Source organism: Methylobacterium iners (genome assembly GCF_022179305.1).
Classification (GTDB): Bacteria; Pseudomonadota; Alphaproteobacteria; order Rhizobiales; family Beijerinckiaceae; genus Methylobacterium; species Methylobacterium iners.
Window position 1 is genome coordinate 1 of record NZ_BPQP01000012.1, and the last position, 55614, is coordinate 55614.

Here is a 55614-nt window from a genome sequence, read left to right on the forward strand (position 1 = left end):
GGCGCGCGCCGGCGAGGCGGGACGGGGGTTTGCGGTGGTCGCCACCGAGGTGAAGGAGCTGGCGGGCCAGACCGCTAAGGCGACGAGCGAGATCGGCGAGCGGATCACCGAGATCCAGGCGGCGACGCAGGAGGCGGTGGGCGACATCGAGGCGATCAGTCGGATCATCGACGAGATGTCGAGCTACGCGGCGGCGATCGCGGCGGCGATGGAGGAGCAGGGTGCGACCACGCTCGAGATCACCCGCAACGTGCAGGAGGCGGCGCGCGGCACCGAGCAAGTGACGACCAACATCTCCGATGTGCGTCAGGGTGCCGGTCAGACGGGTGCGGCCGCGTCCCAGGTGCTGAGCGCGGCCCAGGAGCTCTCGCGCCATTCCGAGAGCCTGACGCAGGAAGTCGCCAGCTTCCTCGCCAACGTCAAAGCTGCGTAACCTCTGGACTGATCAGGAAGGTGCCAGGGCCATGCTTCACGAGGGACAAGTTATGTTCGACCTCTCTCGTGAAGCCAACGCGCTACAAGATGCCATGAGGGTCCGAGCAGAGCTGAGATTTCGCTTCCATCAGCTTACTGAGCTGCAGACAACGCTCGATGCGTTTTTGCAATCGGTTAGACGAGCGGAACTCGGTGCTCGGAGTGTTGGATTGCGCGAGGCTGTCGTAGTGCAAGCAACCAATTATACCGATCTTGATAGATCTGTCGGATTTCAATCAGAAACAAATGAAGCATTTCGGATGCTTAATAAAAACCTAAATCAAGTATCGAATTATATTCTTTCAATGAAGATTACAATTTCGAAATTGGACGAGGCTGTGGAATTGCTGCGGGAAGCATCGGTAAGCTCCAGTCATGGCTGCGCGTGATAGCGTTCATCGCTGAGAAGACTGACGACAAGAGCGCTACTATGTCCTCGCGCTTTGCCACAGGCTCTGAATTGCTAAGATGATCGCCGACTGCCGAGACTTAGGTGCAATTCGCTGTGTAGTCCGTTGTGAGCGTAGCGTTCTGAGCAGAAACGTCGGTGTGGTGCCAAAGAAGATCGGAACTTGCGAAGTCCGGCGCGTCGATCGGACGGCCGGGCTCCATGGCGGCCCACCACGTGTCACCAGGCGTCAGCGCGATTAGAGCCCGGTCTCAAGCCTAGCTCCTGTCAAATTGAGGCAGGATGGTCAGCGGCGGATGAGGAGTAAGACGCCGGCCAAGTGGGAGCCGGGTGGCAGAGGGGTGCTGGAACGTCACCGAGCGTTCGTAGCCGACCCTCCCAACCGGTGTTCAACGCAGCTCGACCTTGTCTCTGATTGCGAGGTAGGCGTGGCGCGAGATGACCTTGCGCTCGATGAGATCCGAAACACTGTTGTAGGGCCGGCCCCGCACAATGGCGTAAGCCCGGCCCCGCGTGATCTGCGGAAGCTTGCGAAGCTCGCTGATCCCTGCCGTACTCAGATCGAGCCGCAGACCTGACGCTGAGGCGACACCGGATGCAGCCGCGATGTCGCTGGACGGTATGGCCGCTAACCCATGGTTGACCGTCGACAGCTGACCGCTCAGCGACAGCGCCGTGGGCGCCCCACTCACCTGGGGCACGGCAGCAGTGGGGCTCGGCACCAGTGCAGGCGAGACGGCGCTGGTGGCAGAACGAACGACCGGCGCAGCGAGCGGAGTGCGCACCGCCTGACCTGCCGCAGGTCCCTGACCGGCCGCGTTGCCGAGCTTAGGCGCGGCCGCAGCAAGCAGCGCGACCGCACCAAGACCCAACAGGCCCGAGATCGGCATGGCCCAGGGGACAGCAAGCTTGCTCATGATGCGAGGGACCTTGAGATGGGACAGCCTGGAGCGGCTACTTTGAATAAATGGCGGAAGGCGGCAGGCCGCCGCTCAGAGAAGGCAGGCTGTTGAGGCGTGCCCGAGCCCTAGCATTGTCGCAGCCCCAGCCCAGAGCAAGCCGAGCCAAGCTCTGGCCTGCTCATGCATAGCCCTGGAACACCGCCCGCAGCAGAGCAGCACCTGCCGGATCGCTGTCGAGTACAGAAGCGCAGAGCACAGGCATCGGAGCAGCCTCAGCGCACCGTGCTGTCGTGCGAGGGGTTGATGACCCGGGCCACACGCACAGGAGCATCCTGCATGGCAGCCTGCTGCAGGACCTGCCTGCCCTCGCGGTCGATGACGCTCGCTGGCGTGGCCCGCACCGAGACCTGGCTGAGGCGCGTGAGAGCGGGCGTGGCCTGGATAGGATCGGCGTGTCCCGCAGCCACCAGCGACAGCGAGACGTAGGCAGTCAGCCCGGCCGCAAGGCCCATGGTGGCCGCGAGTGTGAGTGGTGAAGCGCAGCGCGTCATGACAGCCCCCTGTCAGTCGAATTATCGTTAACCAATCCTTAGAAGCCTAACCGTTAGCGTGCAAGCGGATATTGCGCTATGCCTTGTGGCTCAAACGGTCGCAGCGATGATCTGGGTCTGAAGGGGGCGGTCAGCCGAGGTAGCGAGAGGGGGATGGCGTAGTCGCCGGGACTGCTTCAGCCTCTTCCTGCATTGAGAGGCTTGGCGGCAGCCCGAGTGCGCGCCGGTAGACGCGCAAGCGGCGCAAGCCATGTTGGCTCTGCGACGTGACGGGGGCGAGCATCAGGTGCTGCTCGATCAGACGCAGCACGACGTCGGCGTCGCGAGGCGAGAGCCGGGACAAGGAGCGAAGACGCGGGATGATGACGGGAGCATCCATGCTCCAGCAACCCAGCACGCCCCTCGATCGCCCAATCGCGTGTGCCAGCAGGGTTGAGGATCCCTTCACAGGCTGGGCGAACCAGCGTCGGCCCTCCCGCTGACGCGTACAGCTTGTTCTGGTTACAGGCGTGCGACGACAACCTTTGCCACCCCCGACACGCCGATAGCGCGGGCAGAGGCGTTGGAGAGATCGATCACGCGACCACCGATGAAGGGCCCACGGTCGTTGATGCGCACCACAATGGAGCGCCCATTCGTCTTGTTGGTCACGCGAACCCGCGCACCGAAGGGCAGCGTGCGATGGGCAGCGGTCAGGGCATGCGTGTTGAAGCGCTCACCGTTGGCGGTGCGCTTGCCGTGGAAGCCGGGACCGTACCAGGACGCCATCCCCGCCTGACCTCGTGCAGCCGTGTCGGCCTGAGCCTCGGTCGCAGCACCAGCGGAAGCGGCAGTCAGAGCAATCGTCGCGAGTACAATCTTTGCGTTCATCAGGCTTTCTCGTTGTGTATCCAACGAGGCTGCAAAATGAAGCGGATTGCGGCGACAGTATGGGTGACCACAATGTGGCGACTCGAGCTGGAAGACCGCCACATATTTGGCTGCCGACACGCAGCGGTCAGCAGGAAAGATCAGAGAAGTACTCTGAATGCCAGACAAGCACCTGGAAACTACCAAGCGCTGGGGTCAAGCGATCGCGGTCAGGAGCAGAACCATCAGCACGGTCGAGCCCAAGAAGCCGAAGGCTGCGCGGGACAGCGACTGCGGCTGATCCGCAGCGAGGCTGGGAGCGGAAAGCGTGCTCATGCAGCTCACCGGGACGTGGTGGGGCCGGCATACACAACACGCACTGTGCGCTGGCCGTCACGACCCGTCGCTAGAAGAGGCGCAGTGTTGATCTGAACCAGAACGGACTTGGGCTGCACCGGAGCGGGCTTTGTGGCAGCAGGCGTATGGATCTGGTCGGGGCTGGCGAGCAGCGGGGTCGCCACGGCAGCAAGGCCTGCCGATGTGCCCAGGATAGCAGCCAGCGTCAGAGTAGATGTGGTGATGCGCGTCATGTCAGCCCCCTCGTCGATCTTTGCGATCGTTGCCTAACGCTTAGTGTGCTAATTGTTTGAGTGCAATCCCATAAACAACTATGGCATCGCTTTCGTCGCGTGTATGGTGCGCCTATGAGCAAGACAGATGACATCGTGCCCCTGGAGCAACAGCTCTGCTTCTCCGTCTACTCGGCCGCGCACGCCTTCACGGCGGCCTACAAGCCCCTGCTCGAGCCGTTCGGGCTGACCTACCCGCAATACCTGGTCCTGCTCGCGCTCTGGCAGAAGGAGGGGGTGAGCGTGAAGGAGATCGGCGCCCGCCTGCATCTGGACTCAGGCACCCTGACGCCGCTTCTGAAGCGCTTGCAGGCATCCGGCTACATCCATCGTGGTCGCGATCCTGCCGACGAGCGTCAGTTGCGGGTTGAGCTGACGGAGCAAGGACAGCAGCTGCGCTGGAAGGTGGCGGGGGTGCGCCAGAGCCTGGTGTGCTCGCTTGGCGTGACCGAGGCGCCGATCCAGGCGCTGCGTGAGCAGGTCGATGAGATGACTCAAGCCCTGCGTGCCATGGCGGGTAAAGCTCAGACCGCTGAGGGTGCTGGCCTCTGAGGCCCGCATGAGCGTCGGCGCGGAACTGCTGCGCTTGGCTCCAGTTAAGAGGATCATTCGGCCACTGGCGTGGCTGTTTGCTCTGGAGAGGTCATGACGCGGATCCGTGCTCACCTCGATCTGCGTCGCAGCCTTGCGGTCGTGACCACAGCTGGTCTGATGCTTGGGGCGGGCAGCACGGTTGGCTTGGCCCAGGATGGGGGTGGAGGCTTGTTCCAGCGCCTGTTCTCGCCGGCCCCGCATGAGCAAGCGGTTCAGCCCGCGTCGCCGCTGGCGGCCACCATCCCACAGGCACGAACGCTGACGTGGCGCGAGTACGCGGCGCGTCGCTCCGCAACGCGTGAGAGCCAGCGTCGGCGTCCGAGCATCCGCTACGCGGCCTTGCCCAAGCCGAAGTCGGAGCCGCTCAAGATCCGCATCAGCGATCGTAGCGATCGTCAGGTGCCCCTCGACATGAGTAGGGGTGCAGCGGCTGCCCTCCTGAAAGACCCGACGCTGCGGCCTGGTGACATCGTGGTGCTGAAAGACGGCGCACGGGTGTTCACGGGTCAGCCCAACAAGCTGCACTCGGTCAAGGATTTTGAGAGCATCGGACGCTCGGAATTCGTGGATCGCCGCACTCGCGCGCTGTTGAGCGCGCTGGTGGTGCCCATCGGGGCGATGACGCCTGCTGAAGCGAAGAAGCAGATGGCCGTGCTGAAGGCCGTGCCGTCGCTGATCGCCGCGCCTGCACCGCTGCAAACCGCCGGCATACGCGTCATCTATCCCGGCCCCATAAACCCGTAGGCGGCTGTCAAAGGCCACGATGTCAAAGGTCTTGCTGGGCACGCTGCTGCTCGCGATTGTCGTGAGCGTGTTGCTGCGCGGCGGGCCAACGACTGGAAGCTGAACGGCTGCTTCGGGACATAGAGCCTCAATCCGCTTTCCACCCTTCTACGACGTTCGGCTGGTTGAACGAATGTCTGGTTCGGAACAGCCGTCCAGTCCGGCTTGATGGCCAGATTGGCTCATACCGACATCCTCGCTTCGCGCTCTCTGACCGGAAAAAGCTGCTTTCTTCCGACGGTGCTACAACATTGCTACGTTAGGTGTGCGGAAGCAGCGCAGCCGGCGCGGGTCGCGCAGCTGAACGCTTCATCGGCGTCTTTGCCGCTGCGCTTCGACTGGACTGCAGGTTGATAATTCGTCCGTCGGTAGAGGCTTACCCTCTCAAGAACGATGATCAGGTCTCCACCAATGTTTGTGATCTGCCTGCTGCAAAGTTGGGTCGCCAAGCGCAATACAGGAGGTAAAGCCCCAAGCTTGATAATGCCGTAATAGGGATGCCAACAATCCACCGTCCACGCCGGCGCGCCAAGGCGCGCAGATGGTCTTGGACGAAGCGTTCTCCACGGCCCATCTCGTTGTATGTCTGCTGAAATGAGGAGGCTCGCCGCAGCTCGTCCTCGCGCAGCATCTGTCCCCGCCATCGCGCGTCACGCTCCAACTGCCCTAAACGCTCAACCTCGGCTCGGTGGTGCCGCTCTGTCTGGTACGCCTCGTGAAACACACGTCGTTCAGCCTCAGACAAGAAGAGCTCGGGTCCGAGTCCCATTTTGTCTTCGACAAAAGCAAGCAGAGGCTGGTCGCCTGCGGGGTGGATCATCAGCCACATCCCTTGGGCAAACACGGCGACGAGGATTGTGATCCCGGACGCCACTGCTAGCCGCCATCGGTTCAGACGCTTCGATGTGGGGGCTGCGAAGAAAAGGACTTTCAAAATTGCGGCAACAAGCAATGTCCCAGCAAAGGTGACCACCATTGTTGCTCCTGTTGGCAAATCGAATGTAACAGAAGCGGTAAATCCTAAAAGGCTAGCAACGACTCCGGCGCTCCAGCCAAGCCCAAGTGCTACGGTAATTTTTGTGGAGAACAGGAAGCCGATCACAGCAGGAATGATCAGGAAGGAGAACACGAGCAGCACGCCAGCAAGTGCAACTGAGCTGGTCACCACCAGCCCGAAGGTGGCGTAAAACAGGAAGTCCCATAGCATGGTGGACTTCCTGCCAGGCAACACGGCACTGTTCGCTGCGGTCGTGAGCAGCTGCCGGTAAAACAGCGCATGAGACAACCCAACCAGCCCGTAAATGAGTAAGAGTTTCAGGAGATCGGGAACGCTTACGGTCAGGATGTCGCCAACCAGCATGCGTTTGACGTGTTCGGCACCTTGCGGCGATCGATCGACCACCAAGATTGCGACGGCGGTTGCAACGACATAAACGATACCGATGACTGCCTCTTGGCCGACTTGGGCGGAGACGCGTCGAGTAAGGGTCAGAACTCCCGCACCGAAGAGAGTCAGGGCGAACGCGTAGCCGAACCCACCAAGACTACCAGGCGGATGCCCGACTGCGACTGCAATCGTGCCACCAAGTGCTGACAACTGCGCCAAGGCGAGGTCTGCAAAGACGACCTTGCGGCGCAAGACTTGTAGGCCAAGCCAAGTGTGCATGCCGACAAATAGGCAAGCGGCCAAAAATGGCGTGAGAAGAAGCGCGACGAGGTCTGACATGAGGATCTCAGCTCTTCGCGGCTTATTGAGCCTCGGCCAGAGCTTTAGCGAGGCGGTCGACGTTGACGTCGAACAGAGCTAGGTAATCTGTCGCCTCCGGAACCGAACCCACCGAGGAGGCGAGCACCACGACGCGTGCGCCTGTACGTTCTGCCAAGTAGCGAGAGGGCTCCAAGGGCTCAAAGGGTTCATGCAGGATGGCGCGCGCACGGCTCGCACGCATGCGTCCGGCCAAGCTGGCGAGACGCGCAGGGCTCGGGGCAACACCTTCCTTAGGCTCTATCAGGTCCACGATGTTGAGACGAAAGCGGCGCGCGAAATAGGGCCAACTATTGTGATAGGCGACGATCGCTGCCCCTTGGAAAGGGCTGAGAGTTGCTACCCAGCCCTTCAATCGCCGCGTCAGGTCTGTAGAGAAGCGAACCTGAGCAGCGGTTATGGTATTCTTCATCTCTGGTACTACACGTCCGACCGCTTCGGCGATACGCGCTGACATCGCCTCTGCGTTCTCAGGGTCGAGCCAATAATGCGGGTTTGCTGCGCCGTGGGCATGGCCAGAGCGCGCCTCGATGCTGCGAGACTGCACCTCCAGCAAAGCGATATCGGTCGAGAGATCAAGAATGCGTCCTTCGCGTACCGGTCGTGCATCGCCGGTTTGTCGAAGGAGCTTATCTAGCCACTCGTCATAGCCGAGCCCGATCCGTACCACGAGAGCAGCGTCGCGTATCAGCGCGACATGGCTCGGGCGCAGCACAAATGCTTCTGCGTCCGCGCCAGGTTGAACCAGACTTTCAACCCGTACAGCCCCTCCTGACACAGCTTCTGTGATGCTCTTTAAATCGGGCGTCGTAACGACGACGAGGACTTCAGCCCTGGCCTCCTCAACAAGCGGCAGCCCGGCAAGTGTAAGGACGAGCGCGGCGAGTATGGCCGCGCATCTCTGCGCCCATCCTGCGAGGCAAGCCATACCTACTTTGTCCAGAGGCTTTTTGGCACCATGCAGTGGACAACCTTATCGCCCTCAGAGTGAGGAGCAATTCGGCAGTCCATTGTCATGCTGACAAGGCCATAGGCATCAAGTCGCGACAAGCCCTTCTTCTCAACGAGGGCATTGATCATCGCCATCGAGGCTCCATCCATTGCCTTTCCGAGATGAGCATTTCGATCGACGGTCACGAAGGCTTCTGCAGTCTCCTGAGTTGGGAGGGGCGCTGGTCGTGCCGCATTCGCCGCCTTCGGGATCATGCAGTAGGTGCCTTTGACGATGTTGACGACCTCTGAGATGGGACAGTTCCAACCATCCAGCATTGCTTGCTGCGCCTGCTCGCGAGGCACGTTGCGTTGCTCGATCAAAAATTTGGTGGTTTCAGCCTTAAGCAGGTCGAGTGCCCTGTTGAGGTCCTCATCATAACCAATCGTGATCCAGTCAGTTTGTGTCTCAATGCGCGGCCATTCAAGCTGCTGCCCTTTGAGTACGTCGATCGTAAGGTTCAACTCCTTGTAAGCGGTCTCAAGCGCCGTCAGGTTGACTTCGCCATTGCCTTGAACGGCATGAGAGTCGCCTGACCAGAGAAGCGCACCTTTGACGAATACCGGCACATATAGTGTCGCGCCTTCGCCCATCTCGCGGATGTCGAGGTTACCCGCGAACCTTCCTGGCGGAACTGATGAGTAGCGTCCAGGCTCAGCGCGAGCAACGCCGAGGGTTCCGGGAAAAGGCTTCAGCGGAATGACAATACCTGGTGCAAACTCAGTTTGCATCTTTTCAAGATCAAGATAAAAGAACTTGATCTGACCTTCCGGAAACTCCTTCGGGAATTGGCCAAACATGCCAGGTATATTGAAGTTCATGCCGTAGGCTCGTGGCACGACCTTGTTGATACGAACTCGGAGCACATCACCTGGCTCTGCTTCCTCGACGTAGATCGGTCCGGTCAACGAGTGTGGCCCACGGCCAGGATAGTCGGTGCGGGTCTTCTTCACCTGCTCGATGGTGATGCCTGGTACGAGCTGGTTGTGCGAGTGCATCATGGTTTCCATGACGACCGTGTCACCAGAGCGGATGCGCAGCACGGGCGGTTCGGCATTGTCGAACCAACCCCATTGCGTCGTGGCAGGCGTCGCAGAGAGCAAGTAGGTGGTGGGCTGTCCCCCGCTCCCTTCCGCCTTCATCCCAGGCTGCCCCAAAGGGCCGTAAACAAACGGAAGAAAGGTTTTGGAGTTCTGAAGGTCAGGTTGTGTAGCGACCGTCGGCTGTGTAGGCCGCAGTGTCTGTCCTTGCGTTGCGTCTTTGGCTGCCCCAGGAAGCTGTTCTTGTTTCTTTGTATCGCCAGCATCTTGTTGGGTCTGTGGGGTGGACAAAGCAGGAGGTGAACCCTGCGCTTCCACGCCGCTCACCATAGCGAGACTTATGCCTACGCTAGCAACCACCGCTACCGAGCTGGATTTTCGCATTCCCATAGTCCTTTGGACGAATTATAGGCCAAGACAGCACAAGAACTCAGGTGCTCGCCAACCAGCTTGAGCGTAAACCGATATGGACCTTCGTCAACAAGGTTTCCCTCGGTACCAGCTAATTTCTTGGTCTTCTAACAGCTGCTGTCGAGAGTGACCTACCCGCGGTGGAGTTGTGGCGTGTTGCTTCCAAGGGTTTGGAGGCAGAGGAGGACGACATCTTCATGGGGTTGCAAAGTGCCCCGGTCGGCAAAGATGCGAAGAGCTAGTGCGTTGCGAAAACAAGGACGGGAGAACGTCTACCTTGGGGAACCGCTCGAGCTAGCTTCGACGGTTGAGTTGCGGGCAGAGGCGGAATCTCCGCTTCCGGGCGTATGGCCAAAGTCCGGTTGCCACCCATCTCAGACATTGAGAATGTCCGCTTCCGGGTTGTCTGATCAGACCCGAACATCCAGCGGTCCGGAGGCGGTGTCCAACGATCCGCCTTTGGCGCAGGTGCGGTAAAGTAGACACAACGAAGGTGGGAGGCTTTGCCCAGGATACCGAGGTCGGCTGGGCAGCTCCGCCCTACGAAGTCTTGCAAAGGTCGCTCGCCATCCATCCTTCTGCAGCGCGCTGCCTTGCAACACAGCCGATCAATTTCGCGTGAGCTGTGCAGTCGTGCTGATCACCTTGCGACACAGCCATGGTATCTAGCAAATAGCCTAGCTTACCGCGTCGTGTCGACCGCCTGAAGGAACGGCGCGGATCCATGCCGAGGATCTCGCTATGCCTGTTGCCGTCTACCCGCCCGGTAAGGACAGCGTCAGCGACGGCCGCAACGCGCTGCAGTACATCGCCTCCTACCCTGATCTCACGCAAAGCCTTAGCCCATCCTCTAAGAGTGGTGTCGATCACTACAACGCCTTCGGCCTGGCCGAGGGCCGCGTCGTCAGCTTCAGCGGGCTCGAGTACATCGCCTCCTACCCCGACCTGATTGCCGTCCTCGGCCAGGACGGGGAAGCGGGCGCACGCCACTTCCTCACATTCGGTCGTCTGGAGGGCCGCAGCGTCACCTTCAACGCGCTCGAGTACATCGCCTCCTACACCGACCTGACCACCACCTTCGGCGCCAGCATCAACGACAGCGCCCTCATCAACGGCGCCTCCAGCCACTTTCTCACCTTCGGCCGCTTCGAGGGACGGACGGTCAACTTCGACGGGTTGGAGTACATCGCCTCCTATGCCGACCTGAGTGCCGCCTTCGGGCCGGACGATGATCTTGGCGCCAAGCACTTCATCGAGTTCGGCCGCTTCGAGGGCCGGGCCACCACCTTCGACGGCCTGTAGTACATCGCCTCCTATGCCGACCTGATCACGACGTTTGGCGCGAACGCGGATCTTGGTGCGCAGCACTTCATCCAGTTTGGACGGGCAGAGGGGCGCGCCGACAGCTTCGATCCTGAGGCCTACCTCGCCCGCTATGCTGACCTGCGCGCGGCCTTCGGCAGCGACCTGGAGGCGGCGACGCGGCACTTCATCCAGTTCGGCTTTGCCGAGGGCCGGACCGGCGTGGCCGACGCCGAGGCGCCTGTCTCCACGCTCAGTGTTGACGATGCGGCGCTGAACCTCGGCGACGACGCGCTCCTGACGATCCGCTTCACGGAGGCGCCGCTTGGATTTGGAGCGGAGGACCTTGTGCTCTCGGCGGGCCTGCGCCTGCGCGCGGGCTCCTTTGGTCAGGTGGATGCGCTGACCTACACGGCCGTGCTGGAGCCGGTGGCCGGCTTTGCGGGCAGCGCCACGGTGGCTGTGGCGGCGGGCGGCTATGGGGATGCGGTGGGCAATGTCGGCGCGGGCTCGGCAGCCTTGAGCCTGGCAGTGGATGCCACGCCGCCCGCAGTCCCCACTCTCACCGGCTTCACGGATGACACCGGCACGGCGAGCGATAGGCTGACCAGCGACACCACACCAACGCTGGCAGGTACGGCCGAGGCCAACAGCACCGTCACGATCCTTCGCAACGGCGTGGCGGTGGACAGCGTGCTGGCGGACGGCGCTGGCGACTGGAGCTACGCCTCGCCCACTCTGGTGGATGGCAGCTACAGCTTCATCGTCACCGCCACGGATGCCGTCGGCAATAGGGGGGTGGCCTCGGCAGCGCTGACGGTTGTGGTGGATGCCACGCCGCCAGCGGTGCCGACCGTCACCGGCTTTGCAGACGAAAGCGGCTTGGCGGGCGATGGTCTGACCAGCGACACAACGCCGACGCTAACCGGTACGGCGGAGGCGAACGCGGCGGTGACCATTTTGCGCAATGGCATTGCTATCGGCGCGGTCACAGCGAACGGTACCGGTAATTGGAGCTATGCCTCGCCCGCGCTGGCGGACGGCAGCTACAGCTTTACGGCACAGGCCACGGATGCGGCCGGCAACACGAGCGTGGTCTCAGTGCCCTTGGTCGTGACGGTGGACACTACACCACCCGCGGCCCCAACGATCACGGGCGTTGCCGACGACACCGGCACGGCGAGCGATAGGCTGACCAGCGACGCGACGCCCACACTGACCGGCACGGCCGAAGCAGGTGCCGCGGTCACTGTTCTGCGGGACGGTATGGTCGTCGGCACCACGACAGCCGATACTGCCGGCAGCTGGAGCTACACCTCACCCGCACTGGCTGACGGCAGCTACGGTTTCACCGCGACCGCAACCGACGCTGCCGGCAACAACGGTCCTGCCTCGTCTCCCCTCGCGGCCACGATCGATGCCACAGCACCAGCCCTGAGCATCATCTTCGACGAGGCAGGTCCCCTCGACGATGGCGATCCGGCTGCGACGGTGACCTTCACCTTCTCTGAGTCGCCGATTGGCTTCGAGAGCAGCGACGTCACCGTCGGCGGCGGCACACTCTCGGGCCTCGTCCTCGACTCTGCGGATCCGAGCGGGCGCACCTACATGGCTCAGTTCACCGCCACAGACGGGGCGACCGCACCGGGAACGGTGTTGGTGGCAGCGGACACCTACGCGGACCTGGCCGGCAACGCAGGCCTTGCCTCGAACGCGGCCAGCGTCGCGATCGACCGGCTCAACCCAGGTTTGTCGATCACCACGGACGATGCGGCGCTCACGCCAGGCGACCAGGCGCTGCTGACGTTCACATTCACGGAGGCGCCTGTCGGGTTCGGCGAGGCCGATGTTACGCTCTCGGCGGGCTTGGTTCTGGTTGCGGGCTCGCTGACGCAGACGAGCCCGACGACCTACACTGCTGTCGTCCGGCCGGCTGTCGGCTTCAGCGGCACGGGCAGCATTGCGGTGGCCGCGAGCGCCTACGCGGACGCGGTCGGCAACGCCGGTGATGCTGCGGCAAGCCTCAGCTTTGCTATGTCCGCGAGTGTAAACCTGGGCAACCTCGACGATGCCGGCATCCGCATCGATGGTGCGGCAGCCCGCGACTACGCCGGCGAGAGCGTATCAGACGCAGGCGATGTGAACGGCGACGGCTTTGCCGACTTCATCGTCGATGCCGCTGGTAGCGATCCAAATGGTCGATACGGCGCCGGTTCGAGCTACGTGGTGTTCGGCAGCGCCACACCCAGCAACGTCGACCTCGCCAACCTCGGTTCAGCCGGCTTCCGCATCAGCGGTGCGGTGTTGGGTGACGCAAGCGGCAGCAGCGTTTCGTCTGCCGGTGACGTCAACGGCGATGGTTTCACTGACCTGATCGTCGGCGCACCTGTGGCTGATCCGAACAACGCGACAAGCGCTGGCTCGAGCTACGTGGTGTTTGGCAGTGCTACACCTGTCGACGTCGACCTTGCCAATCTCGGCTCTGCCGGCTTTCGCATCGATGGTGCGGCGACACAGGATCGCGCTGGTGTCAGCGTGTCGGATGCCGGCGATGTGAACGGCGACGGTTTTGCCGACCTTATCGTCGGTGCCTTCGGTGCTGACCCCAGCGGGCGGAACGTCGCCGGCTCAAGCTACGTGGTGTTCGGCAGCGCAACGCCGGTGAACGTCGATCTTGCCAACCTCGGTTCAGCCGGCTTCCGCATCGACGGTGCAGCCGCAGTCGATCAGAGCGGCTTCAGCGTATCGTCGGCGGGAGACATCAACGGCGACGGCCTTGCCGACCTCGTCGTCGGCTCACCCTATGCCGATCCTGGCGGCGGAAGCGCCGCCGGTTCGACCTACGTGGTCTTCGGGAGTGTCGCCCCCGTCAATATCGATCTCGCCAACCTCGGCTCCGCAGGCTTTCGCATCGACGGCAGCAACACGAATGACTTCACTGGTTCCAGCCTCTCGTCTGCAGGAGATGTCAACGGCGACGGTTTTGCAGACCTGATCATCGGCGCAAGGTCTGCTAGTCCAAACGGACTGACCCGTTCCGGTTCAAGCTTCGTGGTGTTCGGAAGCGCCGCGCCGGTCAACATCGACCTCGACAACCTCGGCGCCGCCGGCTTTCGCATTGATGGTGGTGCGACCCTCGACCAGAGCGGCACCGGCATTTCGGCAGCGGGCGATGTGAACGGCGACGGCTTTGCCGACCTTCTCGTCGGGGCAAACGGCGCCGATCCGAATGGGCTTGGCAATGCTGGTACGAGCTATGTCGTGTTCGGCGGTGCTGCGCTCAGCGACATCAATCTCGCCAATCTCGGCCCTGCCGGCTTCCAGATCGACGGCGCGACGGCGGGCGATCAGAGCGGCCGCAGCGTGTGTGCAGCCGGTGACGTCAACGGCGACGGCTTTGCCGATCTTGTCGTTGGAGCGTTCTTCGCCGATCCGAGCGGACGGTCGGACGCCGGTGCCGGCTATGTGGTGTTCGGCGGTGCCTTCGGTGGCGATGCGGGGCCGGTGAGTCCCGTCGGCACGGCAGCAGCCGAGGTCCTGATCGGCGGGGCGGGCAACGACGTGCTCACCGGCGGCGGTGGCGCGGACGTGTTGCGAGGCGGAGCCGGCGACGATCGCCTCAGCGTCGGCGACCTCGGCTTCCGCTCCGTCGATGGTGGCCTTGGCACCGACACGCTTGCTTTTGCTGGGACAAGCAGCACCGATCTGTTCGACCTCGGCAGCGATGTCGGCGAGCGCCTCCAGGGCATCGAGGCCTTCGACTTCTCCGGCTCCGACAACGACACCCTGGTGCTCTACGCCGAGGAGGTCTTCCGCTTCTCCGACACGCCCAATGCCACCTTTACAGGTGCTGCGAGCCACAACAGCCTCGTGGTCACAGCGGATGTCGGCGACACCCTGGATCTGCGCGACTTCGATCCGGATGGTGCAGGGCCGACCGTGGCCGCGCTCTGGAGCCAGACGGGCAGCGATGTCGGTCTCGACGGCACGCCAGGCGGTACCTTCGACATTTGGAGTCTTCAGCGGGGGACAACGCTCCTCGGGCAGATTGCCGTCGAGAACGGGATCACCGTCCTCTAGCCTCAGCGCAGACGGCCAGGTGAGCGGGAACGGGCTGAGCATGACGGAGAGCCTCAACGGCGCGGCGAGTGGTCAGCCCGCCACGCCTGAGCCGCCGCTTGCCATCACGACCTCGCGCCAGTTCGTGAGCTGGCTTGCGGAGGCCGGCGCCAGCCTGGCGTTCACCACCTACCAGAGCGGCAAGGTCTTCCTCGTCGGCACGCAAGCCGGTGGGAGCAAGCTGTCGGTGTTCGAGCGCTCGATCGAGCGGCCGATGGGCCTGGCCTTCGACGGCCGCCGGCTCGTGCTCGCCTCGATGATCCAGATCACCACCTTCGTCGATGCCGCCAACGGCGTGCTCACGAGCGACGGCACCGACGCTGTGTTCGTGCCGCAGGTCGCTCACTACACGGGGGACGTGGACGCGCACGATGTCGCCATCGACGCGACAGGCCGCATCGTGTTTGCCAACACGCTGTTCTCCTGCCTGGCGACGGTGAGTGAGACGCACTCCTTCCGGCCCGTGTGGCGCCCGCCCTTCGTCTCGCGGCTGGCGCCGGAGGACCGCTGCCACCTCAACGGCTTTGCCATGGATGGGCAGGGCCGGCCGGCCTACGCCACGGCGGTGGCCGAGACGGATCTGGCGGATGCCTGGCGCGAGCACCGCACGGGCGGCGGCGTGGTCGTCGATGTCGCGGAGAACCGCATCGTCTGCCGTGGGTTGTCGATGCCGCACTCGCCCCGCCTGCACGAGGGCGTGCTCTACGTGCTGAACTCCGGCACGGGCGAGTTCGGTCGGGTGGATCTCGCCACTGCTCGCTTCGCACCGATCGCCTTCTGCCCGGGCTACCTGCGGGGACTGAGCTTCCTTGGCCGATTCGCGATCGTGGGTCTGTCGGAGCCACGCGGCAACCGCACCTTTGCCGGGCTGCCGCTGCAGGCGCGGCTGGAGGCAGAGCGGGCCGTGCCGCGCTGTGCGCTCTACCTGATCGACACGCAAACGGGCGACGTGGTGCATTGGCTGCGGCTGGAGGGGGTGGTGTCCGAGCTCTACGACGTCGTGGCGTTGCCGGGCATCCGCCGCCCAGCGATGATCGGCTTCAAGTCCGACGAGATCCGCAGGACGATCTCCGTTGAGGTGACCTGAGGAAAGCTGGGTCGCCTCAGCAATCGAGCGCGCCTGACGGTGCCATCGCATGAAGGTGCGCATCAACTGCGATGGCGGGTTTGGAGAAGATGTCTGAGCGGCGGGACGCTTGTCATAGACAATCAAGCCCAACATCAGCCTGAGTCGACGAAGATGCCGACGCAGGCGAGATCGAGATAGGCCCTGATGGCATCTGCCGCCGGGATCTCGCCCCCGAACAGCAGTGGCGCGTAGAGCGGACCATAAAGCAGGGACAAGGCTGCGGTCGGCTCTACACCCGGGCGCAGCTCACCTGTAGCCGCAGCGTGGCTCATGCGCTCGAATCCCCAGCGCCGGCGCGGTTCCAGCCACCGCTGCCCTAAAGCCTTCGCCAGCGCTGGATCGGTCCGGGCCCCGCCCAGCATCGCGGCAAGTGCCTGCCCGCGCTCGCCTCGCAGAAGCACGCCGAGTTCCAGGATCTGGCTGCGGAAGTCCTCGCGCGCAGAACCCGTGTCGGGCAGCCGCAGCTCTTCTCGGGTGGCGTGGAAGAACGCGTCTACGGCCAGCTCAGCCTTTGACCGCCACCAACGATAGACGGTGGTCTTCCCACATCTCGCTGCGGACGCGACCACCTCGATCGCGAAGCCACCATAACCTCGCTCGACCAAGAGCTTGAACGCTGCCTCCAGAATGGCTTCGCGCGAACTTTCGCTACGAGGGCGTCCCATATGTCTCGACTCGGACATACGATACGGTACCGTTTCACTCGCGTGCTGACAAGGAACCGTTCGTCCATGGCCGTCGTTCCCCACCCCATCGACATCGTCGTTGCCGATATGGGCGTTCTATCGAACGCTCGGACTTCCCGTGCCGGACGGCCCAGACAACGAGCCTCAGATCCAGATAGCGACGCCGGGCGGTTCGACGCTCGGCTTCTTGACCGAGGGGATGGTCGGGCCGGTCAACCCGCACTGGCCGACACTGGTCGGCCAGCGTGTCACCTTCGCCTATCGCTGCGACAGCCCGAACGAGGTTGACGCGACTTACGGGCGTGTCACCGCTGCAGGCTACGAGGGCCGGCGGGCGCCCTGGGTTGCGTTCTGGGGCCAGCGCTACGCGATGCTGAGCGACCCGGACGGCAGTCGAGGCGACCTGTTCGCCGCTCTGACCTCGGAGGGGCAGGCGTGAGCGGGTCCAAGTACACGGCCTCGGTTGTCCTCATCACGGGCGGGGGCTCAGGCATCGGCGCAGGTCTGGCCTCAACCTTCCACCAGAGAGGTGCCAGGGTTGTAATCGCAGGCCGCACCCGCGAACGCCTCGAAGCCGTCGCTTCGAAGCATCCTGGCATGGAGATCGAGGTCGTTGATGTGGCCGACCCCATTCAGGTGGCCGCCCTGGCCGGTCGAATCGGCGCGCGCCACCCAAGCCTCGACACCCTGATCAACAATGCCGGCGTTCAGACCCTCGTCGATTTTGCCGCGTTAGAACCGCACGATCCGCTCGCCCTGGGTGCCGAGGTCGACGTCAACCTCAAGGGTCTGCTCTACGTCACGAATGCCTTCCTGCCGCTGCTCCGGCAGCAAGGGGCGGCACGGCTAATCAACGTGGGCTCCGGCCTCGGCTTCGTGCCGTTGGCGGCCGCGCCGATCTACTCGGCCACGAAGGCGGCCGTGCACAGCTTCACCGTCTCGTTGCGTCGGCAACTCGCGCGGACGTCTGTCGAGGTGGTCGAGATCATCCCGCCGGTGGTCGAGACCGACCTGCACCGGGGTCTGGCGAGACGGCCACCTCGGGCGATGCCGCTCGATGCCTTCGTGACGGCCGCCATGGCAGGGCTGGACGCGGGCCGGCCGGAGATCGCGGTGGGTCTGGCCAACGTGCTCAGGATCGGCAGCCGTGTATCGCCGGCCTTGTTCCTGAACATCGTCAACAAGGGCGATCAATAATCGGAGAACGACAACTCGGGCCCGAGATCCGGCCTAACCTCACCCGACAATGCGGTCGCGAACCGATGATCTGCCGCTGGGCGATGCAGTCGATAGGAGCTTGTCCTCGAAGGCGCGGTGGCGTTTGTGCCTGGGCAGTGAAGGCGGCACGAGACCTTGGGAGCGCTCGTGCCGCAAGTCACAAGGTCCATGGGTGTCCAGACCGGACGCGCCAATAGGTTCGGGAGGGAACAGGGCGTGTGATGCAGGATCCGCGTGACGGCTCTGTGACGACGCGAGCTCCCGTCGCCTTAAGCTTCTCAGGGTATCACGTGCGATGCCTCTTTGCGCCTGCGCTTCTTGCTCAGCTTGAGCGGCATCGGTGGGTCCTCCTCGTCGGCCGAGCGCTAACCGAGAGCAAAGGCGTGAAGTTGACGGTCACGGTCCGTACTCGCGTCGGGACGCTCCAGCAGTGCGTAGAAGGCAGCCATCACGATCTCCTTCTGGAGGCCTGCGGGTGCTGCTCGGGCACGGCGGCGATAGGGTCCTTGTGCGTCATACCCGGTGCGGCCACGCTTCGCAGGGTGGCGGCAATTCTCTGGATCTCAGACGTCCGAATTCTCGTCCACTAGGAGGTCATGTAAGCTTCATAGTTTAGATTGTGACGGAAGGCTGAATGCGCGCAGAGTCCTGCAGGGCGGACAGCGACAGTTGTAGCTCAGAGTGTCGTCCAAATTCTCACGTCCGTTGGCGTTCGCGGCTCTCCTCGGTGCGACTGGGGTCACGTCCAAGGTCGAGCAGGCGACTTGCGGCAGCCGTCATTACCGGAGTGGCAGCCATGCTGAGGCCGATGCCGACGACCATGAAGCTTGCGGCCTCCGCCGAGACAAGGCGATAGTCTTACCCCAGTTTGACGACGATGAAGGCGAACTCGCCGGCCTGGGAGAGGGCTGCCCCCACCCACAGGGCTGTGGTGAGACTCTGGCGGAACAGGAGGCAGAGGAGCGTCAGAAAGACCGCCTTCAGGGTCATAACCGTCAGGAGGAAGAGGATCAGGTTCAGGGCCTCCCGACGGATCAGGTCGACATCGATCATCGACCCGACCGTGACGAAAAACAGGGCCAGCATCACCGAACGGATGGGCTCGACGGTGGCCTCGACCCGATGGCGCAGGTCCGTGCCGGAGAGCAGCAGTCCCGCCAGTAGTGCCCCCAGCGCGAAGGATAACCCGCCCGCCTGCGTGAGTGAGCCGACGCCGAGCACGAGCAGAAGGACGGCGAAGGTGAAGAGCTCGCGCGCGCGCGATGCCGCGACCACCCGCATTGCAGGCTCGACGGCGAACCGACCGACCGCAACGACAGCCAGGAGCATCAGCACGGCCTTTCCCATCGCGAGGAGCAGAGCTTCGGCGAGGCCCGTTCCGCTCCCGGCCAGGACGGGAAGCAGGACGAGCAGGGGAACGACCGCCAAGTCCTGGAGAAGGAGCACCGAGAAAGCGACGCGACTGCGGCGGCTCGTCCCGTCGCCCTCGTCGCGCAGGAGCTTCATCACAACCGCCGTCGAGGACAGCGACAAGGCACCGGCGAGCACGAGCGCCTCCCTGAGGGGTACCCCTGCCAGGTCATGGAAGACCGCGAAGAGCGCGGCGGCCGTCAGGACGACCTGGAGGGTGCCGAGCCCGAAGACCTCGCGTCGCAGGACGGCGAGGCGCCGCAGCGAGAGCTCTAGGCCGATGGAGAACATCAGGAACACGACACCGTACTCGGTGAACGTCATCGCCTCCTTGGGATCGGCGATGACGTTCATGACTGAGGGGCCAAGGATAGTCCCAGCGGCAAGGTAGCCGGCCACCGGCGTCACCCGGAGGCGCTCGAACACCGGCACGACGATGAGGGCGACCGCCATCACCACGAGCAGGATCGAGAGGCCGTCTTCCTGATGAGGCATGGGTCGGCGTTCTTCGCGGAGATGGCTGCCGGCCGCCGGCGCCGGAGATGTGGTGGCGCGGCGGCCGGCCCCGTCGGAGGTCACCGAGCCTTGCCTGGCACCCGGGCACGCTGGGGGGCGGTACGTGACGGGCGGGGCAGGATCGGTCGCACGGGTGCGTGCGTCCGACGAGCAGTTAGGATGATCGAACGGTTCGACGGTCCAACTCGTGAACCGGCCTTCACGTAAGACCATCCGACGGGGGCCGGCGCGTCACTCGGATGTGGAGCCTGCGCGGGCAACCGTGGAGAACCTGCGCCCTTCGAGCGCGTCCAAGCGGCGATGGGCCGGTCAAATCCCGCGTGGGCCTTAGAAGCGGTAGTTCAGGCCAGCGCGGACGATGGCGATGTCGCCATCCTCGCCGCGACGCCGGAGATTCACCGGCGCAGCAGTGCCGGGCACGAACACCGTCGTCGCGCGCCGCTTGCCCTCGTCGAGGTTGACGTAGAGGCCCTCGACCCTGACCGATACGTTATCGGTGACGGCATACTCGACGCCGGCGCCCGCCACGAAGCCCGTCTTGATGCGGTCGCGGCGCCCGTCGAAAGTAGCCGGCCCGTTCGGCACGAGCGCGAAGCCGGCCGCGCCCGGATCGCGGCGAAGGTCGCCAATGGCGAGACCGCTCGTCCCGTAGACGAGGAAGCGGTCGACGGCGTAACCGAGGCGGGCGCGGAAGGTCGCCACGAGCCCGCCGTCGTCGTCTCTGCGCCCGAACGTGACGCCACCGAGACGGCCTCGCCTGCGCTCGCGGCCGACATACTGCCCATCACCCTCGACACCCACGACGAAGCCGGAACCCGGTGTGAACTGCTGCAGGTAGCCGATCTGGCCACCCCCAACGAAGCCGCCCTCGCGGCGACGGTTGCTCGGGAACACCACGCCGGCGCCCGGGACGAACACGGGATCGGTGCTGCGCCGGCCAGCGTCGAAGCCGTAGCCGCCGTTCACGCCGGCGTAGAACCCCGTCCAGGTGAAGACCGGAGGCAGAGGCGGCAGCACCGGCGCTGCCCGGACCGGCAGGTCGGCCGAAAAGGCCGGAGAGGCCAGGAGCATGCCGGCAACAAGCAGGCTTACGCGTTCCGGGACATAGATCGACATCGTAGCGGATCCTTCTGCGAGACAAGTTCTGCTGGGAACAGGGTGTCACCGCGCCAGGACACGCCGCTTTGGAGCAGCGGCTATCGGGCGATGATTCGGCCGACCTCGGCAGCGAATTCCGGCAGGAGATCGCGGGCATGTCCGGTCTCGGAGTAGAAGCCGAGCTGACCGGAGAAGCGCTTCTCGTCGGCCCAGGTCAGGGCCGCGACCCGGCGTCCGGTCTGCCCGTCGACGACCTCGGCCTCGGCCGCCGCACCACCGTTTGAGAGCGGCGTGGCCACGGCCGTCATCGCGACGTTCAAGGCAACATTGGCCTTGGTCACGCCCGTGACCGCCGTGCGCACCCGCAACACGCCGGGGCCCGGACTTCCGACCAGCGGCCAGGTCTTGCCGACCTCCTCGGCCAAGGACCGGTTCATGACTTCCGCCAGCGCGGTGGTCTGCTCGGCGTCGAGTCCGGAGACCGTGATCACGACGGGATCGAGATAGGCGCCACGATAGCGGGCGAGCACCGCCGCTTCCGGCGCCTGGAGCGCGATACGGGCCTTCATCTTGTCCGAACCGTCGGAGCTGGGACGCAGGCTCGAATAATCCCGAAGGAAGCCCGACTGCGTCGAGGCCTGGGTCGCGCATCCCGCCGCCGCGACGGCGACGCTCAGCCAGAGAGCTGCGGAACCCAGCCTGTATCTCACTTCGGACACCATCGGTTCGCCTCGCATCGCTTGACCGGCTTGCATATACCGTCTGGTCGGTCTACTATACAGTCCAGATGGTTTGGTCAAGCTGCGTTCTGAACGAGGCGCACGGCCTCGCAGAGGGCAGGAGGAAGCGATGACAACAGAGCTGAAGCAGGGTTCCGCCGGCGCTCGTGGCGCCCGGGGCAACGTCCGGGCGAACGCTCGCGACGACATTTTGGCCGCGGCCGAGGAGGTCGTGGCCGCGCTCGGCGCACAGGCCCTGACGCTCGATGCGGTCTACCGGCAGGCCGGCGTGAGCAAGGGCGGGCTTCTCTACCACTTCCCCAACAAGGAGGCGCTGCTTCACGCCATGGTCGACCGCTACGTCACCCGCTGCTTCGCGCAGGAAACCGAGTTCCTTCGGGAAATCGGAGAGGATGCGCGCGGCGCAGGCTCGCGCGCTGCTATCGCCCAGCTCGCCGCGGATGATCCCGGTGCCGACCGGCTGAGCGCCGCCCTGCTCGCGGCCGTAGCCACCGACTTGGAGTACCTGGCACCGCTGCGTGATCTCGTCCGACAGCGCTTCGAGGCCATGAAGCAGTCCGACGTCCCCTTCGAGACCGCCGCCATCATCGAGCTTGCCGTCAACGGTCTCGCCTTATTCGAGCTGTTGCGGCTGCCCCCGCTCACGCCGGAAGACCGCCACCAAGTACTCGCTACCCTCGACCGGATGGCGGGCGGCAGCGGCGACCTGCCCGAAGCGGGGTCCCGCCCGAGCTCGCCCCTGAACCCGGGCCCGGCGAAGCGATGAGCCCCTACGTCCTGCTGGCGGTGGCCATCGTGTTCGAGCTGGCCGGAACAACCTCGCTCAAGGCGTCGGACGGGTTCACCAGACCCGTCCCGACCGTGATCATGATCACCTCCTACGTGCTCACGTTCTGGCTGATGGCGCTCATCGTGCGCGATCTGCCCATCGCCACCATGAACGCAATCTGGGCAGGAGCCGGCATCGCCGGCACCGCCGTCATTGGCGCCCTCTTCTTCCGCGAGGCGCTCTCAACGTCCGACTACCTCGGGATCGGCCTCATCCTGGCTGGGACCCTGGTCCTGACGCTGCTTTCCAACAAAGGCACGCACGCATGAACCGCTCCTTCGGCTCCCGCCCAATCGCCGGCGGCGTCCTGGCCACGATCCTGGCACTGTCGGCCGCTGCTGTGTTCTCCCCCGACGGGACCGCGAACGTGGCCGAGGCGCAGGAGGTCACGGGCTCGCTCGACCCGGCCGCCGGCCCGCGTCCCGGCGGGAGGGTGGCGGACGCGCCGCTGACCGTGACGAGCGCCTTCGCGCAGCGCGACGTGGTTCCGACCGTAGTGACGGCCTCGGGCTCGCTCGTCGCTCGGCGCGAGGTGCCGGTCGGCTTCGAGATCGGCGGATTCAAGGTCGCGGCGGTTCTCGCCGACGTCGACGACCGGGTGACGGCCGGCCAGGTACTCCTGCGCTTCGACACCGACCTGCTGAGCCTGCAGCTCGCGCAGAACGAGGCCGGCGCGGCCAAGGCCGGGGCCGCCGTCGCGCAGGCCGAGGCCGCGGTGCCCGAAGCCGAGGCGAACCTGCGCGTCGCGCTGGGCGACTACGAGCGGGCGGAGTCGCTGCGGGGCTCGAATGCGATCTCGACCCAGGTGTTCGATCAGCGTCGCGGTGCTGTGGATCAGGCCCGCGCCCGCCTCGCCTCGGCCAAGGCTGCCGTCACGGTCGCCAAGGCCGAGCTCGCCTATGCGGAAGCCGTGAAGGCCGAGACCCGGGCGCGGATCGAGAAGGCCGTCGTGCGGGCGCCGGTGGCGGGCGTGATCTCCAGGCGCAATGCGGAGCCCGGCGCCGTCATCCAGCAATGGGCCACCGAGCCGCTGTTCCGGATCATCGCGGACGGCGAGGTCGAGATGGCCGCCGAGGTCCCCGACCTCGACCTTGCCGAGGTAAGGCCAGGACAGGCCGCGCACGTGGTCCTGGCGGACGGCAGGCTCGTGGAGGGCCGCGTACGTCTCGTTTCGCCTCTCGTCGAGGGTCGGACGCGCATGGGCACGGTCTACGTGTCGCTGAAAGCGGATTTTGGCTTGCGCCCCGGGGCCTACGCGCGTGCCGATATCACCACCGACCAAGTTGATGCGGTGACCATGCCGATGAGCGCCATCGAGGTCCGCGACGGCCTTGCGACGACCCTGGTCGTCGGTCGCGACGGGCGCGCCGAACGCCGTAAGCTGAAGCTTGGGCGCAGTGCCGAGGGGCGGGTCGCCGTCCTCGACGGCTTGGCCTCGGGCGAGCAGGTGGTGTCGAGTGCAGCCGGGTTCGTGCGTGAAGGCGCTCGGGTCCGCACCGCCGTCGCTGACCCCCGGGACTGATCCTGCAGGGCGATCCTTATCGGCCTGAAGCGCACTCGATCTTGGTCCGAGCACACATGTCCGGCATCTCCTCCTGGTCGATCAGGCATCCGATCCCGCCCATCGTGCTGTTCGTGCTGATGACGGTCGCGGGCCTTGTCGCGTTCGGGCGCCTGCCCATCAACGCCAACCCGAACGTCGACATCCCGACCGTCACGGTCACCGTCACGCAGGCCGGAGCGGCGGCCTCCGAGATCGAGACACAGGTCACCCGCAAGATCGAGGGCCAGATCGCGGCCGTCGCCAACGTCAAGCACGTCACCTCGACGATTCAGACCGGCGTCTCGACCACGACCGTCGAGTTCCAGCTCGGCACGCCCATCGACCGTGCCGTCACCGACGTGAAGGACGCCGTCGACCGCACCCGGTCGGACCTTCCGCGAACCATCGACGAGCCCGTCGTTGCGCGGCTCGACGCCGAGGGCGCAGCCATCCTGACCTATGCCGTCGCCGCTCCCGCGATGGCGTCGCAGGACCTGTCCTGGTTCATCGACGACACGCTCTCGCGCGAGTTGCGTGCGATCCGCGGGGTCGGCCAGATCCTGCGCAAGGGCGGCGTCGACCGCGAGATCCGGATCGACCTCGACGCGGACCGGCTCGACGCGCTCGGCTTAACCGCATCCGAGGTCAGCCTGCAGTTGCGCGCCACCAACCTCGACGTCGCCGCCGGGCGGACCGAGGCCGGTAGCCGCGAGCAGGCCATTCGCGCGCTCGGCGGAGTCCTCACGGCGGACGCGCTGGCCCGCACCGAGATCGCAACGCCGCGGGCCGGCTCGGTGCGGCTCGGGCGGATCGGCACCGTCTCGGATGGTGCGGGCGAGGCACGCCAGATTGCGCGGCTCGACGGCGAGCCCGTCATCGCCTTCGAGGTCCTGCGTGCCAAGGGGTCGAGCGAGGTCGCGGTGGCCGAAGCCGTCGAGGCCCGCCTCGCGGAGGTCGTCGCCCGCAATCCCGGCCTCAAGCTGACGAAGATCGCGACCACTGTCGCCGACACCCTCGACAGCTATCATGCCTCCATAGAGGAGCTGCTGATCGGCGCGGGGCTCGCCTCGGTCGTTGTGCTGATCTTTCTTCGAAGCTGGCGGGCAACCCTGATCGCGGCCATTGCGATGCCGCTCTCGCTGGTGCCGACCTTCGCGGCCATGCTCGCCTTCGGCTTCTCGCTCAACGTGATCAGCTTGCTGGGGCTGACGCTCGTCGTGGGCATCCTCGTCGACGACGCCATCGTCGAGATCGAAAACATCATCCGCCACGGCGGCATGGGCAAGCGGCCCTACCGTGCGGCGCTGGACGCCTCCGACGAGATCGGACTTGCGGTCGTGGCCACCACGATGGCCATCGTGGTCGTCTTCCTGCCGGTCTCAGCCATGGGCGGCGTGGCGGGTCAGTACTTCCGGCAGTTCGGCGTCACCGTGGCGGTGGCCGTGTTCTGCTCGCTCCTGGTCGCGCGCCTGCTTACGCCGCTGATCGCGGCCTACTTCCTCGAGCCGCAGGCCGAGCACGGGGGCGAGGGTGCGATCCTGCGCCTCTACCGCCGCCTTCTCGGCCTGTGCCTCGACCATCGCTGGGTCAGCCTGACCGTGGCAGGCGCGATCTTTGCCGGTTCCGTCGTCCTGGCAGGCTACATCCCGGCGGGCTTCCTACCGCGCAGCGACAAGGCGCAGACGACGCTATCGCTGGAACTTCCGCCGGGCGCCACGCTCGGCAGGGCGGAGCGGACCGCGGACGCCTTGACGAGGGCACTCAAGGGCCATCCTGCGGTCAGGAGCGTGTTCGTCGAGTTTGGCGCACCGCCGGTTGGCTCGACCGTCAACGCGGCCGGCAGCCTGACACAGGGCTCGGCCACCGTGGTGCTGAAACCGCAGAGCGAGCGAGGGCGCAACGCCGTGGGCGGCTCGCTCTCGCTGCAGGACTTCCAGACCTCGATCCGTCCGATGCTCGTCGGCATCCCCGACCTGCGGGTTGCCTTCCCCAACGACCAGAGAGCGCGCGACGTCTCGGTGCTCTTCGTCGGAGGGGACCCGGCGGAGCTGACGCGTGCGGCCGAGACCTTGGCCGCGCAGATGGGCGCGTTGCCGATGCTGGCCTCGGTGCGCTCGACCGCACCGCTTCCGCGCGCCGAGGTCCAGATCCGTCCCAAGGACGACGAGATGGCCCGCCTCGGGATCAGCGTCGACGCCCTGGCGGCGGCCTTGCGTGTTGCGACGCAGGGCGATCTCGATCAGAGCTTGGCGCGGTTCTCCGCGGGAACCCGACAGGTCCCGATCCGGGTTCGTCTCAAGGACGCCGCACGCGACGACATCGCCGTGCTGCGAAACCTCAAGGTGGCGGGATCGTCCGGTGCGCCCGTGCCGTTGCGCCTCATCGCCGACGTCGAGCTCGGTTCGGGCGAGGGCAGCATCGAGCGATTCGACCGCGAGCGTCGCGTAGCCGTTGAGGCTGATCTCGTCGGTGGCACTACGCTCGGCCAGGCGCTCGCTGCCGTACAGGCACTGCCGGGCTATACGAACCTTCCGACGGGCGTCCGCATCCCGCTCTACGGCGATGCGGAAAGCATGGCCGAGACCTTCAGCGAGTTCGCCTTGGCCATGGGAGCGGGCCTGCTCCTGATCTACGTCGTTCTGGTCCTGCTGTTCAGGGACGTGCTTCAGCCAATCACCATCATGACGGCCCTGCCGCTGTCGCTGTCTGGCGCGTTCGGCGCCCTGCTGCTCACCGGCATGGCCCTCGACGTGCTGTCCCTGATCGGGCTGCTGATGCTGATGGGCATCGTGACTAAGAACTCGATCCTGCTCGTTGAGTACGCGGTCGAGGAGATCCGGGCGGGGGTGGGCCGCCGCGACGCCCTGCTCGACGCGGGCGTCAAGCGAGCCCGGCCCATCGTCATGACGACGGTGGCGATGGTCGCCGGCATGATGGTGCCTGCGCTGGGGTTCGGGGCGGGCTCCGAACTGCGGGCCCCCATGGCAGTGGTGGTCATCGGCGGACTGCTGACCTCGACGGTGCTGAGCCTGCTCTTCGTGCCCGTCGCCTTCACCTTCATGGACGACCTGCGCGGTGTCCTGGGCCGGCCCTTGTCGCGCCTGACGACGCTGCAGGACGGCGATCGTGAGGAGCTTGGTGGAGAACCGAACCGATGAACCACTTCATAGCACGGTTGATCGAATTGGCCGACCGCCGGTCGTACGCGCGAGGCACTGCGCCTTCGTTCGGATACTACGCGGGAACTCAAACCCGGTACGAGTCAGGTAACGCGTCCTCGATGGGGACGCGTGCGATCACGACTACGGCTCTTGTCGAATGGGCCCGTGAGGATCGTATCCTCTCAGCGAAGGCGGTCGGATCGGTTCGCCATATGATTGCGGCCACACGTGTCGAAGTTCCCGATCGCTGTGATCACCCGCGCCGACCAAGCCGCCGGTTCGCTTCGCCGAGCTGATTACCCGACACCTGGCGAGCGTCTGAAGCTGGCACCTGGCAAATGGCGGATGTTCCGAGTCCCAGCTTTCCTGTCACCACGATGCTGAGAGGGTGTCTGTCGGCTCGGCGGCATTCCTGCCCGCCGCGCCGGTTCATCAGGACAGCGCTTGGGCCCTCGCTTTCTTAAAGCGGAACCCAGGAACCGCCTCACCTTTCGTGCCATCTCGCCACGGCAATCGAGGACGCGGCGCGCATCCGAAGGTGATCGAGATGCGCCGATCGGCGGCGCGACTCCTCGGCACGGCGCGTTTGAAATCAAGTGCGCCATTGAGTTGGGATGAAATGGACGCGCCTCTCCTCGTATCGCTGATTGGCTTGGCGCTTCTCGACAGCCTCAATCCGTTCACTGTCGCGGCCCAGGCCTATCTGCTCGGCACCCGCGATCCGATGCCCCGCTCAATTGCGTTCCTGCTGGGCACATTCGCAGCCTACTTCCTCGGGGGCGTTCTCCTCCTCGAAGGATTATCGCTGTTCCTCGAATGCCTTTGGCCTGTCATGCCGCGTTGGGCGGTGGGAGCCGGCGAGATGACCCTCGGCTTGGCGGCGGCCGTATTGGCGATCACGATGAGCCGCCAGGCCAGCAGGGGCGAGGCATTCACACTTCCGTCGAACCTCGGCGTTCTGGCGACGCTGTTGTTCGCGGTCGCCTCGACCCTGAGCGACATGGCGACCGCTTTGCCGTACTTCGGCGCGGCAACGCAGATCGCCGCGGCGGAGTTAGGGTTTGTCGGCCGATGGTTGCTGCTTGCGCTTTACAATCTGATCTACTGCGCGCCGTTGATCGGCCTCATCGTTGCTCGTGCGGTGATGTCGTCCGAACGCAGCGACGTACTGTTCGGCCGATTGCGGAGGTTTATCGACTGGGCGTTCGCGAAGCTACTTCCGTCCGCCCTGGCTTTGATCGCCATTACTTTTCTCATTGACGGCGGTCGCCGGATATACCGACTGTCCTCTTAGGCTTTGTTGATCAACCCTGTTCAACCGGGCCTCGAAGGGCTCGGTACGCCAACGGTGTGAGCCTGAAGGCTCGCGCGGGCCGGTCAAGGCACCTGAAGGTCGTCTCGGGTAGTTCTTGAAGGGCAGCAAGGCCTCGAAGTGCGGAGGCATGAACAACACTTTGTAGGTGAGTACGCTCAATTTCCCGACGCCATGCAACGCGATCCAGCCGGTCAAATCGTGCGTGAAATAGCTCATGCCGCAAGCTTGTTGTGCTCGTAAGGATTAACGCCCCGAGGCGGCCGGCCGACAACCCGCCCGTTGTTGTCCCGGTGCGGCGGCTCGGAGAATGCCCTCAAGCCAGCAAGGTCCTTGCGATGCATCTCCCGTGTCCACTTCGACAGGCCTGCGAACTTCCAGATCGCGTTGAACGGACGCGGCAGCTCGTTGACGAAGTGCGCCAAGACCTGCGTGCGATGCTCAGTGAGGGCACGCAGTTCGAATGTCAGCTCGGGCCGATGCGGGGGACCGGGACCGTGAAGGACCAGCGCAACCTCCTGATCCTCCTTCAAGCTGACGACCTCCTGGTAGCCGACGCGCTTGCCTTTCGTGAAGAAGGCCGTCTTCGCCCCGATCTGTCCATCTGCACCTTCGACCGTACAGGTGGACTTCGTCTCCTTTGGCCATGCCGACCAGCGCATCAGATGCTCCTGGATCCGGATGTCGTCATATACGTCGCGGATAGGGGCCTCGACGATGATTTCTTCCGTGTAGGCGACGCGAACAGGAGCAAGAGCCGACAGCACGGCAATCAGGGTGACAAGGATCATAAATCCGTAGATTGCGGTCTCCAGCATGATCTTTCCTCAGTCCTTGCACAGAAGGGCAAGCTGAAGGATGACTGTCATCAAATAACTTGATTGTCAAGTTACATGGAGGTAGAATGTCTCCCCATGCGCGACCGGCGCACCCTCAGGACCTCGTGGCCGCTTGCCGACGGCTCTACAAATCAATTGATCGGATTGACGCAAAGGCGGCGGCTATCGCTGGCGTCAGTCGCAATGACCTGCGCTGCCTGAACATGCTGGCTGAAGGCGCGACCCGCCCCAGTGTGATCGCCGCTGAACTGGGTCTGACGACAGGCTCAGTCACAGCGCTCCTGGACCGGCTCGAAAAAGCCAATCTGGCTAAGCGGGCGCGCGACCCTGCGGACCGAAGAGGTGTGACCGTCCACCCCACAGAACAGCTGTTCCAGACGCTCGGGCCCCTCTACCTCAGTGTGGCTGCCGAAATCGAACGGATCGCCGAGACTTACGGGGCGGTAGAGCGTTCAGCTGCGGTGAAGCACCTGAACGATGCTTCTTCTGCGTACGAGTTTGCCTTGGCTCCGGGATAAGCTCTGCTCTTGGTGCATAGTCCTTGAGTTCTGGGGCGAAATCTTAAGATCAGAAGCTCATCGAACCTCCCGCAAATCGAGGGTAGAAATCCACTCTCTCCGATCATTCGAAGGCGTTCGGTCAGGCTGCCGAAAAGCAGATCCTTTGAAGGCGCGACAGGGCTCGACACTGAAAGATCACCTACCTGCAAGTGAATGTCCGCTTCAGGGTGGTGGGTCAATGTCTGCTCACAACCCTTGTCGGACCTTCAGAGCGTCTGCTTCTGGGCAGTCTGATAGAACGAACGCGTATGATCGCGATGGGTGGAAAGCTGCCCATCTGCTTCCGGGCAGGTGAGGGATTCGAAGGCACTGACGGCCTTCAAGTTACAATCAACTCCATCTAGAACATTCTAAGGTCTCACGGACTTCAGATATCGCGAAACGAGGTGTCTATCCGGTCAATAGCTGCTTCGGGATGCTTCTACAGCGCATCCTTCGCAGCATAGTGATCGAGCCTGCCGCCACGCCACGGGATCAAACACCTAGTTCGGCATCTCTCCGAGGATCTCGCCGGTCTTCGGATCAACTTCGAACTTCATCTTCTGTCCCTCCTTGATGCCCTCGCCGTCCCAGTGACCGTCATCCGCCTCGATCTTCGTGATCGACGTATAACCTGAGGCCACCAGCTTCATCTTGACCTGCTCCGCGGTCATCCAATCAGCTCCCGGCTGGTCGGCAAACGAGCTTACAGGCAAGCTTCCCAACAGAGCGGCAGCCACAGCGAGCATGTAAATCTTCTTCACGAGGTTGGTCTCCGAAGTGTGGGCACCCGCTCACCTAGAGCGCGCCACGGCCCTCCACCACCTCTCTGTTCAGGTGCATAATCCGTTGCAGGAAGACGTCATCCCGTCCCGATCACGGTCGTAAACGGCAGCGCTAGTTTAGAGGGCCTCTAAGGTCATCAAACTGTCGTTTAACCCTTTGTACACCGGGGCGCGCACCGGGAGCCGGTGCCTTGCGCTGAGCGCCCGGAGTTCCCCATGATCGGCCCCTCCACCACCCAGTCGCCCTACCTCGTCGGGACCGCTAACAACGTCACCTTCACCTCGATCCTGAGCGCCGGTGATGTGGTGGCCGGCTCGACCACGGTGAACGGGACGCCCTACCGCATGGTCGGCATCCCCGACGGGCTCGGCGCCTTCGACAATGGCGACGGCACCTTCACTGTCCTGATGAACCACGAGATTGGCGCGACTGCCGGCACCGTGCGCGCGCACGGCTCGACGGGGGCCTTCGTCTCCCGCCTCGTGATTGACTCATCGACGTATCAGGTCCGCTCGGCGAGCGATCTCGCGCAGACGGTCTTCACCTTCAACGACGCCGCCGGCACCTACGTGCAAGGCACCACGGCCTTCGGTCGGCTGTGCTCGGCCGACCTCGCCGACGTCTCGGCCTACTTCGATGCGGCGACCGGCCTCGGCACGCAGAACCGGCTCTTCCTGACGGGTGAGGAAGTCGGTCCCGAAGGCCGTGCCTTCGCCTTCGTCGCCAGCGGCCCCAGCGCCGGCCAGGTCTATGAGCTCCCGCGTCTCGGCCTGTTCTCCTGGGAGAACGCAGTCGCCAGTCCGACCTCCGGCCCACGCACCGTCGTGATAGGCACCGACGACGCCACGCCGGGACAGGTCTACCTCTACGTCGGCAACCGTCAGGCGACGGGCAACGACGTCGAGCGCGCCGGCCTGACCAACGGCGCGCTCTACGGCATCCGAGTGCCCGCCTTCGCAAACGAGACAAACGCCACGACCGTGGGCGCTGCCGGCACGCCCTTCGTGCTGCAGGAGATGGGACCGAACGGCGACGTCACGCGCCTGACCGGCGCGCAGCTCCAGGCCGAGAGCACCGCCGAGGGCGTGACCGAGTTCCTGCGCCCTGAGGACGGCGCCTGGGACACGGTCAACCCGAACCGCTTCTACTTCGTGACGACCAACAACCCGACGAGCCCCTCCCGGCTCTGGGCCCTCGACTTCACCGACGTGCAGCGGCCTGAGCTCGGCGGCACGGTGCGGTTGCTGCTCGACGGCACTGAGGGCCAGGTCATGCTCGACAACATGACCGTGACCGATGAGGGCCGGGTGATCCTGCAGGAAGATCCGGGCAACAACGCCCGCCTGGCGCGGGTCTACGAGTACAATCCCGTCACCGACACGCTGACCCAGCTCGCCGAGCACGACCCGGCCCGCTTCAGCGCACCGGTCGCGCCCTTCACCCGCGACGAGGAGTCTTCGGGCGTCATCGACGTCACCGACATCCTCGCCCGGCCCGGCGAGCAGGTGCTGCTGCTCGACGTCCAGGCGCACTATCCCTTCGGCCAACCCGAGATCGTCGAGGGCGGCCAACTCCTTGCGATGACGATCGATCGTCGGCTCTCCGGTACGTCGGGCAACGACACCCTGGCCGGCACGGCGATCAACGACCTGATCGAGGGTGGGGCGGGCAACGACACCATCACCGGTGGGGCCGGCAACGACACGGCGAACTTCAACGTCTCGCTGGACGGCACCGACACCACCGACCTCGGCGCCGGCTCCGACCTCGTCAACGTCTCGGCGGCGACGGCTACCAGCCAGATCCGCCTCAGCTTCGTCTCGGCCCAGGTCGGCAACGGCAGCGCCAACGATGCGGCCGGACCGGCGCCGCAGGACGGCGGCCTTGCCGTCCGGCTGCAGGCGGAGGGGGCGAACGACGCCCTCACGGGTGCGGTCAGCCGCTTCGACGACGAAGGCATGACCTTTGTCGCCGACCGGCCCGGCCTCACCTTCGACGTGCGTGATCTGCTTGCCGGCACCCAGCGCGGCGACGCTTTCGAGGTCGTGACGCTCGGCACCTCAGGTGCCGACACGCTCACGGCCGTGCAGGGCGGGCGCTCGTACTACTTCAATGCCGGCATGGGCAACGACAGCGTCACGGGTGGTCTGGCCAACGACTTCCTCGTCGGCGGCGGCGGCAACGACACGCTCTCGGGCGGGGCGGGCAACGATAGCTTCATCGGGGGTGCCGGCAACGACAGCTTCATCGGGGGTGCGGGGACCGACCGCGCGATCTTCAGCTTCGGGCTATCGGCCGCGACCGTCGGTGCCGCGGCCAAAGGTGCCACGACAATCACCGGACCCGAGGGTACGGACACCTTCCGCGGCATCGAGGAGTTTCAGTTCAGCGACCGCACGATCAACAATGCCGACGGTGCGCCGCTCGTCGACGATCTGTTCTACCTCGCCAACAACCGCGACGTGGCGGCCTCCGGTCGGGACGCGGACGCGCATTACGCCGAATTCGGCTTCCGCGAGGGTCGCGACCCCAACGCCTTCTTCTCGACGGACGGCTACCTCGCGGCCAACCCGGACGTGCGTGCAGCCGGCCTCAATCCGCTCACCCACTACGACACGAACGGCTTCCGCGAGGGCCGCGATCCGGGGGCGAACTTCGACAACGAGTTCTACTACGCGCGCAACGCCGATGTCCGCGCGGCCGGCGTCGACCCGTTGCGCCACTACCTTGAGTTCGGTCAGGCCGAGGGGCGGACGATCAACGAAGCGGTGGGTCGGTCCGCCGACATCGGCGCGGCGCGTGGCTTCGATGCCGAGTTCTACCTGCTGAGCAACCCGGACGTGGCGGACGCGGCCATAGCTGCCGGCGGCGACAGCTACGCCTTTGCCCGCCAGCACTTCACCAACTTCGGGGCCCGCGAGGGCCGGGACGCCAACGCGATCTTCGACACGGATGCCTATCTTGCCGCCTATGCGGATGTGCGAGCGTCCGGCATCAACCCACTGACGCACTACACCCAGTTCGGCTTTCGCGAGGGGCGTGATCCGTCGGTGGAGTTCGACACCACGGCGTACCTGGCGGCCAACGCCGATGTGCGGGCGGCGGGCATCGATCCCATGACCCACTATCTGCAGTTCGGCCTCTACGAGGGACGCTCGGCGCAGGGCGACACGACCTTTGGTGCAGGCAACATCGGGTAATCTTTAGCGGAAAAAGACTCAACCGGAGCATGGCTCCGGTTGAGTGAGCTCTGGGAAACCTAAACGCCACGGAGGAGGCTGCGCAGCTAAGCTGTGTGCTGTGCCGGCATTTCCTAAGGCTCGCTTCTGAGAACTAAGCAGTCAAGGGAGAAGTCGTTGATCCGTGCTGTGCTCCCGATCTCCACGATTAGTCTGCCAGCTCGCCCCCTTTGACGTCAAACCTTCGATCTTCCGGTTGCCATAAATGTGGATGACTCTGCTATTGCTGGCTTATTGGACAGCCGGTCACTCCAATCTATGGCTGAGGAAGATGTGCAAGAGGACCATCTAAATTAGCCAGCGCGGATTGTTCGGACGCTCGCGGCCGACATGAATGACGTGGTGTCGCCTGACGCTTTCCATGCAGCCGAACCAACTTCTCGCTTCGACCGTTGTAAGCTGCTCCTTGGCGGGACCTTCGAGCGGGTCGGAGGCGGAAACTTATGCCTGGCAGTGCCACGACCAACTTGCCAGGCTCATCCGTTTCCAGTCTGGCCGGCTCTGAGCATGGTTCGAAGTCGAGCCTCTGGACGCTGACGCTGGGCTCCATCGGTGTCGTGTACGGCGACATCGGCACCAGCCCGCTCTACGCCCTCAAGGAGTCGCTGCATGCGGCCACCGCCGGGGCCGGCCATCACAGCCTCACCCGCGCGATGGTGCTGGGCGTCGTCTCCCTGATCCTGTGGACGCTCATCCTCATCGTCACGATCAAATACGTGCTTATCGTGCTGCGGGCCGACAACCAAGGTGAAGGCGGCACCCTGTCCCTGGTCGCCCTTGCCCAGCGGGCGCTGGGACGTCGCGGCGGCGCGGTCATCCTGATCGGCATGGCAGGCGCGGCCCTGTTCTACGGCGACGCCATCATCACGCCGGCCATCTCCGTCCTCTCCGCCGTCGAGGGCCTGAAGCTCGTCACCCCGGCCTTCGAGCCCTACGTGCTGCCCATCAGCCTCACGATCCTGATCGGCCTCTTTGCCGTGCAGAGCTACGGCACGGCGCGCGTGGCCACCTTCTTCGGTCCGATCACCGCCCTCTGGTTCCTGGTCATGGCCCTTGGCGGCCTGAGCCACATCGCCGACGACTGGAGCATCCTCGCCGCCTTCAACCCGGCGCATGGCCTCAGCTTCATCCTGAACCACGGCACGGCCGGCCTGCTGGCGCTTGGGGCCGTGTTCCTGGCCGTCACCGGAGCCGAGGCGCTCTACGCCGACATGGGCCACTTCGGCCGCACACCGATCCGGACGGCCTGGTTCGTCCTGGTTCTGCCTGCCCTGGCGCTGAACTACCTAGGCCAGGGTGCCATGCTGCTGGCGCACCCTGAGCACATCGAGAACCCGTTCTTCTTGCTCTACCCGTCCTGGGCGCTGCTGCCGATGGTGCTGCTGGCGACGGTGGCCACCATCATCGCCAGCCAGGCCGTCATCACCGGGACCTTCTCGATCACGCAGCAGGCCATGCACCTGGGGCTACTGCCGCGGTTGCGCGTCCTGCGCACCTCCGAGACCGAGAAGGGGCAGATCTACATACCTCTGGTGAACTGGTGGCTGCTCATCGCGGTCGTGTTCCTGGTCGTGCTCTTCAAGTCGTCGAGCGCGCTGGCGGCGGCCTACGGCATCGCGGTCACGGGCGACATGGTCATCACCTCCTGCCTGCTCTTCATCGTGGCCTGGAGGTTCTGGCGCTGGTCGCCCCTTCTGGCCGCCCTCGTCATCGCGCCCTTCCTGCTGATCGAGCTCGTGTTCCTGTCCGCCAACGCTCTCAAGCTGCTCCAGGGCGGCTGGTTGCCGCTCATGGTCGGCGCAGGGCTCGTCTTCGTCATGTGGACGTGGCGCAAGGGCTCGGACCTGATCGTCGAGGAGATCCACCGCGCACGCCAGCCGCTGTCCGCATTCATGCAGAAGACCGAGGTGTCGTCGCTGCAGCGGGTCCCCGGGACGGCGGTGTTCCTGACGGGCACGCCGGGCGACACGCCCGGGGCGTTGTTGCACAACCTCAAGCACAATCGCGTTCTGCACGCGCACAATCTGATCCTGACGGTGCACACCGAGGATGTGCCGCGTGTGGCGGAAGGCGAGCGTGTCACGATCGAGCGGCTGGGGGATGCCTTCTCCTGCGTGGGCGTGCGCTTCGGCTTCATGGAGCTGCCCGACCTGCCGCGGGCCCTGGCAGGTGCTGGGCTCGATGCGAACAACCTCTCCTACTTCCTGACGCGGCGGGTCCTGATCGCCTCACCGGAGACCGGTATGCCGGTGTGGCAGGACCGCCTCTACATCGCGCTGGCACGCAGCTCGACGGATGCCTCCCGCTACTTTCGCATCCCCGTCGACCGTGCCGTTGAGATTGGGTCACAGATCAGCATCTGAAGCTCTCCGCCTCGTGATGTCCCTGATGCCTTGCGGCCCTGGTCACGCGGGGTTGAGGGATCAGTACCGGATGATCGCCCGCAGGCCGAACACCGCGGCGTTCTTGATCCGCCCGCCCTCGGGGTCGCGCGGGTTGGGGATGCCGCCGCTCGGACGAAAGACGTACTGGAAGTTCGGCTGCACCGTGATGCCGGGGCCGATCACGGCCTGGTAGGTCGCCTCGATTACCGCCTCGCTGCTGCGGCGCGGGCCGGCGACGCCGGTGAGGAAGATCGAATCCGTGTCGAAGCCCCGCGCGGCGCGGGAGATCCGCGACAGCGCGTAGGCGATGCCCACCGTGTCGTCGGAGCGGCCGGGCAGCAGGCCTTTGTAGGCGATGCCGGCATCGAGGTAGAAATCGAGAAGGTTGCGGTCGGTCGGCGAGCCGGACAGGCGCAGGAAGACGCTGGCGCCGTCGTTCGAGTCGCCGGGCTCGCGGTGGTGCCCCTGTCGGCGCACTGTTGACAGGACAAAGACGGCGCGAGCTCCCGCTTTCCGAACAGCGCGAGCCGGATCTTCCGACAAGGTTGGGTCGAGAACGCACCAACGCCTCAGCTCGTGCGTGAAAGCGGCTCGCCGAACTCCAGGACGTTGCCTTCCATGTCCTTGACGAACCCGACGCGCCGCCGAAACGGCGTCCCATCGAGGTCGTAGGTCTCGGCGCGTACGAAGGTGGGCACATCCTTGCCTGCAAGTCCTGAGATCACCGCATCAGCATCGTCCACCCTGAAGCAGAGGTGCCCGTAGCCGGTGCGCCCGAAATGCTCGGCAAAGCTCATCGGCTCAGGCAGGCCGATACCTCCTGTGTCGGCCTCGACGAGTTCGAGCACGGTGTCGTTCAGGCGCAGATAGGCCAGTCGCTTGCCGTTCAGCGCGCCCACCCGCCAGGCCACCTCGACCTGGAAGCCCAGCTTCGTCTGATACCAGGCGAGTGCGCACTCGAAGTCGCGCACGTTCAGCGAGATATGGTCGAAGCGCATGTCCGCGGTGACCGCCGGCGCGGTTTCGACGCTTCCGGGAACGCTGAAGGCGGCGAAGGTGGTGGCGGTAGGGGGCATGGGGCTGTCGTTCATGACTGAGGTCCTCAAGAAGTCCGGGGGAGGATTCACGCGTTGGCAAGGGCGCGCACATTCTCTTCGAGATGCGCGATGCTCGTCGTGCCGGGGATGACGATGATGTTGGGCGAGCGGGCCAGCAGCCAACGCAACGCTTCCGCAGGATCAAGCCGCGCACCTCTTTGCATCGGATGGGCGCCAAGTGGGCCATAGGGGATGAAGGCGATGCCCTTGGCCGCCGTGTAATCCACCAGCGCCTCGCTCCCGCGCTCCTCGCTGTTGAGGCGGTTCTGGATGGACGCGATGGGGGCCACCGCAAGTGCGCGGTCGAGCTCCTCCCGGGCGACGTTCGAGAGACCGATGTGGCGTACCTTGCCAGCCCGCCGGGCCGCGTCGAGAGCGGCGACGCTCTCCTCGATGGGCACGGCGGGATCGACCCAGTGAAGCTGAAATAGATCGATCTGCTCGACCCCTAGTCGGACGAGGGCCTCATCAACCTGGCGGGTCAACGTAGCGGGCGACGCGTCGCGGACGAGCTGCGTGGGCGAGAGCTTATCGATGCCCCCCTTGGTAGCCACGACGATCCCGTCGGCATACGGGTGAAGAGCCTCAGCGATCAGCGCCTCGTTGTGACGGGGTCCATAGGCAAGCCCGGTATCGAAGAAGCAAACGCCGAGCTCGACGGCGCGGCACAGCAGCGCCTTGCCCCCATCCCAGTCCGCATAGGGACCGAAGTTTCCCGGCTGACCGGTCAGCCGCATCGCGCCGAACCCGATGCGGGGCACGACAAGGTCACCGCCGATGGCGAAGGTGGAGGTCATGGATCTCATCCTTGGGTTGGAGCTTCAGGCGGTTAGGCGATCGACGAGGGTACGCACGCGCGGCGCCAGGAGCGTCACGGCGGGGAAGGCGAAGGACCAGGCGAGGGCGTAGGCGTGCAGCCAGCGCCCGAGGAAGCCTGCGTCGATCCCGGTGTTCACGGCCGTGATGGCCGCCGACAGTGCGGCGGACAGGCTCAGGGACATGATGAGGGCGAACAGCACCGAGGCGTAACGGCGGGGGATCTTTGGAAGAGTTGCGGTTTGGTTCGTGTGCATGGGGTCGTGCTCCAGCGGCTGCGTTGGTCAGCAATCTGGGCTTGTTGACGCTTCGAGAGAATGCCGCTCCTATCGACAGCAGATGTTGATGTGGTCAAACAATGCTGGCATGACAGCCGACATCCGCCTCGTGGCCACCTTCGTCGAAGTGGCCCGACGTCTCTCCTTCTCGGGTGCCGCCCGCTCGCTCGGACTGACACCGGGCTCGGTGAGCCTCAACGTTCGGCACCTTGAGGAGGTGCTCGGGGTAAGGCTGCTGACGCGGACGACGCGCCAGGTGCAGCTCACGCCCGAGGGCCAGCTCTATCTCGATCGCTGCGCGCCGGCCCTGGAGGCGCTTGCCGAGGCCGAGGGGGCGGTGCGCGACGAGCGCAACGCCCTCTCGGGACGGCTGCGGGTCACGAGCACCACCGCCTTCGGTCGGGCGCACCTGCTGCCCGTGATCTCCGACTTCATGACGGCGCATCCCGCCGTGGAGGTGGAACTCTCGCTCTCGGATCGGTTCGTCGACTTGGTGGCGGAGGGCTTCGATCTCGCTATTCGCGGCGGAGTGCTGCCGGTGAGCGACTACGTCTCCCGGCTGATCTTGCCGGTCGCGATGCTCACCTGCGCCTCCCCGGCCTACGCGGCGCGGCACGGCATGCCGGGGACGCCCGAGGACGTCGACAGGCACCGTTTGATCGGCATGCGCAGCAACCCGTCGCAGGAGGTTTTCGCCTGGGAGTTCGCCAAGGGCGGCAAGGAAGTCTTGCATAAACGGATCGAACCCACCTTCGTCGTGAACGATCCGGAGGGTGCGGCGCTGGCGGCGGCGGCCAGCATGGGCCTTGCTCAAGTCGGCTCCAACATCGTGCTGCCGAAGGTGGCGACCGGCTCGCTCGTGCTCGCGCTTGAGGAACATACGGTGCGAGCGCGCGGCCTCTATGCCGTGTACCCTTCGCGTCGTTTCGTGCCGCGGCGGCTCACCGCCTTTGTGAATGCGGCAGCGGAGGCATTCGCACAGCGCGCAGACCTCGTCTGGTCGCGATGAGATTGCAGGTCCAACGTCCTGTCAGAGCTCCGGCCAGAGTCGGCTCTACGGTGCCGTTAAGCCCAGAGCCGAAGGTCGGCTTTCAGGCTGCGCGCCAAAGACTGCTTTCCACCGATTGTGTTGAAAAACTCAGGAGGTGGTCGAAGCGGCCCCTGCGACGTAGCTCAGAGCAGAAAAACTTTCCGCCAAGCTCCTGAAGATCTGCTCGCTGGGGCAAGCGAAATTCTTTGGTGAGAAGATTGTTCCTCTCCGCGGTAGGGCGCATGCACTGAAAAGTGCCGCCATGGAGTTTTTCAACACAATCCACCCCTTGCGGACTGACCTCGACGGGGTCCGCGACGGCCTCGGTCGGACCCAGTCTCGGACAAGGTGATATGACCACGGCGGACTTGAGTGGACACATCGTGCTGATGACCGGCGCCGGGCGCGCCGCGGGGATGGGACGCATGATCACCCCACGACTCGCCGCGGCGGGCGCCGACGTCACCGTGACTAACATCGGCAAGGCTTCCGACAAGTTCAGCGTCGCGGGAGTCTGCCTCGGCAACAGACTTGGCCCTCCAACCCGACTTTGGCTGACTAAAGGGGAGCGTCTGAGGCCGTGCTCACGCTACTTCGACTCCGTCTCGACGTGGCGGGATGCCTCCTGGCGGAGAACTTCTCGGCTTGGCGGATGATGCGTAGGCGTTTTGCGCCGAACCGGTGGGCCCGCTGGTCGGTTGAGTGAATGGAAAAGCTCGCGACGCAGCCGAGGTTATGTTTGGATAACGGGCTTCGGGGTTAATCAATGGCATCGCTGTTGAGCAAGGTTAGTGGGGTAGCTGAACGTCCGCTTTTCGGCGCGACGCCTATTTCCGCTCACCACCCTGAGCTGAAGTTCGTGATGTCTGCTTCTGGTGTTGTTGTTTCCCTCGAGCTGCTGCAGCAGGAACACCCTGCGTTCAGCCTGCTCGGCTCGCGCCGCGGTGGGCTTTTTGTTGGCGATTACAACGCTCGCACATACGGGCAATTGGGCGGCGTGGTGTCAGTTGAAGCGTTCTGCGCACTTGACTTTTGCTCTTGCCGTGGCAGCTCTCGGGACTAAGGCTGACCCCATCGCGGTCCCAACCCTCGGCACGCTGCGCATGTGGGACCTATGTGCTCCCGCCTGTTCAAGCGCGGACAGCCATATGGCCCGCTACTTCTTCGACGTTCATGACGCGGCGCTTGTGCGTGACGAAGTCGGGAGCGAGTGCCTCGGCCAGGATGACATCCGCAAGGAAGCGATGCTCATGCTGCTCGCCCTGGCAAAGGACGAGATCCCAAAGGAGGGCGACCGGCAGGCGTTCATGGTGCTGGTGCGCCTTGAGGCGAATTCCACGGTCTAGACGGCAACCCTGACCTTCGCAGGCTTGTGGCTCGGCGAGGACATCCCTCCTGCAGAGGAACCAACCGACTATGGCCTCGGCTTCATCCCTCGAGGGGCGAGAGTTGGTTAATCGAGGGGCGCGTTGAGCCGCTGAAGTGAAAAAGGCTGCGCATCGAATATGCGTGACAAGTTGTGGGTTTGGTATGACACTCGGCCCGACCAGAGAGGGGCGCGAAACAGCCTCATCATGACGGGGGTGCTGCAGCGGAGTCTGTCATGTCCCGGTACTTCTTCGATGTGCTGTCTCAGAAGGGTCTGGTATGCCTCGACCATGAGGGGCTCGATTGCGCCTCGGATGAGGCCGCGCTGATCGAGGCGCGTCACGGGGCCGGCTTCGCCTCGCACAGCGCCTGCGAACGCAATCCGCAGCTGAGTCGCTACCGTTTTGCCGTGGCCGATGCAGAGCACCGGCCCCTGTTCACGGTGCCCTTTACCGAGCTGCTGCCCGACGACGATCGCCCGCCGCCCTCCGCTAGGAGACGGCCTCGCTCATCCGGACAGCAGCCGAATTCGACACGCCACGCGCAATAGGTCCGAAGAGCCGGCTGCTCGCTTGGCTGCGTTATGGTTCTCACATCAAGGTAGCACCGATGAGCGCGCAATCGAGCCGATCAGCGGACGAGTTGGGAGCCATCATCGCGGAGGCCTACGCGGAAAAGACGCGCCCTCCGCTGACCCCTGGTCTGATCGGTGAGATGCGAGAGATCATCACCGAAGCTGTCAGGGAAGCACAGGCGGCCGGCGCGTCGCAGGCGGAGTGGTGTGAGCGGATCAACCTGACGCTGGACCGCACCGAGATGTCCCTCCACTCCGCCGTAGGCCCCCGGTTGGCAGCGCTCGATGCGGATGTGGGGGTCGCGCAGATGGTTCATCGTTCCGAGGCCGGACGCCCCCTGCGCGCGTTTGGTGGTCAGTAGCTGAGTAAAGCGCGCAAGGCGGCTCGGTGCTTGAGGCTGATGAGATGGCGAGTGAGAAGACGATGCAGTCAGCGAGCAGCCCCGCCGTGCTCCCACCTGATGCCGATTGGGCAGCCGTGCGTGAGTGGCGCAAACAGACACGAGCGGCGCTGATCCAGCAGCGGACCGGGATCTCTGCCTCGGACCGTGCAGCCTGGAGCGACAACATCAGTCGTGCACTCCTGGAGGCGCTGGACTCCAGCAACGCAACGATCATCGGCGTCTATTGGCCCTTCAGGGGCGAGTACGATCCACGTGAGGTCATGGCGAACCTGCGGGATCGGGGAACGCGCCTGGCCTTGCCGGTGATCGTCGAGCGCGGGCAGCCTTTGGTCTTTCGGGAGTGGCAGCCCGGCAGCCTCATGACCCAGGGCGTATGGAATGTGCCCATGCCTGAGAGCGGTCAGGCGGTGATGCCTGACCTGCTCGTTGTTCCGTTCGTTGGCTTTGATGCGAAGGGCTACCGGCTCGGCTACGGGGGTGGCTTTTACGACCGCACCATTGCGGCCATGCCGGCAAAGCCGCGTACCATCGGGGTTGGTTTCAAGTTGGGGCGCCTGGAGACGATCTACCCCCAGCCCCATGACATCGCCCTGGAGCGCATCATCACGGAATGACGGCGAGCCCAAGTGGGTCACCGATTAGCGCCGCCTGTCCAGGCACGTAAGGCTCGCCTGCCCCTTAGTTTCGTGCGGGCCGCCAGCCTGCCGCCTCGGCTTCGTCTTCCAAGCAGATGACGCGCTCAGCCACCCGGTCGTTGACCCGGGTGCGAGCATCGTCTGGCGAGCCTGCTATCGGAGTTCCTGAAGCGCTCACGAACGCCAGCCCGGCACCGAACGGGATGTCAGGACAATCAGGCACATGACGATGACGGCAGGCTCAACCATCAGCGACGGGCCCTTGTTGGTGAAGCGGCGTTTCATGCTCTCAAGGGCCGCGCGAGCTGGATTGCCGTCTCACCGTCAGGAGGGCTGCTCCTGCGTGGTCTTCTCACCGGTTTCCACCCGCGCAATGGCGATGCCCCAGGGCGTCGACCTCGGTCCCTGATCCCGGGCATCGCGAAGGTTGTCGTGAGACGAGCTTGAACGGTCACTCCATGGCTTCAGCCATGATGACGACCGGGCAACTGCTTACCACCGCAACGAGACCTTGATGGATCGAACGCGGAACGACGGACGGGCTCTGGCTTTCGCCCTCACGATGGGTGGGGCCAAGCCCCTCATGCCGCGCAACAAACCCGGCCCGCGGGCGATCTCCGCATCGTCTTCTCCATCCCGCATGGTCCCGACGCCGGGCTGCCATCGGCTGGGCTTGTGAGCCTCGCGGTCATGTCTGCCGCGTGATGCCGGTAGGCCTATCCGAGACTGGCTGGTTGGTCGTACATGAAGTTAAGCACTGATCATCAACCTCATCACCGATTGTGTCTTGAAGCCCACGCGGTTTCGCGAGCTCTCTTATCATAAATTAAATTTTGCTCCGGGCTTATGGCCGGATGCTTCCAACGAAGCAGCTGACGGCGGTGGGGCATGACTGAGGGACCGATCAGAAAAGGAAAGTCTTTCAGCCAGCTTCTGTCCCGACAGGTCTGGCCGATGGCGGCTCTGTGCCTGCTGACCTTCGGTTGGGTCGGCGCGACCCTTATGTGGACCAGCGACAGCACGAACCGCACGGCCGCCGAACGGGAAGTCGAACAATTGGCGGCCGCGATGGAGCAGGGGCTGATCGGCATGCGCCTGCGCCTGGCTGGCGCGACAGCTCCTGGGCCGGCACTCGACTTGCTCTTGAACGATCCCGTGATCGCGAATGCCGAGCGGCCGCTGGGATTCCTGGAGTTCACGGGTCTCTTCATCTTCGCTCTTCCCCTCGGGCCGGACAATGACGAGATCCCCCTCGCGATCCGGGAGCGTGAGCCCCTGCTCGGCGCGGTCGTGGCCAAGCTACGCACCTCTCTCGCCGTGAATGACGGTGCTGGCCAAGTCAGCGTTGAGGAGCGGGCCACCCAGGGCGTATCACGCCTCATCTACGATGGTGGCGTCTATGCCATTACCGCCGTGCCGTTGCCTCCCCAAGCCGACGGGCGACGGTTGGTGGCAATTGCCTGCAAGCATTTCACCGAAGGCGACCTACGCAAAGTTGCGGAGCTGCACGGCATCAAAAATCTTAGGCTCGGCGAGTTGCCGGCCGAAGCCGGCCACATGTCGCTTCCGCTTTTCGACGGTCAGGGTCGGACTGTGGCGTACATAACTTGGCAGCCGAGCCGACCCGGCGACCTAATCCGAGCGCGGCTGCTTCCCAGCACGCTTGTTGGCAGCCTACTCGCCCTCGGCCTCGTCGTCCTGATCCTTGTCTGCATGCGCTGGGTTGCCCGCGACCTCGCACGCCACGAGGCGCAGATGCACGCCATCCTGAATCAGGATCCACTTTCAGGGCTGCCGAACCGACGGCTGTTCGGTGAACGGCTTGATAACGAGCTCGGTCGGATCGCGCAGGGCAGCGGGAGCGTCGCTGTTCTCCTGCTCGATCTAGACCGCTTCAAGGAGATCAACGACACCTTCGGGCATGGAGCCGGCGACGCCGTAATCAAGCAAGTGGCGGAGCGTATCAGTGTCTTGCTGCAGGAAGGGGATACGCTTGCTCGCCTCGGCGGCGACGAGTTCGCTATTCTTCTCTCCGCGCACCCCTCGCACAGCGATGCGGAGAACCTTGCGCGACGCATCCTGGCTGCGGTGAAGCAGCCGTTCGTTGTCAATGAAACGAACATGTCCGTCGGCATCTCGGTCGGCATCGTACTCGCGCCGATTCATGGCAGTGGGCGAGAGACGCTGATGCGGCGGGCTGACGCGTCGCTCTATAAGGCGAAGGCGAACGGCCGGAACGACTACTGCTTCTTCGAGTCAGAGATCGATCAGACCATTCAGATGCGAAAGCTCGTCGAGGATGAGCTGCGCGGGGCCATCGAAGGCGACGGCCTTGAACTGGCCTACCAGCCAATTGTCTCGGCGGACGGAAGCAAGGTCCTCGCAGTCGAAGCGCTCGTTCGCTGGCGCCATCCGGTACGCGGCCTCATCGGCCCTGGCGAGTTTATCCCGATAGCCGAGGAACGAGGCTTGATCATACCCCTTGGAGAGTCGGTGCTCAGGCGAGCCTGTACGACCGGCGCTCGCTGGAAAGACCTCACGATCGCCGTCAATCTCTCTGCGCTGCACGTTTTGCAGGCCGATTTTGTCGAGGTTGTTGCGCGCATTCTGGAAGAAGCCGGCCTCGATCCGAAGCGCCTGGAGATAGAGCTGACGGAAAGTGTTCTGGTAGAGGATCCCGTGACGGCTGAGCGAGCGATCAACCGCTTGCGCGATCTTGGCGTCCGGTTCGCCCTGGATGATTTTGGCACGGGCTATTCGAGCCTGCTGTACCTTCGTCGGTTCGCCTTCGACACGATCAAGATCGACCGCACCTTCGTCCAAGACATCGACGCATCGGAACATGCTTCGATCCTGCTCACCTCAATTGTCTCGCTGGGCCGAACGCTCGGCCGGACGGTGACAGCGGAGGGAGTTGAGACCTCCGAGCAACAGAAGCTGCTTCAACTCATGGGGTGCACACAGCTCCAAGGCTATCTTTTCTCAAAGCCAGTGTCGCCCAACGAGATCGATGGCATGCTGAGAACCGACGTTCTCAACGCGGCAGCTTAGGATCTGGGCTTAGCTGGGTGATCTGCGTAGTTCCGCCTTCAAGTCTAATCTAACCTTTATGGCAATAGCGATTTTGCCGAGTCAGGATTAGGGTGCGGAAGCGGCGGTGGGCGCGACGGCCGAGGTGTCGTTGCGACAGCGCTTGGCATCCGCTGCCGAACGCTCTCTGCGCCCATCGGTGGGTTGTAAGTGCGGAACGGCCTCCACCATAAAGTTTCAGGTCGGACGTAGGCGCTGGGCGATCGGCCAATCATCAACCGTCCTCTTTCTGACCAGAGTTTCAAGGGGGAGGGCTCAAGCCGCAACGACCGCTTCAGCACAAAAGGTCACGGGCCGCTTTCGACCGATTGTGTTGAAAAACTCGGTGGCGGCACTTTTCAGTCCATGCGCCCTACTGCAGTGAGGAACAATCTTCCCTTAAAAGGATTTCTTTTACCCCGGCGAGCAAATCGTCAGGAGCTTGGTGGAAAGTTCTTCTGCGCTGAGCTGCGTCGCAGGAGCCGCTTCGACCGCCTCCCGCGTTTTTCAACACAATCCACCCTAGTCGGACCTTCAGAGCGTCCGCTTCGAGGCAGCCTGATGAACCAGAAACCCACGACTGGGATGGATGGGTTTTTGTCCGCCCGTAAGCGGGCGGAAAACTGGTGAAGCGGACGTCGTCATTTGCCCGATGGTGCATTGACCCGAAGCTCGCCGCTTCTCGGGATCTTTAATCGGCTCGCGGCGGAACCTGCCGAAGCTGTTGGCCTGTCATCCGTCTAGGAGGGCGGCATACCTGCAGGACGCCGCGAACCCACATCAGCCAACCCGCTATGATGCGGTCATGAGCAACGTGATTCGACCAACCTTCGGCAACTGAGTGCGGGGTCGCGTTGGCTGGGGCTGCGCAAAGCACGAGAAGGCGAGGGGCTACGTGAAGTGAGCGACCCGACCGGCTGTTTGCATGGCTAAGCGTATCGTTGTTCACGTCCCTCATCGTCTCGGCATTGAGGAAGCGCGACAGCGTCTCAACGGCCGCGCTGATTGGGCTCAGCAGAAGCTGCGGAGGGAAGGCGTCCGGCTCGTAATTGCAGACTGGAAGGGCAACGATCGGCCCTTTACCGCACATGCGCTCGGACAGCACGTTGATGGGCTTGTGGCGGTCACCGAGCGCAGCCTCCGGTTCGAGATTGGGGTGCCCTGGATGCTGAGTGTGTTCTCACCCAAGATCGAGGCTGCAGCGAAGCACTATGCCGCCCGGCTGATGGCCTAAGGACGAAGGGCCTGGCGTGTGGCTGCGGAAGGCTCAGGAATGATCACTGGATCTCAAATCCGGGAGGCCCGCTGCTTGCTGGGCTGGACTGAGAAGGAGCTCGCTCGGAGGTCGAAGCTGAGCCTCGGCGCGCTAGCTCGTGCCGAGAAGAGCGAGGGCGAGCCAATGATCACGATCGTACAGCTGGACGCCTTGCTGAAAACCTTTCGAGAGGCGGGCGTCGAGTTCATGCCTGAGAACGGTGGCGGGCCGGGCGTGCAGCTCAGGAAACTCTGAACCCTGGCACGCTCCCTGCTCCCATGCCACGCCCTTCCTCACGTTGGGCGATTGACTCGACTTCAGCCCCGCCGGCAGCCGCCGCGTGGGGCTTTTTCGCGTTGTTCTGGCCGGGCCCCTGCTTCATCCACGGCGATGGAAGTTCACTGACACTTCCACATCCTTGAACCCGCCCGGCACACGCCGCGTCGGGCTTTTTGTGGCTACTCAGCCGCAGATCCGACGCTGAAGTCGCGAGTTGCCTTGGCCCTCCTCAGTCTCAGGCCCCAGCTTGCCTCAGGGTCAGCACTGGATGGATAGCTAAGCGTCAAGGACAGAAATGTCCTTTGCGGTGATCGTCGACTCACTCACTTGGCCGAGATGACTATCGCTGCGGCCCTAGATCGTACCCTGAACAAATGGGTCGGTGACAACGTCAGATGCCAATGCAGAGCGGTCAGTCCCGCCGCCTTTGCTGCCCATCGGGTATGGTAGGTGTAGGCGTTCAGGCTGATCCGGTGATCGCCACCGTGGATCTCCCACGTAAACAGCTTCGGATTCAGCGGACATGGCGTGACGACCACTGAGTGGTGTTGCTTGGGCTGACGCATGGGCGGCTACTGTCCTCGACGTCCGGCATTTGCTTGCAGCCTATCTTCGAACCAAGCTTGACCACAAGAGCAAGGCACTCTGATCCTCGGCCGCCGACGCGGTGCAAAACCGCAGATCGAGGCACCGAAGCCCTGATCGAGCATCCGTCAGGCCAGGACCTTTCGGACCTTGCGGGCGAGTTGGTCCAGCGTGAACGGCTTGGTCAGAAGCTCGATGCCGGGATCCACCACGCCGTTATGGACGATCGCGTTCGGCGTGTAGCCGGTGGCATACAGCACCCTCAGATCGGGATACTTGGCACGCGCCGCCTCGGCCAGCATCCGCCCCGTCATGCTCGGCATCACGACGTCGGTCAGAAGCAGGCCAATGCCGGGCTGCGCGTCGAGGAGCACCAGGGCCTCAGGTCCGGAGCATGCGTGCCGAACAGTGTAGCCAAGCTCCCGCAAGCTGGCGACGGTGGCGAGCCGGACGCTGTCCTCGTCCTCTACCACGAGGATGATTTCGCCGGCCGAGCCAAGCGGAATCGGTGATGCCTCAGAACGGGGGCTCGGGCTGACCGCAACATCGGCCATCATCTCCCGACGCAGATAGAGCTTGACCGACGTGCCGCGTCCGGCCTCGCTGTAGATCTTCACGTGCCCGCCAGATTGCTTCACGAAGCCGTAGACTTGGCTGAGGCCGAGGCCCGTACCCTTGCCGGTCGGCTTCGTCGTGAAGAAGGGGTCGAAGGCACGCGCCACCACCTCGGGCGGCATGCCCTCACCCGTATCGCTCACGGCGACGACGACGTACTGCCCCGGGCCGACCTCCGCGTGAGCGCGGGCGTAAGCGTCGTCGAGGTGTGCGTTCATGGTCTCGATCGTCAGCCGCCCGCCCGAAGGCATGGCATCGCGCGCGTTGACGACGAGATTGAGGATGGCGTTCTCAAGCTGACCTTGATCGACGCGAGTTCGCCAGAGACCACCACTGAGCACGCATTCGAGTGCAACCATCTCGCCGAGGGAGCGACGCAGGAGGTCTTCCATGCCGCGGATCAGTCCGTTCACATCCGTGATCTCAGACGTCAGCGGCGTCTGGCGCGAGAAGGCCAGGAGGCGTTGCGTGAGCGCTGCGCCCCGCTGCGCCCCTTCCATCGCGAGATCCAGATAGGTCCCGATACTCCCCCTGCCATCGGCGAGACGACGCCGAGCGACGTCGAGGCTGCCGATGATGATGGCGAGCATGTTGTTGAAGTCGTGCGCGATCCCTCCGGTGAGCTGGCCAACTGCCTCCATTTTCTGGGCCTGCCGCGCCTGCGTCTCAGCCGCGAGGCGCGCTTCGCTCTCGGCCTCGAGCTTCAGGTTCGCCTCGGCAAGCTCGCGCGTGCGGCACTCCACCCGCTGTTCCAGCTCGGCGTTCAGCTGAGCAAGAGCGCGGCTCGTCGCGCCGAGTTGGTCGAGTGCCTGGTTCAGCCAGCCGACCAGCAGGATGATCGTGCCGCAGACGGTCAGGAAGAAGCCGAACCCGATCCAGTCGGACGGCGTCGTCGGGAGGGCGTAGCCGAGCGGTTCGACGAGGAAGTAGCCCGCGAGAAGGGCCGAGAGCAGCGCCGCCGTTGCGCCTGCACCACGGTTCCCGATCAGAGCGGTCAGCAGAACGGCAGGAAAGAAGGTCAGGAAGGGATAGCCGACGAGCCCCTCACCGAGGCCGAGGCGGATGGCCAGCGCGAGGCAGGGGGCGAGGAGGGCGACGAGGTAGCCCAGCCAGCGACGGGCACGGACCGCTCGCGTCGCTGCCAGCATGTCCATCATCCGGTCGCCTCCCTCGCGTGACGGAGTGGTCACTTGTCTGCAAGCTGAGCCATAGCCAGACTGTCTAAATCCTTACACTTGGCAACGGCCCTCATCATCGCAGAGGCCTCAGCGGAAGAGCCGCGAGCGAAGTCCATCAGTCCTGAGGCCCACTGACCCTGCGGCCGCTCTGTCAAGCCAGGTTGACTGACCTACATGACAGCTGGCGCTAGTGGATCGAGGAGCGTCGTGAGCACAGCTGAGTTTTCTGAGCCTCTACCCGACGCGATCCGTCAGCACCTCGGCCAAGCTCTTGCTTTGGCCTATGCCGGCCTCCCTGATCTGCAGAGCACCGATCGCTTCCGCAGCTTGCTCGCGCAGCTCGAGCGCTCGCTCATCGCACACGGCGATCGTAACGAGCGCGAGTTCCGCGAGGCCTTGCTCGCGTATCTGCCGAACCTCGTACGCTACGCCATGTCGCTGACAAAGGATCGCACGCGCGCCGATGATCTCGTGCAGGAGACGCTGTTCAAGAGCTGGCGCCACCGCGGCCGTTTCGAGCCAGGCACCAACCTCGGTGCCTGGCTGACCACGATCATGCGCAACACCTTCTTCTCGAGTTTCGGCAGGGCGAAGCTGGAGGTTCAAGATCCGTATGATTTGGCTGCCGACCGCATGGCGACCCTGCCACAGCAGGGTGCGGGCCTGGATCTGCGTGACCTGCAGGCGGCCATGGACAAGCTCCCGCCCGCCATGCGCGAGGCGCTCGTGCTCGTCGCGATCAACGAGGTCAGCTACGAGAAAGCGGCGGAGATCATGGGCTGCCAGATCGGCACCGCGAAAAGCCGGGTGCACCGCGCGCGTGCGCAGTTGGCAAGTCTGCTGGAGCAGGACGCTGCTGGCTTTGAGGGTGATCGCATCATGCTCGCGGCCTGCAGCAACAGCATGGTTTGATGAGCGCTGCCGAGGCACCCGGGGAAGATCCCTCAACGGAAGAGCTGCGTTCTGGGCCTCAAGGTCAAGTCCCGGCACAGCAGAATGTCTCGGATCGTACAGTGAGGAAGCTGCGCTGAGGGCTAATCCGTTAGTGTATTGACCACCCTCATCACCGGCAGCGTCGCAATGCGCATCTTCAATCCCAAGACTGGCACGCACACCACCATCTCGGATCGAGCACCGCGCCGAGTGGAGGCGGACCGACGGGCAGAAGCTCAGGCCAGGGAAGCGCCGACCGATGTTGCCGATGGATTGCCTGATCCGGAGATAGCGAAGGGACGGACATCCGGCGTCTCGACCAACGATCGTCGTGGCTGATCGTTCGCTTCACCGACAGCCCGTCACGTGATCGCCGTCAGCGCTGGGCCGCTACTTGGACGGATCGGGCGTCGGGAAATGGTCGATGAAGCGCAGGCCTGCCCACAGATCGACGGCGTGGCCGTCCACGAGGGCCTTGGCCTTCTCACGTGCTTCGACATCATCACCAGCCAGGATCCGAACGGCTGAAACCACGGCACCCTGCTCGTCGATCAGGTTGGCGCGATACATCGGCTCATCATTATCAGGGGATCTGCTCACACCAGCCGACCCCCATGCGGCAGCCTTCCAGAACCTCATGGCCGAGCTAAATAGCGACGGTGTGGTTTTACACAAAGGCGCCGTTCGTCGCGGCGAGCGATGGTGGAGTGGGATGCGGGCGTCCTGCGCCAAGGTCACGCCTTCACCGGTCGCTCCAGCAGGATCGCCGTGCGGATTGCATTGCGCTTGGAGGCCGGCCTGGCATGGGGGTTCATGACCACGCCGAGTGCAAACGGGCTCGCAGCCACGGCATCACGCAGATCCAGCGCATAGTCTTTGCCCAGCGGGAAGGTCGTGGTGCTCGGATTGGCCATGAAGGCATCCACTGCGGCGGCCACGTCGTCCTTCGAGACCAGCTTCGCCTCGGAGAGTTCGCTGGTGGTCGGACGTGTTGTCATGGGCACTGGGCAAGCGATCCGTGAGGGCTGAGCTGCGCCTCGTCCGGAACTAGACGCCTACCGCTGCGCGCGCATGCGGCCTCGCCGCCAAGGACATCACGTCCTCGCGAACCGCTGCCAACTCAGCCGATGATGCCGGCACTAAAGTACCCGCGCGACCTGTGTGGCTGACCATTGGCCGCCGCGCGGCGCCGGGATCCCGCGCCTGTTCAGCTCATCGGCGATCCCCACAAGCAAGGTGTTCCCACGCCGCCTCATCGCGTTGATCATCACCATTAGCTGCGCTCGACGTTCGTTCACCGAGGCACTCCGCTTGGCGCGTCCGATCAGCAGGCCCGAGTCAGCGGCGTGAGCTGTGTCGTTCTCGATCCCGCTTCCAACGTCCACGTGAGAAGGCATTGCGTCTCCGCCACAAGATCGAACGGCGTGATGCTAGCGGGTCAGGCGACTGATCCAAGCAGAAAACGTCGCCGGCGACCGTTCACAGACGCGATGCCGCGCTCCGGTCTTTGCCTGCGTTAGCGGGATTGCGGTGCGGGCCCTACCCGAGCCAAGTTCCCGCGCTTGCTGGCTTCCTCAGCGGCCACAGCCTCAACGGCGGCGATGGCGTTCTCAAGCTCCGCAATCCGCTTGAGCGTGCTGTCGGCGGGCATCGTATCGTGCTCGGCAGCCTGCAGGATGAGGTCGCGTTGGCGCGCCTTCAGGCGGTTCAGGAGTGCGTCGAGCTTGTCCATGATTGCCCTGTAGCGATCGACGCCCTTTGCAAACAACGTACTCGACGCTGGCGCTCCTCGCGGCAGACCATCTCGTATTCCGTGCCTATCGTGCCCAATCTGCTCCCGAAGCTCTTCAAGCTCAACGTTCGCCGAACCCAGACAGCAGCTTCTCAATCTGGGCTAGGCCATTTTCGCGAGCTTTATCCTCGCTCCCGGCGTTTCGATCTGATCGTTGAACCAGCTTCCCGTTCTCGCGAATGGCCCATTGGTACGAGCCGCCCTCCGCTTTGGGTGGAATGATCTCCAGGGTGTAAGGATAGGTATTTGCCAAGCTCATTGGCCAGAGATGGGGCGGCCGGAGCATAAGTAAACTTCGGCTCGGGTGCGGCTCCGAAGCGGCGGCCAAGCGGCCTCGCCGCCCGATCTGGTCATGGGTTGGCGGGGTGTTTGATCAGGGGAGCACGACTGATCCGACCCGACTAACCTCGGCTTGATGCAGGCCTCACGGCCGTGCGCTTGTTTCAAGGAGCTTCAAACTCATCGCTGATAAAGCGAGCAGCGGCGCGGGTAGGCCTACACCGGCTCGGCGCATCTGCTGGGCCGCGCTGCGGCACGTGCCCAAGTCATTCTCACGGGCGGCTGCCTCGACCTGTTCGACCGCCTCCTGTGTCGGCTTGGGCGCCACAGGAGCAGGAGGAGGCACAGACGGAGCGACTGCCGCTTGAGCCTGTCCCGCCTGAGGTGCTGGCGCGGCAGGAGCAACGTTCGCTGTGGCCCCGGAGGGAGCCGCTGCGTTCTGTGTGCTGCCCTGTGGACCTGACGCACCGGGACCGGACGAAGTAATCTGCCCCGACTGGCCGGAAGTCTGCTGCGCGGTCCCTTGTGCCTGTGGCTGGAACTCGGGACTATTCGCCTTGGGCGCCTGCACCGCCGTGGCAAGCTGCGCGGGCTGAGGGTCGGCCTTCTTGGCAGTCTCAGGCTGCCGGACGAACGCGACGAGTTCCTGACACAGATTGGCTGGTTTGCCGGACCCTGACCCTGGCAGAGGTGCAGGAGGGCCGTTCTGCGCCGTGACGCTGAGCGGCATACCGACCGCAGTCACGAGCAGTATCGAACTGACGAAGCCTCTCACGATCCACCTCTCGCAGGGAACGCTGAACGGAAAAGACGCGCGCCTCTGTCGATGCCCTAACCTAACGAGGGAGAAGATAGGTCCCGCGCAAAGCTGGTGAATTAGCCGGTGGTCTTCCGATGCCGGAAGCACCTGGTGGGGCGTCTTCTATCGAAGAGTTCGCAATCAGTCAGGAATTATAGGTAACAAGGGCTGCTGCCCACGTCCCATGCTCATCAACGAGGGCCTGTGCGTCAGACTCGCTCACGGTGGCGCGAGAGGAGCCAGATGGCTCGATCTCGTAGACGTCGTAGCTCGCAGACGGACTCGTGCGTCCCACGTGACCGAAGCCTCGTGGCGCGCGGCCATGTTGGCGATCGAACAGGAAAACCGCGTCGACTGGCGAGCCCACATTCCCCGCTTGTCCAAAGCGAGCCGTATCGCCATAGACCCGACCTGTGCCTTTTTCTATTGCGATGAAGCGTGCCATGCTGAACTCCTTACCATCTGCCTATTCCATGCAGGGCATGCCCGCCGAGCCCGAGTACAATCAGACCCGCTTAGGCTTCAACGGCCAGTGCACCGTGATAAAGTAGTCGCACATCACCGACATCGTCACGATGCAAGCCTGAAGAACTTCGTGAACTTATGTAGGAAGAACAGCCCGCTCAGGATCACACCGTATAAGATGCTTTTCAAAAATCCTCGGGTCGCTAACGAGAAGCAGTCGATAGGCAAGCACTGATCGATACGTTCATAATTTATCTGCTACAACAACCTATGTTGGTGGTAAAAACCAACCTGCACCCCATGTGAGAAGCATCATCAGCGGGACCGATACAGGTGCTGATGCCTGGGAGAGCCGTGCGCTTCCGCCTGCAATGCAAGGCGACGCCACATGGCCTCGACCCCCACTCACGCCCTATCCCCGCTCCTGCGCAAGCTGGAGAGCATCGCCACCCTCACGGATGAGGAGCGGCACGCCGTCGAGAGCCTGCCGGTCAAGACGCGGATGCTCGCCCCTCGCCAGGACATCGTGCGGGACGGCGACCATACCTCGCAATGCTGCCTGATCCTCGATGGTTGGGCCTGCCGCTACAAGCTGACGGGGAAGGGGCAACGCCAGATCTTCTCCTTCCACATCGGCGGCGACATTCCGGACCTGCAGAGCCTGCTCATCCCGGTGATGGATCACAGCCTCGCCACGCTGACGTCCACGACCGTGGCCCTGATCCCGCACGCGGACATGCGCGAGCTGACCCTCCGCTTCCCCAACATCGCCGCCGCGCTCTGGCGCGACACCCTGGTCGACGGAGCGATCTTTCGCGCGTGGATCATGTGCATGGGCCAGCGCTCGGCCTTCGACCACATCGCGCACCTGTTCTGCGAGCTCTACCTGAAGCAGGAGGCGGTGGGGCTGGCCAGCGAGCATCGTTGCCCGCTGCCGTTCACCCAGCTCGACCTTGCCGACGCGACGGGGCTGTCGAACGTGCACGTCAACCGCGTGCTGCAGGAGATGCGACGCAACGGGCTGATCACGTTGCGCAGTCAGACCCTGGTCGTCGAGGCTTGGGAGAGGCTGGTCCAGACATCCGAGTTCGATGCCGCCTACCTGCACCTTCAGAAGCGCGCTGCGCCATGACCCTGCGCCTGCAGCCCGTACGCTTGGCCTCGGGCAACGACGATAGTGAAGCCCAGCTCGTGTTCGCGGGCAATGCTCTCGTTGCGGTGCTGACGCACTTGGCCGAGCATCACGACGGCGAGGCGGGCAGGTGGTTCATGGAGGCCTGGTTTGGACCTGGATACGTGTTGAACCGGCCAACCTTCGCCAGTCTCGATAAGGCGCAGGACTGGATCCTGGAGCGGCTCGCCGAAGTCTGAGGCTTTGATGTCTGCCAAAGCCACTCTGAAAAGGCTGACCAAAGTTGTTCGAGGAGTAGGCACGTGGGTGCAGCACAGGGTCAGGCAGAGGTCGTAGAGATTGACGGCGAAACGGGCGCTCCCGAATGGGGTGCCGACCATCTTCGCTCGGCAGTGACGGCCGCGGGCATCGCCCTGTGGTCGTGGAATGTAGACGACAACACCTTCGCCATGGACGAGCGCGGCTTCGATCTATGGGGCCTGACCAGAAGCCGGCAGGTCACCTTCGAGGAGATGTCGGCCCACATCCATCCCGCCGATCGGGATCGGGTCCGAGCAGCCTTTGCTGCGACCCGTGCGATCGTTGGGGACTACGAGATCGACTTCCGCATCATCACCAACGAGCAGATCCGATGGATCTCCGCCCGCGGCCAGGGTAACGACGCCGGTATCATCAGCCGGGTCGTGTTCGGCGTCTTCCTCGACGTAACCGGACGCAAGCAGGCGGAGGAAGCCAACGAGCTGCTGGCGGGCGAGATGAGCCACCGGGTCAAGAACCTTCTGG

Annotated in this window: 55 protein-coding genes (1 of these 55 only partly in view); 31 read left to right on the forward strand and 24 right to left on the reverse strand. The window is 64.2% G+C overall.

Going from position 1 to position 55614, the window contains the following annotated elements; all coding sequences use genetic code 11:
* Both MFF55_RS03965 and MFF55_RS03970 read left to right on the forward strand, forming a co-directional pair.
* On the forward strand, positions 1-433 hold a 433-nt coding region (locus MFF55_RS03965; protein ID WP_238242786.1), incomplete at its 5' end, for a methyl-accepting chemotaxis protein.
* A 52-nt stretch (positions 434-485) separates the two neighbouring features.
* The gene (locus tag MFF55_RS03970; RefSeq protein WP_238242787.1) at positions 486-863 is read left to right on the forward strand and encodes a hypothetical protein; all 378 of its coding nucleotides are present in this window, start codon (positions 486-488) and stop codon (positions 861-863) included.
* Between the two features lie 409 nt (positions 864-1272).
* Here MFF55_RS03970 and MFF55_RS03975 read toward each other — a convergent pair whose 3' ends face one another.
* The 5 genes from MFF55_RS03975 to MFF55_RS03995 form a co-directional block, all read right to left on the reverse strand.
* A complete protein-coding gene (locus MFF55_RS03975) occupies positions 1273-1800 on the reverse strand; it encodes a ComEA family DNA-binding protein (RefSeq protein WP_238242788.1) in 528 nt (175 codons plus the stop codon).
* A 257-nt stretch (positions 1801-2057) separates the two neighbouring features.
* On the reverse strand, positions 2058-2336 hold the full coding sequence (locus MFF55_RS03980; RefSeq protein ID WP_238242789.1) for a hypothetical protein: 279 nt from the start codon (positions 2334-2336) through the stop codon (positions 2058-2060).
* Positions 2337-2466: 130 nt separating this feature from the next.
* The gene (locus MFF55_RS03985; protein WP_238242790.1) at positions 2467-2715 is read right to left on the reverse strand and encodes a hypothetical protein; all 249 of its coding nucleotides are present in this window, start codon (positions 2713-2715) and stop codon (positions 2467-2469) included.
* Positions 2716-2837: 122 nt separating this feature from the next.
* Positions 2838-3206, reverse strand: coding sequence for a septal ring lytic transglycosylase RlpA family protein (locus MFF55_RS03990; protein ID WP_238242791.1), 369 nt, complete (start codon positions 3204-3206; stop codon positions 2838-2840).
* A 320-nt stretch (positions 3207-3526) separates the two neighbouring features.
* Positions 3527-3775 carry a hypothetical protein gene (locus MFF55_RS03995; RefSeq protein WP_238242792.1) on the reverse strand — a complete coding sequence of 83 codons (249 nt, stop codon included), beginning with the start codon at positions 3773-3775 and terminating at the stop codon, positions 3527-3529.
* Positions 3776-3889: 114 nt separating this feature from the next.
* Between MFF55_RS03995 and MFF55_RS04000 the strand changes: the two genes are divergently transcribed.
* On the forward strand, positions 3890-4366 hold the full coding sequence (locus MFF55_RS04000) for a MarR family winged helix-turn-helix transcriptional regulator (protein WP_238242793.1): 477 nt from the start codon (positions 3890-3892) through the stop codon (positions 4364-4366).
* 93 nt (positions 4367-4459) lie between these two features.
* Positions 4460-5152 (forward strand): hypothetical protein, encoded by a 693-nt coding sequence (locus tag MFF55_RS04005; RefSeq protein WP_238242794.1) that lies wholly within the window; start codon positions 4460-4462, stop codon positions 5150-5152.
* Between the two features lie 436 nt (positions 5153-5588).
* Here the strand turns inward: MFF55_RS04005 and MFF55_RS04010 are convergent, their stop codons facing one another.
* The 3 genes from MFF55_RS04010 to MFF55_RS04020 are packed head-to-tail and all read right to left on the reverse strand — an operon-like array spanning position 5589 to position 9317.
* Positions 5589-6917, reverse strand: coding sequence for a metal ABC transporter permease (locus MFF55_RS04010; RefSeq protein ID WP_238242795.1), 1329 nt, complete (start codon positions 6915-6917; stop codon positions 5589-5591).
* Between the two features lie 22 nt (positions 6918-6939).
* Positions 6940-7884: a metal ABC transporter substrate-binding protein gene (locus MFF55_RS04015; protein ID WP_238242796.1), complete on the reverse strand. Its 945-nt coding sequence runs from the start codon at positions 7882-7884 to the stop codon at positions 6940-6942.
* Between the two features lie 2 nt (positions 7885-7886).
* Positions 7887-9317, reverse strand: coding sequence for an acetamidase/formamidase family protein (locus tag MFF55_RS04020; protein WP_238242797.1), 1431 nt, complete (start codon positions 9315-9317; stop codon positions 7887-7889).
* A gap of 822 nt (positions 9318-10139) precedes the next feature.
* Here MFF55_RS04020 and MFF55_RS04025 point away from each other — a divergent pair.
* The 3 genes from MFF55_RS04025 to MFF55_RS04035 all read left to right on the forward strand — a co-directional run bounded on the left by MFF55_RS04025 (position 10140) and on the right by MFF55_RS04035 (position 15906).
* Positions 10140-10700, forward strand: a complete 561-nt coding sequence (locus MFF55_RS04025) for a hypothetical protein (protein ID WP_238242798.1) — start codon at positions 10140-10142, stop codon at positions 10698-10700.
* Positions 10701-10922: 222 nt separating this feature from the next.
* On the forward strand, positions 10923-14780 hold the full coding sequence (locus MFF55_RS04030; RefSeq protein WP_238242799.1) for an Ig-like domain-containing protein: 3858 nt from the start codon (positions 10923-10925) through the stop codon (positions 14778-14780).
* A 40-nt stretch (positions 14781-14820) separates the two neighbouring features.
* A complete protein-coding gene (locus MFF55_RS04035; protein WP_238242800.1) occupies positions 14821-15906 on the forward strand; it encodes a TIGR03032 family protein in 1086 nt (361 codons plus the stop codon).
* A gap of 134 nt (positions 15907-16040) precedes the next feature.
* Here MFF55_RS04035 and MFF55_RS04040 read toward each other — a convergent pair whose 3' ends face one another.
* Complete coding sequence (locus MFF55_RS04040) at positions 16041-16613, reverse strand: TetR/AcrR family transcriptional regulator (protein ID WP_238242801.1); 573 nt, start codon at positions 16611-16613, stop codon at positions 16041-16043.
* A 100-nt stretch (positions 16614-16713) separates the two neighbouring features.
* Here MFF55_RS04040 and MFF55_RS04045 point away from each other — a divergent pair, with 100 nt between their 5' ends.
* Together MFF55_RS04045 and MFF55_RS04050 are read left to right on the forward strand one after the other, a co-directional pair.
* A complete protein-coding gene (locus MFF55_RS04045) occupies positions 16714-17073 on the forward strand; it encodes a VOC family protein (RefSeq protein ID WP_283206699.1) in 360 nt (119 codons plus the stop codon).
* Complete coding sequence (locus MFF55_RS04050; protein ID WP_238242803.1) at positions 17070-17831, forward strand: SDR family oxidoreductase; 762 nt, start codon at positions 17070-17072, stop codon at positions 17829-17831. Before MFF55_RS04045 ends, MFF55_RS04050 begins: the two co-directional genes overlap by 4 nt.
* Positions 17832-18710: 879 nt before the next feature.
* On the opposite strand, the gene MFF55_RS04055 is transcribed toward MFF55_RS04050, so the two are convergent.
* The 3 genes from MFF55_RS04055 to MFF55_RS04065 all read right to left on the reverse strand — a co-directional run bounded on the left by MFF55_RS04055 (position 18711) and on the right by MFF55_RS04065 (position 21805).
* Positions 18711-19757, reverse strand: a complete 1047-nt coding sequence (locus tag MFF55_RS04055) for a cation:proton antiporter domain-containing protein (protein WP_238242804.1) — start codon at positions 19755-19757, stop codon at positions 18711-18713.
* Between the two features lie 348 nt (positions 19758-20105).
* Complete coding sequence (locus tag MFF55_RS04060; RefSeq protein ID WP_238242805.1) at positions 20106-20894, reverse strand: outer membrane protein; 789 nt, start codon at positions 20892-20894, stop codon at positions 20106-20108.
* A gap of 80 nt (positions 20895-20974) precedes the next feature.
* Positions 20975-21805 (reverse strand): DUF3313 domain-containing protein, encoded by an 831-nt coding sequence (locus tag MFF55_RS04065; protein WP_306421378.1) that lies wholly within the window; start codon positions 21803-21805, stop codon positions 20975-20977.
* On the opposite strand from MFF55_RS04065, the gene MFF55_RS04070 reads away from it, so the two are divergent.
* The 5 genes from MFF55_RS04070 (at position 21726) to MFF55_RS04090 (ending at position 28443) form a co-directional block, all read left to right on the forward strand.
* A complete protein-coding gene (locus MFF55_RS04070; protein ID WP_238242807.1) occupies positions 21726-22382 on the forward strand; it encodes a TetR/AcrR family transcriptional regulator in 657 nt (218 codons plus the stop codon). The genes MFF55_RS04065 and MFF55_RS04070 overlap by 80 nt on opposite strands.
* Positions 22379-22714, forward strand: a complete 336-nt coding sequence (locus tag MFF55_RS04075) for a DMT family transporter (RefSeq protein WP_238242808.1) — start codon at positions 22379-22381, stop codon at positions 22712-22714. Before MFF55_RS04070 ends, MFF55_RS04075 begins: the two co-directional genes overlap by 4 nt.
* The gene (locus MFF55_RS04080; RefSeq protein ID WP_238242809.1) at positions 22711-23967 is read left to right on the forward strand and encodes an efflux RND transporter periplasmic adaptor subunit; all 1257 of its coding nucleotides are present in this window, start codon (positions 22711-22713) and stop codon (positions 23965-23967) included. The genes MFF55_RS04075 and MFF55_RS04080 overlap by 4 nt, the downstream gene beginning before the upstream one ends.
* A gap of 56 nt (positions 23968-24023) precedes the next feature.
* Positions 24024-27146 carry an efflux RND transporter permease subunit gene (locus MFF55_RS04085; RefSeq protein ID WP_238242810.1) on the forward strand — a complete coding sequence of 1041 codons (3123 nt, stop codon included), beginning with the start codon at positions 24024-24026 and terminating at the stop codon, positions 27144-27146.
* Between the two features lie 391 nt (positions 27147-27537).
* Positions 27538-28443 carry a GAP family protein gene (locus tag MFF55_RS04090; protein ID WP_238242811.1) on the forward strand — a complete coding sequence of 302 codons (906 nt, stop codon included), beginning with the start codon at positions 27538-27540 and terminating at the stop codon, positions 28441-28443.
* A 233-nt stretch (positions 28444-28676) separates the two neighbouring features.
* On the opposite strand, the gene MFF55_RS04095 is transcribed toward MFF55_RS04090, so the two are convergent.
* Complete coding sequence (locus MFF55_RS04095) at positions 28677-29279, reverse strand: SRPBCC family protein (protein ID WP_238242812.1); 603 nt, start codon at positions 29277-29279, stop codon at positions 28677-28679.
* An 86-nt stretch (positions 29280-29365) separates the two neighbouring features.
* Between MFF55_RS04095 and MFF55_RS04100 the strand changes: the two genes are divergently transcribed.
* The gene (locus MFF55_RS04100) at positions 29366-29818 is read left to right on the forward strand and encodes a MarR family winged helix-turn-helix transcriptional regulator (protein WP_238242813.1); all 453 of its coding nucleotides are present in this window, start codon (positions 29366-29368) and stop codon (positions 29816-29818) included.
* Positions 29819-30342: 524 nt separating this feature from the next.
* Here MFF55_RS04100 and MFF55_RS04105 read toward each other — a convergent pair.
* Positions 30343-30603 carry a PepSY domain-containing protein gene (locus MFF55_RS04105; RefSeq protein ID WP_373874715.1) on the reverse strand — a complete coding sequence of 87 codons (261 nt, stop codon included), beginning with the start codon at positions 30601-30603 and terminating at the stop codon, positions 30343-30345.
* A gap of 237 nt (positions 30604-30840) precedes the next feature.
* Between MFF55_RS04105 and MFF55_RS04110 the strand changes: the two genes are divergently transcribed.
* Positions 30841-33825 (forward strand): alkaline phosphatase PhoX, encoded by a 2985-nt coding sequence (locus tag MFF55_RS04110; RefSeq protein WP_238242814.1) that lies wholly within the window; start codon positions 30841-30843, stop codon positions 33823-33825.
* A 482-nt stretch (positions 33826-34307) separates the two neighbouring features.
* The gene (locus MFF55_RS04115; protein WP_238242815.1) at positions 34308-36227 is read left to right on the forward strand and encodes a potassium transporter Kup; all 1920 of its coding nucleotides are present in this window, start codon (positions 34308-34310) and stop codon (positions 36225-36227) included.
* Between the two features lie 60 nt (positions 36228-36287).
* Here the strand turns inward: MFF55_RS04115 and MFF55_RS04120 are convergent, their stop codons facing one another.
* The 4 genes from MFF55_RS04120 to MFF55_RS04135 form a co-directional block, all read right to left on the reverse strand.
* Positions 36288-36725 (reverse strand): carbohydrate porin, encoded by a 438-nt coding sequence (locus MFF55_RS04120; RefSeq protein ID WP_306421379.1) that lies wholly within the window; start codon positions 36723-36725, stop codon positions 36288-36290.
* Between the two features lie 92 nt (positions 36726-36817).
* Positions 36818-37339: a VOC family protein gene (locus MFF55_RS04125; protein WP_238242816.1), complete on the reverse strand. Its 522-nt coding sequence runs from the start codon at positions 37337-37339 to the stop codon at positions 36818-36820.
* A gap of 32 nt (positions 37340-37371) precedes the next feature.
* Positions 37372-38142: an aldo/keto reductase gene (locus tag MFF55_RS04130; RefSeq protein WP_238242817.1), complete on the reverse strand. Its 771-nt coding sequence runs from the start codon at positions 38140-38142 to the stop codon at positions 37372-37374.
* Between the two features lie 24 nt (positions 38143-38166).
* Positions 38167-38418 (reverse strand): DUF2798 domain-containing protein, encoded by a 252-nt coding sequence (locus MFF55_RS04135; RefSeq protein WP_238242818.1) that lies wholly within the window; start codon positions 38416-38418, stop codon positions 38167-38169.
* A 109-nt stretch (positions 38419-38527) separates the two neighbouring features.
* Here MFF55_RS04135 and MFF55_RS04140 point away from each other — a divergent pair, with 109 nt between their 5' ends.
* The 9 genes from MFF55_RS04140 (at position 38528) to MFF55_RS04180 (ending at position 47029) form a co-directional block, all read left to right on the forward strand.
* Positions 38528-39448 carry a LysR family transcriptional regulator gene (locus MFF55_RS04140; RefSeq protein ID WP_238242819.1) on the forward strand — a complete coding sequence of 307 codons (921 nt, stop codon included), beginning with the start codon at positions 38528-38530 and terminating at the stop codon, positions 39446-39448.
* A 787-nt stretch (positions 39449-40235) separates the two neighbouring features.
* Positions 40236-40532 carry a hypothetical protein gene (locus MFF55_RS04145; RefSeq protein WP_238242820.1) on the forward strand — a complete coding sequence of 99 codons (297 nt, stop codon included), beginning with the start codon at positions 40236-40238 and terminating at the stop codon, positions 40530-40532.
* Positions 40533-40617: 85 nt separating this feature from the next.
* Positions 40618-40815 (forward strand): DUF6894 family protein, encoded by a 198-nt coding sequence (locus MFF55_RS04150; RefSeq protein WP_238242821.1) that lies wholly within the window; start codon positions 40618-40620, stop codon positions 40813-40815.
* Between the two features lie 257 nt (positions 40816-41072).
* On the forward strand, positions 41073-41387 hold the full coding sequence (locus MFF55_RS04155) for a DUF6894 family protein (RefSeq protein ID WP_238242822.1): 315 nt from the start codon (positions 41073-41075) through the stop codon (positions 41385-41387).
* A gap of 59 nt (positions 41388-41446) precedes the next feature.
* Positions 41447-41773, forward strand: coding sequence for a hypothetical protein (locus MFF55_RS04160; RefSeq protein WP_238242823.1), 327 nt, complete (start codon positions 41447-41449; stop codon positions 41771-41773).
* A 44-nt stretch (positions 41774-41817) separates the two neighbouring features.
* The gene (locus tag MFF55_RS04165) at positions 41818-42429 is read left to right on the forward strand and encodes a 5-formyltetrahydrofolate cyclo-ligase (RefSeq protein WP_238242824.1); all 612 of its coding nucleotides are present in this window, start codon (positions 41818-41820) and stop codon (positions 42427-42429) included.
* 909 nt (positions 42430-43338) lie between these two features.
* Positions 43339-45501, forward strand: a complete 2163-nt coding sequence (locus MFF55_RS04170) for a putative bifunctional diguanylate cyclase/phosphodiesterase (protein WP_238242825.1) — start codon at positions 43339-43341, stop codon at positions 45499-45501.
* 943 nt (positions 45502-46444) lie between these two features.
* A complete protein-coding gene (locus tag MFF55_RS04175) occupies positions 46445-46753 on the forward strand; it encodes a polyhydroxyalkanoic acid system family protein (RefSeq protein WP_238242826.1) in 309 nt (102 codons plus the stop codon).
* 39 nt (positions 46754-46792) lie between these two features.
* Entirely contained in the window at positions 46793-47029 is a 237-nt protein-coding gene (locus MFF55_RS04180) for a helix-turn-helix domain-containing protein (protein WP_283206700.1), read from the forward strand.
* A 737-nt stretch (positions 47030-47766) separates the two neighbouring features.
* Here the strand turns inward: MFF55_RS04180 and MFF55_RS04185 are convergent.
* Entirely contained in the window at positions 47767-49407 is a 1641-nt protein-coding gene (locus MFF55_RS04185; RefSeq protein ID WP_238242840.1) for an ATP-binding protein, read from the reverse strand.
* Between the two features lie 231 nt (positions 49408-49638).
* Here MFF55_RS04185 and MFF55_RS04190 point away from each other — a divergent pair, with 231 nt between their 5' ends.
* On the forward strand, positions 49639-50343 hold the full coding sequence (locus MFF55_RS04190) for a sigma-70 family RNA polymerase sigma factor (RefSeq protein WP_238242828.1): 705 nt from the start codon (positions 49639-49641) through the stop codon (positions 50341-50343).
* Between the two features lie 138 nt (positions 50344-50481).
* Positions 50482-50703 (forward strand): hypothetical protein, encoded by a 222-nt coding sequence (locus MFF55_RS04195; RefSeq protein ID WP_238242829.1) that lies wholly within the window; start codon positions 50482-50484, stop codon positions 50701-50703.
* A gap of 51 nt (positions 50704-50754) precedes the next feature.
* Here MFF55_RS04195 and MFF55_RS04200 read toward each other — a convergent pair whose 3' ends face one another.
* The 5 genes from MFF55_RS04200 to MFF55_RS04215 all read right to left on the reverse strand — a co-directional run bounded on the left by MFF55_RS04200 (position 50755) and on the right by MFF55_RS04215 (position 53679).
* Positions 50755-50934, reverse strand: coding sequence for a hypothetical protein (locus MFF55_RS04200; RefSeq protein WP_238242830.1), 180 nt, complete (start codon positions 50932-50934; stop codon positions 50755-50757).
* A gap of 164 nt (positions 50935-51098) precedes the next feature.
* A complete protein-coding gene (locus tag MFF55_RS04205; RefSeq protein ID WP_238242831.1) occupies positions 51099-51362 on the reverse strand; it encodes a hypothetical protein in 264 nt (87 codons plus the stop codon).
* A 141-nt stretch (positions 51363-51503) separates the two neighbouring features.
* Positions 51504-51761 carry a recombinase family protein gene (locus MFF55_RS27080; protein ID WP_373874716.1) on the reverse strand — a complete coding sequence of 86 codons (258 nt, stop codon included), beginning with the start codon at positions 51759-51761 and terminating at the stop codon, positions 51504-51506.
* 119 nt (positions 51762-51880) lie between these two features.
* Complete coding sequence (locus MFF55_RS04210; protein ID WP_238242832.1) at positions 51881-52096, reverse strand: hypothetical protein; 216 nt, start codon at positions 52094-52096, stop codon at positions 51881-51883.
* A gap of 1283 nt (positions 52097-53379) precedes the next feature.
* Positions 53380-53679, reverse strand: a complete 300-nt coding sequence (locus MFF55_RS04215) for a hypothetical protein (RefSeq protein ID WP_238242833.1) — start codon at positions 53677-53679, stop codon at positions 53380-53382.
* Positions 53680-54087: 408 nt separating this feature from the next.
* On the opposite strand from MFF55_RS04215, the gene MFF55_RS04220 reads away from it, so the two are divergent.
* The 3 genes from MFF55_RS04220 to MFF55_RS04230 all read left to right on the forward strand — a co-directional run.
* Entirely contained in the window at positions 54088-54831 is a 744-nt protein-coding gene (locus MFF55_RS04220; protein WP_238242834.1) for a Crp/Fnr family transcriptional regulator, read from the forward strand.
* Positions 54828-55070: a hypothetical protein gene (locus MFF55_RS04225; protein WP_238242835.1), complete on the forward strand. Its 243-nt coding sequence runs from the start codon at positions 54828-54830 to the stop codon at positions 55068-55070. The genes MFF55_RS04220 and MFF55_RS04225 overlap by 4 nt, the downstream gene beginning before the upstream one ends.
* 63 nt (positions 55071-55133) lie before the next feature.
* Positions 55134-55614: the 5' portion of a sensor histidine kinase gene (locus tag MFF55_RS04230; protein ID WP_373874718.1), read on the forward strand. Its footprint extends 554 nt past the window's final position; the window shows 481 of its 1035 coding nt (coding positions 1-481); its start codon is at positions 55134-55136; its stop codon lies off the right edge, out of view.

What these genes read in the sequence shown, in the direction of transcription:
- MFF55_RS03970 (WP_238242787.1), top strand. Translation starts at nt 486, where the DNA reads ATGTTCGACCTCTCTCGTGAAGCCAACGCGCTACAAGATGCCATGAGG.
- MFF55_RS03975 (WP_238242788.1), bottom strand. Translation starts at nt 1,800, where the DNA reads ATGAGCAAGCTTGCTGTCCCCTGGGCCATGCCGATCTCGGGCCTGTTG.
- MFF55_RS03980 (WP_238242789.1), bottom strand. Translation starts at nt 2,336, where the DNA reads ATGACGCGCTGCGCTTCACCACTCACACTCGCGGCCACCATGGGCCTT.
- MFF55_RS03985 (WP_238242790.1), bottom strand. Translation starts at nt 2,715, where the DNA reads ATGGATGCTCCCGTCATCATCCCGCGTCTTCGCTCCTTGTCCCGGCTC.
- MFF55_RS03990 (WP_238242791.1), bottom strand. Translation starts at nt 3,206, where the DNA reads ATGAACGCAAAGATTGTACTCGCGACGATTGCTCTGACTGCCGCTTCC.
- MFF55_RS03995 (WP_238242792.1), bottom strand. Translation starts at nt 3,775, where the DNA reads ATGACGCGCATCACCACATCTACTCTGACGCTGGCTGCTATCCTGGGC.
- MFF55_RS04000 (WP_238242793.1), top strand. Translation starts at nt 3,890, where the DNA reads ATGAGCAAGACAGATGACATCGTGCCCCTGGAGCAACAGCTCTGCTTC.
- MFF55_RS04005 (WP_238242794.1), top strand. Translation starts at nt 4,460, where the DNA reads ATGACGCGGATCCGTGCTCACCTCGATCTGCGTCGCAGCCTTGCGGTC.
- MFF55_RS04010 (WP_238242795.1), bottom strand. Translation starts at nt 6,917, where the DNA reads ATGTCAGACCTCGTCGCGCTTCTTCTCACGCCATTTTTGGCCGCTTGC.
- MFF55_RS04015 (WP_238242796.1), bottom strand. Translation starts at nt 7,884, where the DNA reads ATGGCTTGCCTCGCAGGATGGGCGCAGAGATGCGCGGCCATACTCGCC.
- MFF55_RS04020 (WP_238242797.1), bottom strand. Translation starts at nt 9,317, where the DNA reads ATGGTGAGCGGCGTGGAAGCGCAGGGTTCACCTCCTGCTTTGTCCACC.
- MFF55_RS04025 (WP_238242798.1), top strand. Translation starts at nt 10,140, where the DNA reads ATGCCTGTTGCCGTCTACCCGCCCGGTAAGGACAGCGTCAGCGACGGC.
- MFF55_RS04035 (WP_238242800.1), top strand. Translation starts at nt 14,821, where the DNA reads ATGACGGAGAGCCTCAACGGCGCGGCGAGTGGTCAGCCCGCCACGCCT.
- MFF55_RS04040 (WP_238242801.1), bottom strand. Translation starts at nt 16,613, where the DNA reads ATGGGACGCCCTCGTAGCGAAAGTTCGCGCGAAGCCATTCTGGAGGCA.
- MFF55_RS04055 (WP_238242804.1), bottom strand. Translation starts at nt 19,757, where the DNA reads ATGCCTCATCAGGAAGACGGCCTCTCGATCCTGCTCGTGGTGATGGCG.
- MFF55_RS04060 (WP_238242805.1), bottom strand. Translation starts at nt 20,894, where the DNA reads ATGTCGATCTATGTCCCGGAACGCGTAAGCCTGCTTGTTGCCGGCATG.
- MFF55_RS04070 (WP_238242807.1), top strand. Translation starts at nt 21,726, where the DNA reads ATGACAACAGAGCTGAAGCAGGGTTCCGCCGGCGCTCGTGGCGCCCGG.
- MFF55_RS04065 (WP_306421378.1), bottom strand. Translation starts at nt 21,805, where the DNA reads ATGTCGTCGCGAGCGTTCGCCCGGACGTTGCCCCGGGCGCCACGAGCG.
- MFF55_RS04075 (WP_238242808.1), top strand. Translation starts at nt 22,379, where the DNA reads ATGAGCCCCTACGTCCTGCTGGCGGTGGCCATCGTGTTCGAGCTGGCC.
- MFF55_RS04080 (WP_238242809.1), top strand. Translation starts at nt 22,711, where the DNA reads ATGAACCGCTCCTTCGGCTCCCGCCCAATCGCCGGCGGCGTCCTGGCC.
- MFF55_RS04085 (WP_238242810.1), top strand. Translation starts at nt 24,024, where the DNA reads ATGTCCGGCATCTCCTCCTGGTCGATCAGGCATCCGATCCCGCCCATC.
- MFF55_RS04095 (WP_238242812.1), bottom strand. Translation starts at nt 29,279, where the DNA reads ATGCTGGAGACCGCAATCTACGGATTTATGATCCTTGTCACCCTGATT.
- MFF55_RS04100 (WP_238242813.1), top strand. Translation starts at nt 29,366, where the DNA reads ATGTCTCCCCATGCGCGACCGGCGCACCCTCAGGACCTCGTGGCCGCT.
- MFF55_RS04110 (WP_238242814.1), top strand. Translation starts at nt 30,841, where the DNA reads ATGATCGGCCCCTCCACCACCCAGTCGCCCTACCTCGTCGGGACCGCT.
- MFF55_RS04115 (WP_238242815.1), top strand. Translation starts at nt 34,308, where the DNA reads ATGCCTGGCAGTGCCACGACCAACTTGCCAGGCTCATCCGTTTCCAGT.
- MFF55_RS04125 (WP_238242816.1), bottom strand. Translation starts at nt 37,339, where the DNA reads ATGAACGACAGCCCCATGCCCCCTACCGCCACCACCTTCGCCGCCTTC.
- MFF55_RS04130 (WP_238242817.1), bottom strand. Translation starts at nt 38,142, where the DNA reads ATGACCTCCACCTTCGCCATCGGCGGTGACCTTGTCGTGCCCCGCATC.
- MFF55_RS04135 (WP_238242818.1), bottom strand. Translation starts at nt 38,418, where the DNA reads ATGCACACGAACCAAACCGCAACTCTTCCAAAGATCCCCCGCCGTTAC.
- MFF55_RS04140 (WP_238242819.1), top strand. Translation starts at nt 38,528, where the DNA reads ATGACAGCCGACATCCGCCTCGTGGCCACCTTCGTCGAAGTGGCCCGA.
- MFF55_RS04145 (WP_238242820.1), top strand. Translation starts at nt 40,236, where the DNA reads ATGGCATCGCTGTTGAGCAAGGTTAGTGGGGTAGCTGAACGTCCGCTT.
- MFF55_RS04150 (WP_238242821.1), top strand. Translation starts at nt 40,618, where the DNA reads ATGGCCCGCTACTTCTTCGACGTTCATGACGCGGCGCTTGTGCGTGAC.
- MFF55_RS04155 (WP_238242822.1), top strand. Translation starts at nt 41,073, where the DNA reads ATGTCCCGGTACTTCTTCGATGTGCTGTCTCAGAAGGGTCTGGTATGC.
- MFF55_RS04160 (WP_238242823.1), top strand. Translation starts at nt 41,447, where the DNA reads ATGAGCGCGCAATCGAGCCGATCAGCGGACGAGTTGGGAGCCATCATC.
- MFF55_RS04165 (WP_238242824.1), top strand. Translation starts at nt 41,818, where the DNA reads ATGGCGAGTGAGAAGACGATGCAGTCAGCGAGCAGCCCCGCCGTGCTC.
- MFF55_RS04170 (WP_238242825.1), top strand. Translation starts at nt 43,339, where the DNA reads ATGACTGAGGGACCGATCAGAAAAGGAAAGTCTTTCAGCCAGCTTCTG.
- MFF55_RS04175 (WP_238242826.1), top strand. Translation starts at nt 46,445, where the DNA reads ATGGCTAAGCGTATCGTTGTTCACGTCCCTCATCGTCTCGGCATTGAG.
- MFF55_RS04180 (WP_283206700.1), top strand. Translation starts at nt 46,793, where the DNA reads ATGATCACTGGATCTCAAATCCGGGAGGCCCGCTGCTTGCTGGGCTGG.
- MFF55_RS04185 (WP_238242840.1), bottom strand. Translation starts at nt 49,407, where the DNA reads ATGGACATGCTGGCAGCGACGCGAGCGGTCCGTGCCCGTCGCTGGCTG.
- MFF55_RS04200 (WP_238242830.1), bottom strand. Translation starts at nt 50,934, where the DNA reads ATGTATCGCGCCAACCTGATCGACGAGCAGGGTGCCGTGGTTTCAGCC.
- MFF55_RS04205 (WP_238242831.1), bottom strand. Translation starts at nt 51,362, where the DNA reads ATGACAACACGTCCGACCACCAGCGAACTCTCCGAGGCGAAGCTGGTC.
- MFF55_RS27080 (WP_373874716.1), bottom strand. Translation starts at nt 51,761, where the DNA reads ATGCCTTCTCACGTGGACGTTGGAAGCGGGATCGAGAACGACACAGCT.
- MFF55_RS04210 (WP_238242832.1), bottom strand. Translation starts at nt 52,096, where the DNA reads ATGGACAAGCTCGACGCACTCCTGAACCGCCTGAAGGCGCGCCAACGC.
- MFF55_RS04215 (WP_238242833.1), bottom strand. Translation starts at nt 53,679, where the DNA reads ATGGCACGCTTCATCGCAATAGAAAAAGGCACAGGTCGGGTCTATGGC.
- MFF55_RS04220 (WP_238242834.1), top strand. Translation starts at nt 54,088, where the DNA reads ATGGCCTCGACCCCCACTCACGCCCTATCCCCGCTCCTGCGCAAGCTG.
- MFF55_RS04225 (WP_238242835.1), top strand. Translation starts at nt 54,828, where the DNA reads ATGACCCTGCGCCTGCAGCCCGTACGCTTGGCCTCGGGCAACGACGAT.